This window comes from Pseudomonas sp. NMI542_15 (genome assembly GCF_021283425.1).
Lineage (GTDB): Bacteria > Pseudomonadota > Gammaproteobacteria > Pseudomonadales > Pseudomonadaceae > Aquipseudomonas > Aquipseudomonas fortuita.
In genome coordinates, this window is record NZ_JAJSRO010000019.1 from 57,672 (window position 1) to 113,876 (window position 56,205).

58 protein-coding genes (2 of these 58 running past the window's edge) are annotated in these 56,205 nt (G+C 55.1%); 24 read left to right on the top strand and 34 right to left on the bottom strand.

The window, feature by feature from the left end:
• The 4 genes in view from LU684_RS22925 to LU684_RS22940 are tightly spaced (at most 52 nt apart) and all read left to right on the top strand, a layout consistent with a single transcriptional unit that may run on beyond the window.
• Positions 1-119, top strand: partial view of a DNA sulfur modification protein DndB gene (locus LU684_RS22925; RefSeq protein ID WP_134630323.1) — the end only. 1,489 nt of this gene lie to the left of the window's left edge; 119 of the gene's 1,608 nt are visible here — the last part of the coding sequence; the start codon falls outside the window, past its left edge; its stop codon occupies positions 117-119.
• A gap of 52 nt (positions 120-171) precedes the next feature.
• Positions 172-585 (top strand): hypothetical protein, encoded by a 414-nt coding sequence (locus tag LU684_RS22930; RefSeq protein ID WP_134630324.1) that lies wholly within the window; start codon positions 172-174, stop codon positions 583-585.
• A 31-nt stretch (positions 586-616) separates the two neighbouring features.
• Complete coding sequence (locus tag LU684_RS22935; RefSeq protein ID WP_134630325.1) at positions 617-853, top strand: antirestriction protein ArdR; 237 nt, start codon at positions 617-619, stop codon at positions 851-853.
• A complete protein-coding gene (locus LU684_RS22940; RefSeq protein WP_134630326.1) occupies positions 850-1,191 on the top strand; it encodes a hypothetical protein in 342 nt (113 codons plus the stop codon). Before LU684_RS22935 ends, LU684_RS22940 begins: the two co-directional genes overlap by 4 nt.
• Here LU684_RS22940 and LU684_RS22945 read toward each other — a convergent pair.
• The 7 genes from LU684_RS22945 to LU684_RS22975 form a co-directional block, all read right to left on the bottom strand.
• Entirely contained in the window at positions 1,173-2,120 is a 948-nt protein-coding gene (locus tag LU684_RS22945; RefSeq protein ID WP_134630327.1) for a tyrosine-type recombinase/integrase, read from the bottom strand. The genes LU684_RS22940 and LU684_RS22945 overlap by 19 nt on opposite strands.
• On the bottom strand, positions 2,120-2,644 hold the full coding sequence (locus LU684_RS22950; RefSeq protein ID WP_134630328.1) for an N-acetyltransferase: 525 nt from the start codon (positions 2,642-2,644) through the stop codon (positions 2,120-2,122). Before LU684_RS22950 ends, LU684_RS22945 begins: the two co-directional genes overlap by 1 nt.
• 71 nt (positions 2,645-2,715) lie before the next feature.
• Entirely contained in the window at positions 2,716-2,964 is a 249-nt protein-coding gene (locus tag LU684_RS22955; protein ID WP_102642952.1) for a hypothetical protein, read from the bottom strand.
• 44 nt (positions 2,965-3,008) lie between these two features.
• Positions 3,009-3,509, bottom strand: a complete 501-nt coding sequence (locus tag LU684_RS22960) for a hypothetical protein (protein WP_102642951.1) — start codon at positions 3,507-3,509, stop codon at positions 3,009-3,011.
• 98 nt (positions 3,510-3,607) lie between these two features.
• Positions 3,608-4,237 carry a hypothetical protein gene (locus tag LU684_RS22965; protein ID WP_102642950.1) on the bottom strand — a complete coding sequence of 210 codons (630 nt, stop codon included), beginning with the start codon at positions 4,235-4,237 and terminating at the stop codon, positions 3,608-3,610.
• Positions 4,230-4,934, bottom strand: coding sequence for a nucleotide-binding protein (locus tag LU684_RS22970; RefSeq protein WP_014003907.1), 705 nt, complete (start codon positions 4,932-4,934; stop codon positions 4,230-4,232). Before LU684_RS22970 ends, LU684_RS22965 begins: the two co-directional genes overlap by 8 nt.
• A gap of 11 nt (positions 4,935-4,945) precedes the next feature.
• Complete coding sequence (locus LU684_RS22975) at positions 4,946-5,374, bottom strand: hypothetical protein (protein ID WP_134630329.1); 429 nt, start codon at positions 5,372-5,374, stop codon at positions 4,946-4,948.
• Positions 5,375-5,620: 246 nt separating this feature from the next.
• Between LU684_RS22975 and mobA the strand changes: the two genes are divergently transcribed.
• The 6 genes from mobA to icmT are packed head-to-tail and all read left to right on the top strand — an operon-like array spanning position 5,621 to position 10,958.
• A complete protein-coding gene (mobA, locus tag LU684_RS22980) occupies positions 5,621-5,923 on the top strand; it encodes a plasmid mobilization protein MobA (RefSeq protein ID WP_009682506.1) in 303 nt (100 codons plus the stop codon).
• The gene (gene traI, locus LU684_RS22985) at positions 5,923-8,136 is read left to right on the top strand and encodes a TraI/MobA(P) family conjugative relaxase (RefSeq protein WP_134630330.1); all 2,214 of its coding nucleotides are present in this window, start codon (positions 5,923-5,925) and stop codon (positions 8,134-8,136) included. Before mobA ends, traI begins: the two co-directional genes overlap by 1 nt.
• A 60-nt stretch (positions 8,137-8,196) precedes the next feature.
• Entirely contained in the window at positions 8,197-8,655 is a 459-nt protein-coding gene (locus LU684_RS22990) for a DotD/TraH family lipoprotein (RefSeq protein WP_102642988.1), read from the top strand.
• 14 nt (positions 8,656-8,669) lie between these two features.
• Positions 8,670-9,530 carry a type IV secretory system conjugative DNA transfer family protein gene (locus LU684_RS22995; RefSeq protein ID WP_134630331.1) on the top strand — a complete coding sequence of 287 codons (861 nt, stop codon included), beginning with the start codon at positions 8,670-8,672 and terminating at the stop codon, positions 9,528-9,530.
• Positions 9,527-10,705, top strand: a complete 1,179-nt coding sequence (gene traJ / locus LU684_RS23000) for a plasmid transfer ATPase TraJ (RefSeq protein WP_014003901.1) — start codon at positions 9,527-9,529, stop codon at positions 10,703-10,705. Before LU684_RS22995 ends, traJ begins: the two co-directional genes overlap by 4 nt.
• Positions 10,695-10,958, top strand: a complete 264-nt coding sequence (icmT, locus tag LU684_RS23005; protein WP_014003900.1) for an IcmT/TraK family protein — start codon at positions 10,695-10,697, stop codon at positions 10,956-10,958. Before traJ ends, icmT begins: the two co-directional genes overlap by 11 nt.
• A 41-nt stretch (positions 10,959-10,999) precedes the next feature.
• On the opposite strand, the gene LU684_RS23010 is transcribed toward icmT, so the two are convergent.
• On the bottom strand, positions 11,000-11,692 hold the full coding sequence (locus LU684_RS23010; RefSeq protein WP_134630332.1) for a hypothetical protein: 693 nt from the start codon (positions 11,690-11,692) through the stop codon (positions 11,000-11,002).
• Positions 11,679-12,209: a hypothetical protein gene (locus tag LU684_RS23015; protein WP_009682497.1), complete on the bottom strand. Its 531-nt coding sequence runs from the start codon at positions 12,207-12,209 to the stop codon at positions 11,679-11,681. The genes LU684_RS23010 and LU684_RS23015 overlap by 14 nt, the downstream gene beginning before the upstream one ends.
• Positions 12,210-12,420: 211 nt before the next feature.
• Between LU684_RS23015 and LU684_RS23020 the strand changes: the two genes are divergently transcribed.
• The 4 genes from LU684_RS23020 to LU684_RS23035 all read left to right on the top strand — a co-directional run bounded on the left by LU684_RS23020 (position 12,421) and on the right by LU684_RS23035 (position 18,102).
• Positions 12,421-15,540 carry an LPD7 domain-containing protein gene (locus tag LU684_RS23020; RefSeq protein WP_134630333.1) on the top strand — a complete coding sequence of 1,040 codons (3,120 nt, stop codon included), beginning with the start codon at positions 12,421-12,423 and terminating at the stop codon, positions 15,538-15,540.
• Positions 15,541-15,575: 35 nt separating this feature from the next.
• Positions 15,576-16,085, top strand: a complete 510-nt coding sequence (locus LU684_RS23025) for a hypothetical protein (protein ID WP_009682495.1) — start codon at positions 15,576-15,578, stop codon at positions 16,083-16,085.
• Positions 16,086-16,175: 90 nt separating this feature from the next.
• Positions 16,176-16,562, top strand: coding sequence for a hypothetical protein (locus LU684_RS23030; RefSeq protein WP_102642984.1), 387 nt, complete (start codon positions 16,176-16,178; stop codon positions 16,560-16,562).
• Positions 16,563-16,683: 121 nt separating this feature from the next.
• On the top strand, positions 16,684-18,102 hold the full coding sequence (locus tag LU684_RS23035; protein WP_033963833.1) for an IS1182 family transposase: 1,419 nt from the start codon (positions 16,684-16,686) through the stop codon (positions 18,100-18,102).
• 103 nt (positions 18,103-18,205) lie between these two features.
• Here LU684_RS23035 and LU684_RS23040 read toward each other — a convergent pair whose 3' ends face one another.
• The 8 genes from LU684_RS23040 to LU684_RS23075 form a co-directional block, all read right to left on the bottom strand.
• Positions 18,206-23,221, bottom strand: coding sequence for a DEAD/DEAH box helicase family protein (locus LU684_RS23040; protein WP_232891628.1), 5,016 nt, complete (start codon positions 23,219-23,221; stop codon positions 18,206-18,208).
• A gap of 98 nt (positions 23,222-23,319) precedes the next feature.
• On the bottom strand, positions 23,320-23,625 hold the full coding sequence (locus tag LU684_RS23045) for a hypothetical protein (RefSeq protein ID WP_009682487.1): 306 nt from the start codon (positions 23,623-23,625) through the stop codon (positions 23,320-23,322).
• A 235-nt stretch (positions 23,626-23,860) separates the two neighbouring features.
• The gene (locus LU684_RS23050) at positions 23,861-25,312 is read right to left on the bottom strand and encodes a zeta toxin family protein (protein ID WP_232891626.1); all 1,452 of its coding nucleotides are present in this window, start codon (positions 25,310-25,312) and stop codon (positions 23,861-23,863) included.
• 75 nt (positions 25,313-25,387) lie between these two features.
• A complete protein-coding gene (locus tag LU684_RS23055; protein WP_208538795.1) occupies positions 25,388-25,831 on the bottom strand; it encodes a hypothetical protein in 444 nt (147 codons plus the stop codon).
• Complete coding sequence (locus tag LU684_RS23060; RefSeq protein ID WP_134630392.1) at positions 25,824-26,207, bottom strand: hypothetical protein; 384 nt, start codon at positions 26,205-26,207, stop codon at positions 25,824-25,826. The genes LU684_RS23055 and LU684_RS23060 overlap by 8 nt, the downstream gene beginning before the upstream one ends.
• An 8-nt stretch (positions 26,208-26,215) precedes the next feature.
• Positions 26,216-26,584 carry a hypothetical protein gene (locus LU684_RS23065; protein ID WP_102642980.1) on the bottom strand — a complete coding sequence of 123 codons (369 nt, stop codon included), beginning with the start codon at positions 26,582-26,584 and terminating at the stop codon, positions 26,216-26,218.
• A complete protein-coding gene (locus LU684_RS23070; RefSeq protein ID WP_134630393.1) occupies positions 26,581-26,994 on the bottom strand; it encodes a hypothetical protein in 414 nt (137 codons plus the stop codon). The genes LU684_RS23065 and LU684_RS23070 overlap by 4 nt, the downstream gene beginning before the upstream one ends.
• Positions 26,995-29,523 carry a type IA DNA topoisomerase gene (locus tag LU684_RS23075; RefSeq protein WP_134630394.1) on the bottom strand — a complete coding sequence of 843 codons (2,529 nt, stop codon included), beginning with the start codon at positions 29,521-29,523 and terminating at the stop codon, positions 26,995-26,997. It lies immediately after the preceding gene.
• A 138-nt stretch (positions 29,524-29,661) separates the two neighbouring features.
• Between LU684_RS23075 and LU684_RS23080 the strand changes: the two genes are divergently transcribed.
• The 6 genes from LU684_RS23080 to LU684_RS23105 are packed head-to-tail and all read left to right on the top strand — an operon-like array spanning position 29,662 to position 37,133.
• The gene (locus LU684_RS23080; RefSeq protein ID WP_014003990.1) at positions 29,662-30,078 is read left to right on the top strand and encodes a lytic transglycosylase domain-containing protein; all 417 of its coding nucleotides are present in this window, start codon (positions 29,662-29,664) and stop codon (positions 30,076-30,078) included.
• An 8-nt stretch (positions 30,079-30,086) separates the two neighbouring features.
• A complete protein-coding gene (locus LU684_RS23085) occupies positions 30,087-31,220 on the top strand; it encodes a secretion/conjugation apparatus DotM-related subunit (protein WP_134630395.1) in 1,134 nt (377 codons plus the stop codon).
• On the top strand, positions 31,217-32,206 hold the full coding sequence (locus tag LU684_RS23090) for a DsbC family protein (RefSeq protein WP_134630396.1): 990 nt from the start codon (positions 31,217-31,219) through the stop codon (positions 32,204-32,206). The genes LU684_RS23085 and LU684_RS23090 overlap by 4 nt, the downstream gene beginning before the upstream one ends.
• A gap of 9 nt (positions 32,207-32,215) precedes the next feature.
• Positions 32,216-33,499, top strand: a complete 1,284-nt coding sequence (gene dnaG, locus LU684_RS23095) for a DNA primase (protein ID WP_232891624.1) — start codon at positions 32,216-32,218, stop codon at positions 33,497-33,499.
• Between the two features lie 10 nt (positions 33,500-33,509).
• Positions 33,510-35,750 carry a hypothetical protein gene (locus LU684_RS23100; protein WP_102642974.1) on the top strand — a complete coding sequence of 747 codons (2,241 nt, stop codon included), beginning with the start codon at positions 33,510-33,512 and terminating at the stop codon, positions 35,748-35,750.
• Between the two features lie 9 nt (positions 35,751-35,759).
• Positions 35,760-37,133, top strand: coding sequence for a hypothetical protein (locus LU684_RS23105; RefSeq protein WP_102642973.1), 1,374 nt, complete (start codon positions 35,760-35,762; stop codon positions 37,131-37,133).
• A 257-nt stretch (positions 37,134-37,390) separates the two neighbouring features.
• Here LU684_RS23105 and ligD read toward each other — a convergent pair whose 3' ends face one another.
• Complete coding sequence (ligD, locus tag LU684_RS23110; protein ID WP_134630153.1) at positions 37,391-38,434, bottom strand: non-homologous end-joining DNA ligase; 1,044 nt, start codon at positions 38,432-38,434, stop codon at positions 37,391-37,393.
• 498 nt (positions 38,435-38,932) lie between these two features.
• Between ligD and LU684_RS23115 the strand changes: the two genes are divergently transcribed.
• Both LU684_RS23115 and LU684_RS23120 read left to right on the top strand, forming a co-directional pair.
• A complete protein-coding gene (locus LU684_RS23115; protein ID WP_232891622.1) occupies positions 38,933-39,298 on the top strand; it encodes a hypothetical protein in 366 nt (121 codons plus the stop codon).
• 140 nt (positions 39,299-39,438) lie between these two features.
• The gene (locus tag LU684_RS23120) at positions 39,439-40,173 is read left to right on the top strand and encodes a hypothetical protein (RefSeq protein WP_134630152.1); all 735 of its coding nucleotides are present in this window, start codon (positions 39,439-39,441) and stop codon (positions 40,171-40,173) included.
• Positions 40,174-40,222: 49 nt separating this feature from the next.
• Here LU684_RS23120 and LU684_RS23125 read toward each other — a convergent pair whose 3' ends face one another.
• Together LU684_RS23125 and LU684_RS23130 are read right to left on the bottom strand one after the other, a co-directional pair.
• Positions 40,223-40,417 carry a hypothetical protein gene (locus LU684_RS23125; protein WP_134630151.1) on the bottom strand — a complete coding sequence of 65 codons (195 nt, stop codon included), beginning with the start codon at positions 40,415-40,417 and terminating at the stop codon, positions 40,223-40,225.
• Between the two features lie 21 nt (positions 40,418-40,438).
• A complete protein-coding gene (locus LU684_RS23130; protein ID WP_134630150.1) occupies positions 40,439-40,732 on the bottom strand; it encodes a hypothetical protein in 294 nt (97 codons plus the stop codon).
• A 149-nt stretch (positions 40,733-40,881) separates the two neighbouring features.
• On the opposite strand from LU684_RS23130, the gene LU684_RS23135 reads away from it, so the two are divergent.
• Together LU684_RS23135 and LU684_RS23140 are read left to right on the top strand one after the other, a co-directional pair.
• Positions 40,882-41,139 carry a hypothetical protein gene (locus LU684_RS23135; RefSeq protein WP_102642966.1) on the top strand — a complete coding sequence of 86 codons (258 nt, stop codon included), beginning with the start codon at positions 40,882-40,884 and terminating at the stop codon, positions 41,137-41,139.
• A 10-nt stretch (positions 41,140-41,149) separates the two neighbouring features.
• Positions 41,150-41,389, top strand: a complete 240-nt coding sequence (locus LU684_RS23140) for a hypothetical protein (RefSeq protein WP_102642965.1) — start codon at positions 41,150-41,152, stop codon at positions 41,387-41,389.
• Here LU684_RS23140 and LU684_RS23145 read toward each other — a convergent pair.
• The 14 genes from LU684_RS23145 to LU684_RS23210 form a co-directional block, all read right to left on the bottom strand.
• Entirely contained in the window at positions 41,386-41,775 is a 390-nt protein-coding gene (locus tag LU684_RS23145) for a hypothetical protein (RefSeq protein ID WP_102642964.1), read from the bottom strand. The two genes, LU684_RS23140 and LU684_RS23145, sit on opposite strands and share 4 nt — an antisense overlap.
• A 46-nt stretch (positions 41,776-41,821) precedes the next feature.
• Positions 41,822-42,733 (bottom strand): hypothetical protein, encoded by a 912-nt coding sequence (locus LU684_RS23150; protein WP_232891620.1) that lies wholly within the window; start codon positions 42,731-42,733, stop codon positions 41,822-41,824.
• A 25-nt stretch (positions 42,734-42,758) separates the two neighbouring features.
• Positions 42,759-43,523 (bottom strand): hypothetical protein, encoded by a 765-nt coding sequence (locus tag LU684_RS23155; RefSeq protein WP_232891618.1) that lies wholly within the window; start codon positions 43,521-43,523, stop codon positions 42,759-42,761.
• A gap of 28 nt (positions 43,524-43,551) precedes the next feature.
• Positions 43,552-44,058, bottom strand: a complete 507-nt coding sequence (locus LU684_RS23160; RefSeq protein WP_134630149.1) for a hypothetical protein — start codon at positions 44,056-44,058, stop codon at positions 43,552-43,554.
• 121 nt (positions 44,059-44,179) lie between these two features.
• On the bottom strand, positions 44,180-46,357 hold the full coding sequence (locus LU684_RS23165; protein WP_134630148.1) for a DotA/TraY family protein: 2,178 nt from the start codon (positions 46,355-46,357) through the stop codon (positions 44,180-44,182).
• Positions 46,354-46,947, bottom strand: a complete 594-nt coding sequence (locus LU684_RS23170; protein ID WP_102668324.1) for a hypothetical protein — start codon at positions 46,945-46,947, stop codon at positions 46,354-46,356. The genes LU684_RS23165 and LU684_RS23170 overlap by 4 nt, the downstream gene beginning before the upstream one ends.
• On the bottom strand, positions 46,947-48,191 hold the full coding sequence (traW, locus tag LU684_RS23175) for a conjugal transfer protein TraW (RefSeq protein ID WP_023662981.1): 1,245 nt from the start codon (positions 48,189-48,191) through the stop codon (positions 46,947-46,949). The genes LU684_RS23170 and traW overlap by 1 nt, the downstream gene beginning before the upstream one ends.
• Positions 48,188-51,268: a conjugal transfer protein TraU gene (locus LU684_RS23180; protein ID WP_134630147.1), complete on the bottom strand. Its 3,081-nt coding sequence runs from the start codon at positions 51,266-51,268 to the stop codon at positions 48,188-48,190. Before LU684_RS23180 ends, traW begins: the two co-directional genes overlap by 4 nt.
• Before the next feature lie 9 nt (positions 51,269-51,277).
• Positions 51,278-51,997 carry an HNH endonuclease gene (locus LU684_RS23185; protein ID WP_134630146.1) on the bottom strand — a complete coding sequence of 240 codons (720 nt, stop codon included), beginning with the start codon at positions 51,995-51,997 and terminating at the stop codon, positions 51,278-51,280.
• 45 nt (positions 51,998-52,042) lie between these two features.
• Positions 52,043-52,489, bottom strand: a complete 447-nt coding sequence (locus LU684_RS23190; protein ID WP_064491674.1) for a DUF6750 family protein — start codon at positions 52,487-52,489, stop codon at positions 52,043-52,045.
• Positions 52,490-52,508: 19 nt separating this feature from the next.
• Positions 52,509-53,042, bottom strand: coding sequence for a conjugal transfer protein TraQ (traQ, locus tag LU684_RS23195; protein ID WP_014003941.1), 534 nt, complete (start codon positions 53,040-53,042; stop codon positions 52,509-52,511).
• 10 nt (positions 53,043-53,052) lie between these two features.
• The gene (locus LU684_RS23200) at positions 53,053-53,775 is read right to left on the bottom strand and encodes a hypothetical protein (protein WP_134630145.1); all 723 of its coding nucleotides are present in this window, start codon (positions 53,773-53,775) and stop codon (positions 53,053-53,055) included.
• 20 nt (positions 53,776-53,795) lie between these two features.
• Positions 53,796-55,154 carry a conjugal transfer protein TraO gene (gene traO, locus LU684_RS23205; RefSeq protein WP_134630144.1) on the bottom strand — a complete coding sequence of 453 codons (1,359 nt, stop codon included), beginning with the start codon at positions 55,152-55,154 and terminating at the stop codon, positions 53,796-53,798.
• Positions 55,155-55,162: 8 nt separating this feature from the next.
• On the bottom strand, positions 55,163-56,205 hold the 3' portion of the coding sequence (locus LU684_RS23210) for a DotH/IcmK family type IV secretion protein (protein WP_134630143.1). It continues 100 nt past the right edge of the window; 1,043 of the gene's 1,143 nt are visible here — the last part of the coding sequence; the start codon falls outside the window, past its right edge — the gene reads right to left on this strand; the stop codon is at positions 55,163-55,165.

Sequence of the window (56,205 nt, forward strand, 5' to 3'; positions counted from 1 at the left end):
TGGGCAAAATGCAGAAGACGGTCGACGGGACCAAAGCTACTGCCGCTCAGCTGCTTTCGATTGCCAACATTCCTATGCCGGAATCGCTGGCCGAATTGCACCAGCGCATCATCAAGTGAGTACACCGCCGCGAGGCGCGTAGGCGCCTCGATCACACTTCAGGAGATCGATATGTTTGTAGGAACAGAAAGGCTGATACCGGTTGGTACTGTGCTGGTGGCTGTAGTTGCTGCGGCTTTCACGCACGGTGTGCTGCAGTTGCTACCGGAAGTAAGCTTTGCCGCGCACGCCTGGATGATGCTCGGGGTGCTGATTGCGGTCGGCATACTCGGGACAGGTCTCTGGTGCGAGACCCAGCCTGATGGTATTGGAATGATCACTGCCATAGGTGTTCTACCGCTGGCCGTTGGGGCGATCTGGGGAGGGCTTTGGCCTGCGATGACAGAGTGGGGAGCAATCGGCCTCGCGTTTCCAGGGCACACGCCACCGGTTGCTTGGTGGGCCTCGAGCGCGGTGAAGTGGGTAGGGCTCGCAGCGATTCTGGGTGGCGGGTACTACTGGCTGTATCGGAAAAATTTCCACTAATCCCGGACTGTATTGTTTCGCGGAGGAATTCATGGAACTAGAAATCAGCACCCTTCAGAAGACAGCCCAGAACTGGCGCGATAGCAACCAATGCAATCTTGGAGGGATCGTCCTGGTCTGGAAGGGGACCGTATACGGTTGGAAAAATGAGTTGCGCGACCCTCAGCATGAGCAGCCAGGGGCTATCGCAGTGGATCCAGCCGGTCAGGTGTTCATCGCTGAAGGGGGTGATGCCTACAACGGTGCCACGCACTGGTCGCCAGTATGAAGGAGCTCGAAGAAATGGAGCGGAGGTGGCTCGCGGCCGATATTGCCAGGAAAGTTGCGATGCGCGCTGCGCTACGCGACCGGATGCTTTGGCGGGACCAGTTGGTCAATGTCGTTTGCGGTGCAATCAAGGCTGTTTGCATTACCGTCGCACTCGGCATGGTGAGTAAGCAAATCGGCTTGCCTACGGACATCTCGCTAACGTTCGCAATGTATGTTACTGGCCCGTTTCTGGCTTTCAATCCATGGGCATTCTTCTGGCGCAATCTGTTCCGTGAACGTGCGAACGCGGCGCTTGATGATGCCCTGGATAATCCGCGTCAATATTTGACCTTGTAGGTCGGCGAGTCCTCCGGCCGCTGGCCACGCCGATCGTAAAGCCGCGTCGTGCTGATATTGGAATGTCCCAGCCAGGTCTGGACCTTCGCGATATCAGCCTCGTGCTCCAAGGCATTGGTTGCTGCAGTAGCTCGCAGCCCATGCACACCAAGGCCAACCACCACAATGCCGGCCGTTTTGGCCCAAAACCCGATGATCGAATAGATTCCGTTGGCCAGCAAACGCGCCCCTGGCGTCCGCCCGCGAACGGAGCGAAACAATGGGCCCGTGGTCCGCTCCCCATCCGCTTCCAGGTACTGGTGGATCCGCTCTGCAGCCACTGGATGGAGCGGCAGGTAGCGTACCTTGCGACCTTTGCCATGCACTTTCAAATGACGAACGCCGCGGCGTTCCTGCAGGTCGTCGACATCCAACATAGCAGCCTCCTCACGACGCAAGCCGTGGTACAGGAGAACCGCCAGCAAGGCTCGATCGCGAAGCCCCTTCACGGTGTCCAGATCTGGAGCATCAAGCAGTGCCTTGGCCTGGTCGTCGCCCAGCGCCGGCGTCTTACCTTCATTGCTCTCATTTGGAGGCCGCTTGACGCCATGGACGGGATTGCCACCCGCCACAGCGTTACTGTCCAGCAGGTGATCAAATAGGCTGGTCAACGCCGCAAGCTTTCGCCGGATGGTTGCGGCAGACAACACTCTGCGCTCGAGGTCAGCTCGCCATGCTAAAACATGGGCGCGTTGAACCTCTCTGAACTGGTCCGGATGGACAATGCCGACGAAAGCGGTGAAATCGCCGATATCGATGCTGTAGGCACGGCGGGTCTGCGGATTATCAATGTTGGCCAACCACTCGGTAGCAGCTGGCACCTCAGATAGAGCCAGGTACTGCGCTTCAGTAAGTTTGCCAGGCTCCCTGGTTACCAGAATGTCTTTCATCAGCGCATCCGCCGTCGTCTATTAGGCGTGCTGGTATCTGCAGGATCGACAGGCTTCGCATTCAGTAATCGCTCCCACCGTTGAGTTTCCGCATCCATCTCATCTTCACCGCGGATCTCAGAGGCAATGGAGCCACCAGACTTTGCCAAGACAGATTTTGCCTTCGACCAAAAGCCTAGTGCAGATCCCCAGATATGAACCGGCACGATCGGAACCCGATGCTGTTCATGAAGGACTTTTAAAGTGGCCAGGCCATGACCATTTGCGCGGTGCTGATCGTCCACATCAATCTTGTGAACGTACACGCGGTCGAGGTTCGGGTTCAAACCGTATTCGATGCTACCCACGCGCGTAGCGCCGGCGTAAATGCCAGCGTAAATGGTCGGAGACGGATAGCCAAATTGGAGCGGGTGCGAACTCTCCCGTTCAGTCACCAACTGAACGAGTTGTTCGCACTTGGTCGTTTTTGGGGATTTACGGCGAGTGTGTTCGAAAAAATCACGCAGAGGGTCAAACCAGTCCACAGAATCACTCCCTGTCAAAAATTGGTGATAACGTATTTTATCACCAATTTATGAACGCGGGGGGAGGGAGCCTATGCAGCGCTCAAGCGCGCTTGAAATGCTTCCATTTCTTTCACCGTGCTGATGTCTGGCACAAGCCTTGGACACAGGTTGAGCTGGGCCGAGATGTAAGCCAGGGTCCGAACACGCTCAACCGAAGTGTTCATGGCTTTTGCAACTCGTTTGGCAGCACCAGGTCGGTTCAGGGCGCAATGCGCGGCCTCCAAGATTTCGGCAAGCAGGTCTTCATCGATCTGTCTAAGCATGTCTTTCAAGTCCATAGGATCCATCCTTCAGTGATTGAGCAATGAGTGCAGCGAATGCCCTAGAGGGCGGTGATTTCCGCATTCATAATGCAGGCCAAATCAGCGCCAAGCTGACGTCGAATACGAGCAATCGAGGTGTCACTAGGAGGCGCTTTATAGAAGGAAAATTCTGGTGAGTTCGAATGCTGCAGGACGATCAGATGAGTCTTGCCGAGACGCTTCAATCTCCGCAGCTGGGCAACTTCATCGATCATCTGGGTGATGGCCATGTCGAGCCATTCTGGCGCTTCAGTTGGCTCATCCATAGCGTGCCCTTGGAAGGTCAATTGAAGTTGGTAGCCTTGCGCTTTCAACTGCGCAACCAAGTTCGTTTGCTGAGCAGAGTCGATTTCAACCCGTGTCATGCCGCCATCGCCATTGTTGGATACAAGACCAAGCATTTTTTTGTGGAGATAGACTTTGCAGGACCACGCTAGGCCTCTGGATGTCTCGGATTCCTTGTAGCCCTTGATGTCCAATCCGACACTGCGATAGGCCTTGATGTTTGAGTACGATTCCATAATTGACCTCCGTATTGACGTACACTAATTATACATCGCAATTCCGTATTGTGTGTATTATACGGAATAAATGGGCCAAAAAAATAATGGCCCACTCGTCATAGCACAAACACCAGAGATAGCAACGATAAGGCCAGCAATAGCCCAAATAACAAGATAGACTTTATTGTAGGCTTTTGTTCTATGAATGTTGCTCCTAGTAACCCAGCAGAAATAATGGGGAGAAGCCACCCCACGGGGGCATTGAGGATTATCGTGACGATATTGAAGAGTGGTCCCCTTGCCGAGCCAATTTGAGCCCAATAAGGAACCTGCCCGCTGCCAAGCACAAACCCAACAGTCATGCACAAGCCTGCAAAACAAAGAAGCGCGAATAAAACGAACCCCCAGGCTCTCCATCGAGCGGCATCAGCAACTTTCAGCGCAACAGCTTGACTAGCTTCGCTTACAGCAACGGACAATGTGGAGAGCGCCTTTTTTGTTTCTGCGTCTGCCATCTCGGCAAACAATGACTTATGCTTGTCAACTTGTTTGTCAACCTGCCTGGCAATCAGCTCTGGGTACTTTGCATACATCGTGTCGTAGGACTGCAAGGCCATTAAGATTAGCCAGAGCGAATCATTGTTATGCAGGTTCAATGCATTTTTAACCCTATAGAGATCCTGCACCTCTTTATCAGAGGCTTGCCTGCCCAAGAGTTTCTCAAAAGCTACCTCAATATCATCCATTGATAACCTCCCCCATCACCTTATTCACATCGCGACGCCACCTGGTCAGTTCAGCACGATTTCCAATTGGTAATTCTTTCAAAGCTTTCCCGATCGAAAGTCGTTTGCTGTACAAATCATCACTCACCCGGTCCGCCAGGTCTGGGAGCATCAGTGACTTTCCGCCTGCGCCCTCGATGCTTTCCCTTATATTTGAATTGTTGTAAAGCTCAAACTTGATTTCATCACCGAAGTAAGCATTTCGGATCACATGGGTAGTGGATCCTGGCAGCGCCTCTCGATATTCCTTGAGCAGTTCTAAGCTGTCTCGTTGTCGGTTGATCACCCAGAGAGTGATGAGTTTCCGGTTCAGTTCACCGAGCGTGCTGTTCAACGTTTCTCCGTACGCAGCTACGCCTTTGTTGTTCCGTGCTGCTGTGTTGACTACCACAACGTGATCGCGGAATTCGTCGCAGACGTTGACCAGGTCAATCCAGCCGTTTGCGTCGTCCAGATCTATCAGCCTGCACTCTATTTCGTCTTTATACATCTTCCAAACATCTGGATTGGAGGTATCCGATTCAATCAGCAATACCTTGCTTCCAGCTTGGATCAAAGTGTCAACCAAACCTATCGTAGTGAAGCTTTTGCCTACGCCGCCTTTGCCACCACCGCTGACGTAGATTTGACCTACCTGGGAAGTCGACTTTTCTTTCATAGGTTTGCTCCTCAAATGTCATCCGTATCTGTTTTCGGTTGGAAACCGGGATTCCTTTCGCGTGTTACCCCGGTTGTTACCTGATGCACACCCTGAACCGCCTTAGCGCCGGCCTGAGTGGATGTTTCTTTCCCACCTTGGCGATCCTCGCTGGAAGCCTTAACCCGAGCCTTTGGCGTGCGCCGGGTTTTGCCTCTCACAGAACCCCTCGCCCTAGTGAGATAGCTTTTCAGCGTTGTCTCCGAAATTTGCATTCCACCTGCTGTCAAAATTTCGGAAATCTTTGCCAGGCTGTAGCCGCGTGATTGCAGCTCTTTTATCGATCCTTGCATCATCTCGACTGCTTTCAGCTTTGAGACCGGCTTGTCCGGTTGCTCTACCTCTGGCAGGTTTTCGAGATCGCCCATGAGCTTCTCGATTTGCGAAATGGTGAATCCCATTTTGCCTTCCCCCTAACGTCCTCTATGCCCTGATTCTATGGGCATCCCTTGCGTAGTCAAGTTCCGTACGATAGCCTTGATACGAAATGAGGTCTACAGTTTTGGACAGGGTAGGGTTTGTACTCCCGCCATAAATGGCGTCCGTCCAACCGGCATCGCTGGCAGTCGTTTCACTCCCTTGCGATGCCTACCACCCTGCTCAGGGCTGCGCCCCGAGACCCCTTGGAAAACCTGAGGATCCTGCTTATGAGTACCAGTGAGCAAAGGCGTCGCACCGGTCGGCTACCACCTATCCGGTGCTTCGAGGATGAAGAGGAAATCGTCCGTGACAAGGCGAAGGACTGCGGCCAGAGCGTGGGTCAATTCATGCTCGCAGCTGCGCTGGGGAGACGCACAAGGTCAAAGGTGGAGGGGCATATCCTCAACGAACTGCGGAGGCTCGGAGGCCTCCAGAAACACTTGTTCAATGAAGGCGGTGGGAAGCTTTCAAAAGAGTACGCACAGATCCTGGTGGCGTTGAAGGCTGCTATCGAAAGGATCGGTTCGTAATGCTTGCGAAGGTTCCACCGAAACGGGCCGATGGGAGCTCAAGCTTCTCGGCGTTGGTCGACTACGCGACAGAACGTGACGAAGAAAAGGAGACACAAACGGATGAGCTCAATCCAGGCCACACCCGAAGAGACGACTCAATTCTTGAGTCTGCTCGAGAACATATCGAAAGAGCAGCAGACCGTTTGCGAGAGATTGGACGAATTGATGCTGCAACTCAAAATGCCATCCGAGAACGTGCTCGAAGTATTGGAATTGCTCTTGATTCCAATGGGCGTCGATATCAACAGGATCAACACCCAGTTCCAGTCCGCATTGACGAGCCTGGACCCATCACAGAACGAGGGGTAAACGCTGATGGACATGAAAGCCGTCTTGCCGTTGCTCAGCACCATCTTGCAGCAGCAGCAAACCATCTCCGACAAGCTGTTAGAAATCATCCTGACTTTGCGGCAAGAGCAAGATCCCGTGGAGCCAACCTTGCGTTTCATGCTGCAGCCGCTCAAAGAAGGGATGCAGGAGATGAGCTCAATGCTATCGCCGAGCTCGAATCCGGACTCCTCCTCGGAGCACCAGTAAGGGAAGTTACACGTTCCGGTGTATCCTGCCAGCACAACTGCTTGAGCTTGGCGACAGCCGCGGCAGAAATGAAAGCAGTAGCGGCTCAAAATTCACGTGTTAAGGATCCTGTTTACCATGTCATCTTGAGCTGGCCACAATCAGAGAAACCAACTGATGATCAAGCTTTCGATTGCGCTCTGCATGCGATGGATGCGGTTGGTATGGGGGGGCACCAGTATGTGTTTGCTATCCATCATGACACGGACAATGTTCACTTACACATGACGGTGAATCGGGTTCACCCCGATTCGTATAACGCGGTGTACCCGGATAGAGATTATTTCAAGCTCGATTATGCAATGCGAGAGCTTGAGCTTCGCTATGGTTGGACTCATGACAATGGTCCCTACAGTGTCATAGACAAAAAGGGATCACCTGAAATTGCCTGGTCAGCGCCTAAACCCAAATTCCAAGGTAAACAGCCTACTCGTGCTGCGGATATGGAACGTCATCTTGACCAGGAAAGTCTGCACACTTATTCTCGCGGTGAACCTCGCGATGCAATTGCAACGCTTCTGAAAAAGAAAAGCCTTACCTGGCAGAAACTGCACGCGGAACTGGCGCGATATGGATTGGGGATCAAGCCCAAAGGTCGCGGCATGGGTATTTATTCGCTTGAAGAACAGAGCTTGGTGCTTATCAAAGCAAGCGACATGCACGAGGCCTTGTCTAAGGCTCGTTTGGAAAAGCGTCTTGGTGACTATGAGGAGCGTAGAGTCTCACAAGAGCTAATGGCACTTATGAGTTACGACAAATTCGCAAGTCCACGACGGAATCCCGAAGATCGTCAGCATCGCCGCTCTGAGCGGGCTAATTTGCGCAGGGCACTACGTGCCCGATACGAAGCCTATCGGACAAAATTTGTATATCGCCGAATTGATAAAGAGTGGGTCAAGCAACAATTCAAACGCGTACGCGATGACTCTAGGCAGCAGCGCCTGGATATCAAATTGCGTATCAAAAACCCAAAGGATCGAAAAGCATTTTACAGTATCTTGGCGTTCGAGACACTAAGAGCTAGAGAGGAACTGAAAACTAAGATTTCAAAAATGCGCGCAGATTTAAAGAATGATCCTTCTAATAAAAGGCTCAGTTATCGTGAATGGGTTGAGCAAGAAGCAGCCACCGGTGATCCAGGGGCAATCAGTCAGCTGCGAGGTTTCACATATGCCGAGAAACGCGCAGCGAAGGCTGAAGGAGCTAACGGTTTCGCATTTGCCCGCGATCTCGATCCTAAATACCAGTCGATCGATGGAATGCTCGGTGTAGTTAGGAGAAACGGCACTGTCATTTACCGGCGGGCCGCTGGCGATCCGGGATTTGTAGACCTTGGGGGCCAGTTCAACTTCCCTGGTCAAGCGGTTGACAGTGAGCTGATCACACGCGCCTTACGCGCAATGCCGAACACGGCACCAGCTGGTCCGTTGCGGATCACAGGGAGCGCCGAATTTAAGCGCTCACTGATCGAGGCTTTGGTCGATGAACGGTATAGCGGTGCGCTAGCAGATCCAGAGCTCGAAAAATTGCTGCGTGAGGTCAAGGCCGAGCGGGACGCACAGCAGAGGTCAAGAAGCGGCTTGCGGGGGGGATAGTGTTTGCTTGTGTGCATTCCGTATTATAGTATCTATACGAAATCAACGGAGGGTTTGATAATGGCCAACACACGTTATCCACTGGCACTGGTTGCCCTGGCTCTTGCACTTGGGGGTTGCGCATCGAAGAAACCGGACGAATCGGCCCAGCAGCTGATCGACCAACAGATCCTCGAAGCGTCACAACGCATTGAGATGGCTCAGGCCGACCTATATCAGCAGGGCGCGATCAATAGCCGCGTAGTGATGCGACTACCGTCGACCATCGTGGACGACAAGCAGCGTGTGTCGCTCAAGTGGCAGGGCGATGCAGTAGAACTGTTAGCAGCCTTGGCACGAGATCGTGGGCTTGAGTTCTCGTTCATGGGAGTGCGTATGCCGCTGCCGGTCGACATCGATGTAAACAAGGTGCCCTACGACACCTTGATGCTGATGATTCGCTCCCAGGTTGGCTACCGCGCCAATGTGACCCAGACGCCTGTGAAGTTGGAACTCCATTACAACCGGCCTCAGGCCTGAACTGGAGGTACGCTATGAAGCGGATTTTCGCATTGTTGCCTCTGATGGTATCGCTTGCTGTCCATGCAGGCGAAACCCCCGAGCTTGATGCCAGCGGGCAGACAAGCGCTCCGGTCGTTGAAACGGCACCGCCTGATCTCGATTCGTTGCTGAAACCACAGTCAAAAGCGACCACCAAGGTCACCGATATCCGAAATCAATTGCTGACCGACATGGGTAACACTGTCGGCTTCCGCGGCGGTATGGCAGCTCGAGCTCGTGAGCTGGTTGATGGTCTTAACGCACGATCGCCGTCACTCGATGCGATGTTCAAGTTCGCTCCCATGATCGCTAAGAACGGCACGCTTCCGCCTGTGATCGTCGAAGCACGGGACGTTGCTGCGTTCTCTCAAGACCAGGTTCGAACTGCGAATCGCGTCTACAAAATTGAGCGTGAGGAACGGTTTGTGAGTGTCCCCCCTACCTGGCGTGACTACCTCTATGTTGGCCTGCCTCTGAATGCCAGTGTTGAACTGCCCGACTTCGAAGCACGCCCTCAAGACAGCGACGAAGCTGAAATCTGGGAGGTAGCAGTACGTAAAGGTTGGGACGATGGTTACAAACAAGCGGATGCCATTCTAGAGGCCAATTTCAATCGTTTGACCCGTGATTATCTCGGGATGCACCTCTACTCCTCGCTCCTGCAGAACGACATGATCAGCTCGACCAGCGTGGCTGAAAGCCAGCAGACTGTTACTGGTGATGGTAAGCAAATGATGCTGGGCGACAAATTGCGTCGCGTAACCGGCCGAGCGACATTCGAGACTGATCCTAAAAAATGGCGCCCTACGGTCAAAACGCAGCTCCGGCAGGCCGGTGATGGTGCGACCAAGTGACGAGTCCAATATTCGATCCGTACAATTTTGAGGGGGACTTGTCTCCCGATAATTTCATGCGCTTTCTAAAGCTGTGTGCGGACCGGGGCGTGTCTGACATTCTCGTACAAGGCGGCGACTACATTTGGGTCGAACTGCATGGACGGCAACTGAAAGCGTCAACAACGACAATCAAGCAAGGGCAGCTATCACCGTTGATGGCGTCGGCTTGGTCCGCTGAAATTGAAAGCATGATCAAGCAAGGTGATGAGGGTGTTGACCGTGCCCTGGAGCTAGCTGGTGAAGAGTTTGGGCTTGCTCGGGGTACCACGCTACGCTTTCGAACCAACTTCGTTCAAGCGCGCATTGCCGGTATTGATGAGGCGTATTCGATCACCATGCGGGTGATTCCGTCGGATCTGCCGGATATCGATCAAATGGGCATCGAGCCCGACTTGATCCAAGGCTGCTACGCAGAAATGGGCCTGGTACTGGTTTGCGGACCCACCGGGTCTGGTAAAACAACATTCCTCGCTGGCCTGTACAAAAAGGCTGGGGCAGAAATGCCTGACCGGAAAGTGATTACCTATGAGGACCCGATCGAGTACGTCCTTGGTGGTCCGCACTGGTTGGGACCGCAACCGTCACAATCGCAACTGCGTAGAGACATTGGCGATTTCCCGAAAGCACTTCGGAATGCCATGCGCCGTAAACCCAGTATCATCGGTATCGGTGAAGCTCGTGACCGCGAGACGATCGAGGCAATGACTGAGGCTGGGCTGACTGGTCACTTATGCTTTGCCACCATGCACACGGAGTCTGTGGCCGAGACGATCAACCGTGCAATTCAAACCTATCCACCTGACCAGCAAGCCGGTATGGCTTCACGCTTGGCTGGTGCCTTACGTGTCATCCTGGTTCAACGCCTGCTCAAGACCACAGATGGTAAGCGAGCAGCGATCCGTGAATACCTGGTGTTTGATCGTGAAGTGCGCAATGAACTACAGTCCCTTCCTTACACGGACTGGGGCCGTTTCATTCGAGGTTTACTTGAGAAGGCCGAGGCCACACTGGATGACAAAGCTTGGCGATTGTTCCAGGCGGATCGCATTGATGCCGGCGAGTTCATCAGCCTGGCCGGCGCTAAAGAGTTCAAGAAACGCTGCGAGTTGGAGGGTCTAGACCATGGCATCTAGCTGGAGAGGCGCATCAATCTCCCCCAAGGCCTTCGGCATCCCCTGCGGTGCTTATCTGCCGTTGATGGCCTGTTTGTATGTGGGGCATAAACTGTGGGTATGGATCGCCGCTGTGATGATCATCGTCTGCTTCGGGGTCATGGCTCACATTGGGTGGACGCTTAATGTTTGCTGGAACAAGTTCCTGGGCTTCATGCGCGGAGGTCGGATCGTTTCACGGCCGTGGTGGTACAGGAACCGATTCAGAGATTAGAAAAAAACCGCCTTGAGAGGCGGTTTTTTAATGTCGGTGGTTCAGCGTGCTCGAGGACCTCGGTCCCTGCTGGCTTGTGCAGCCAATGGTGCAGCGTCGGTATTGGCTGGCCCTGGCGGTTCTAACGTGATCCGGATCCCAGGGTTGAGGCGGCAAGTCGCCTCCTTGATTGCCGACCAGTGTTTATGGGGGAGCACTCCTACCGTCAATGGCTTCTCACTGAAGGCCACTTTGGCAGGGTAGGCAATTACCTTCATATGTTCCCAATCTGGAGCGGCGGTCAGCGTGCTCAACAATTCGGGTCGTTGCTGCAGCAATAGATGAGGCTTCGCCAATTCGGTCTTTGTCGGGGTCAAGCCTTCGCTGACCAACCTTTCCCGCAGAAGATCCTGCAGATCATCCATCATGCTCCTAGACATTCTGGCAAACGACACAAAATCGTGATTGGCCAGGTCCTCCGGCTTCATCATGAGTGGATTCTGCTTGTGATCAAGCTCCACCAGGAAATCGATAACGGTAAAATGGAGTCGGTTTTTATCAGCGTACGCCCGAGCCGCCATAAAGCCGTCCTGCTTGCTCTGATACCCGTACAGCGCCGGGAACACGTCCCCAGGTTGCCCGTTGAGTAGCGCGCCGCAGTCCTTCAAGGCGATCGCCCGCGGCGCTGGGCCAGCGTAGAAGTAAACGCTGGAGAGCTCGATAATGTGCGAGTCTGTTTTCTCAGTCGTGCTCACCAATGCCACCCTTTGACCAACCCTGAATCAAGACCCTTTCCACCTTCTGTCGTTCACCTACCTTACTTACGACATCCTGCATCACGCGTTTGCACTGTTTAGGTGTCAAATCCATGCGCTTCAAGGCCTCAACCCATTTCATGACTGGCCGGCCAGGCTTGCCATCATGAAGCATCAAGCGGTAAACCGAGGGTGGCGATCTGCCAATAAGGGTGGCAAATGTATCTCGGTCTTGAGGCGAATCTTGCAGGCCTAAATAGTCGTAAAAATCCTTGATATCCAACGGCGGTTGCACCGGCGAAGACTCAGGATGCGTCCTGTAGAGAAAGAGGAGCATAGCCACAACGGGGTCGTTGATCTGCTCAGCCGACTTATCCGGGCCTGTAAGCTCTTCCCACTTCGCTTTCTGCAGGCCAAAGGCATCTGCAGCAGCTACTTTGGTCAGACCGTTCTCGATCCGCCATCTCTCCAAATCCGTCCCACAAATTGGCTGAATTTCATCAGTTCCAAAGGACATTTGATCCCCTCAAATGTAGCAGACGTAGCCCTCCTGGGCCTTAGGGCGCGGAGCTTCCCATTCCGCTGAATTTTGAATAATATACACAATACGAAATTTCAGCAGTCACGGTCCAGCCCAGAGCGACGCGCTTAACCCAACTTTACCCAGCCCCTCTGCGGGGGCTCAGGGCAACGGACTACCCCACCATCCGGAAGGAGGCAGGATTGCCATGAGCGAAGTAAGCGAAGCCTTGATGCAAGAGTTCCGCCAAGCTGTCTACGAGCGATTGAATTCGCCGCAGGCAACAGAGGCCTCTCCCCGTGAAGCGATCGAACGTCGTGCTAAGGCGTACCAAGCCTGGCTAAATAGCCAACCTTCCGAAGAAGAGGCTGCGGCCGTCCCTACTGCGTTGGTCCGGCATTGGGTTGCTGCAGACCTGTCGTCATGGCGCTCAATTGACGCCAAGGATACAGCTGAAGCAGCAACTACCGTTTATCAGAATATTTTCGCATACGATACATATGCGGAATTGCTAAAGGAACTAGACGAGGCCTTTCACAGCGAAATTATTTCGCGTTTGGGGGGGCATGAAGCATTCGGTAACGGTTTTGGCCGTGGAAACCCTGATTTAGATCAAGAAACTGTTGATCAGGATCCAAAAATCCAGATTAGCGAGCTCTTGAAGGAAATCACCTACAAGGAGCGGCGCGATGGCAGCGTCCTCTATTCCCTGCATGACAGACCTATTTTCATCGACCATGGGCAGCAAATCCTCATGGTGGCTGAAGCTAAAGACGATGAGATGGCCATTCTCGCCGGCCTCTACATGGCGAAACAGAAGTTCGGTGGGTCTATCGAGCTAACTGGCAGTGAAGAGTTTAAGCGCCGGGCGATTGCGGTTCTGATCAAGCATGAGGTTCCGGTCGAGCTCAACAACCCCTCACAAGAAGCTATTCGCCGCGAACTGCTCGGCTTGCCTCCCATCGCAGCTGTACCAGACAAAGCCGCCGCGCAATCTGAAACGCCGAAGCCGACTGAGGCATCAACCGCTGAGAAGGTAGCCACCTCCAGCGAAGAAACGGCATCACCTGCAGAACCGGCCGCAAATGATCCTACCCCTGTGAATGCCCGCGAGGGTGTGATCGTAGATTTCGGCCCAGCGCCGTATCTTTTCGATAAGAAGCAGAGCAAAAGCTTCTACGTGAAGTTGCGCAACAGCGACGGAGATGAGCGTGTTACCTGGGGTGTAGATCTGGCCCGAGTGTTCCGCGAGAACGAAATCGCAGCAGGCGATACCGTCACGTTGAATAACTTGGGTCGTAAGCAGGTGACGGTAGAGGTGCCAGTGCGCGGCAGCGATGGCCGTGTCGAGCGTTACGAAGAAAAAACGGTTCATCGTAATGAGTGGGAAGCCGTTCTGATTGCCAAAGCTGAACGTGAGCAAGCCCCCCCAGTCGAACCGTTGGCAGCTGAGTCCCTCACAGTTGCAGGACGCGATGCGAGATTCGTTGAATCTATCGGTCTGCCTACCGGTGATATCAATGACTACCCTGATTTGCTGCCGTATCGGGCCGAGGATCACGCTATGGCGGTCATGTGGGAGCATGACAGCTCTCCGGAAGGCCTGCGGACAATTGAAAGCTGCATGGTCGAGGCAAAGTATCGCGCCGCGTTCCAAGCCAAGCTGGACAGTGAGCTCGGCAAGCTCAATACGCATTTCCGCGGGCAGATGGAAGCATCAGAGGGTTACGCCATAGCTAGAGAGCTGCTGGCAGATGCTGATAAGCAGTACGGGCCACTGCCCGAGCCTGGCAGCAATGAGTTTGACCGGATGTACCAGTTAGAGAATTGCTGGGATCCAGATGAAGTCATCGAAGCTATTGAACAGATAGATGCTGCTTATCTGGCCTCACTGAAAAATCATCAAGGCACAGATCTCCCCCCTCGCTCCTCGACGGATTCGATTCCGACAGAAGTTTTGGAGTCATTCACGCTGGATAGCTACAGCCAGTATCCATATGACCAAGATACGACGCCTTCGGCCAGGTGGGAATTGCTGAGCAGCGAGGCTGCTAAGCACGGCTACACCGCGAAAATTGGCCTAGTGAACGAATCGGAAAGGGTCGATGGTGTCACGTACTCCATTGCCTATTTTGACCGTGAAGGGCAACCGACCGGTATCCACACTGAATTGTGCGGGACGGGCAAGCCCGAGAGCGCTCCTGCAACCTTCCTCAATGGTCAGCGCATCCCCCAGCCAATGATCAACGATCCAGGCGCGGATATCGCCGTGCTTGCTGGTGCTATCTCCGAGTACGAGAAGTCCAGAACTCTGGACCGTACAGGAGAAGCTCCACAGGCTGCTGATGAAGTAGAGCTGAGGGATTTAGCTACAGCTGCGGTCGAGCACCGACATTTCCAGGCAACTGAGGGAGTGCCATTTGGTGACTCCGATCTGCAACAGGCTGAGAACCTTGTTCCGGTAAACGCCGCCGCCTGGTGGCGAGATCAGTCTGAGGCCATCAATACCTGGAGCAAATCGCTGGAAGAGCTTGAGCACGACCTGGCCGCACTTGGGCCGGAGCCTGCGACCGACCAGTACTACTGGTTCGACAAAACAGGCCGTCCTGTACCAGCACCAGTGAACGAGTACGACTGGATCATGGCGAAAGCCTTTATCAAGGATGAGCATACCCCCGAAACCCAGATTGAAGGCTTTGGCGCTGGCCTTCAAGGCAGGTCGAGCAACTCCGGTGTACCCGGGGACATTTCCAGCGCTTCAACCAGTGACTCAACCACTTCTCAGGAGGTTGGTATGGCAAACGCTGACAGCAATGCGGGACAGAAACTCATCCTTCGCGGTGTGACCAAGCTGGATAACGACCAGTACGACACCACGGTGCTCCTGTACCAGGGCAGCGGGGATTACCTACAGGGATACGTGAAGGTCAACGGTGAGAAGCACCAGGTTCTCGCGTTCATCAATGAGCGTAACCCCGACCCAGGTACCGGTGAGATCAAGCCCAACTTCATCACGCTGTCCCAGCCGAACAACGATGGAAGCGACCAGAAGTGGACGCAGATCGGCTTCGGGAATGCAGTAAATCGCCGCGGTGACGGGAAAGCCGTTTACTTCGATGAGGTGCTTTTCAACGTTGATAACCAGATCATCAAGGCAAAGGTTACCAAGCACGTTGATGAGGAAATGCACCGCAAGCTGGGCTTCCTTGAGCAACGTAAAGAGCGTGAGAAATCAGTCGCTTCCCCAAAGCCCGAGGCTCTGACGGAGCCCGTCAAGCAACAGCCCAGCCCGGCGCAACCCACTGTTAAATCCCGGGCTCGAGCTTGATGCTCCTGGCCGTTGAATGTTCTTGGAGGACTGGTATGAAGACACTGACCCGCGCGTTACTCGTTGTGCTGCTCATGAGCTCGGCTGTGACAGCCCATGCTGCCACCTGCCGTAGCGGAGAAGCCGCGGTGCGTGGTGGTGAAGCCGGCCTGGCTCGAGATCAGGACGCGGCCGACACCAACCAAACGGCTGCTCAGACATCGTCAGATATTTTGGGCAAATGTGTAGGGGGGATCACCGGCATATTCAGCACCACCTCGTTCCCTGATCTGTCCGCCATCTGGCAAATGATCAAGGACAAGGTTTGCTCGATCGCCAGCTCGTCAGTAAACGGCGTGATTTCAGAAGTGAATGGACAGATCAACGGCGTCATGAGCGAGGTTAACGGGGCCGTGACTGATGCAGTCAACCAAACCGGCGTCAACGATACCGGTCTTGGCACCGTGGTGGGTAGCGGTGATACGCACATCAGCAACCCCGTTGAGGTCGGACACACCAGTGACGCGGCTGATTCATCGACAAATTGGAATGAAGTCTGGAAGTAAAAAAACCATGGAGCCCGCGGATTCGCGGGCTTTTGGTTTTTCGGAGTGAAGAGTTACGGCCGGCGCGGCGGCGCTTAAGGAGGATCGGCCATGAGCGAAGTTTTTGTCAGCACGGTTCATCCGGCTATTGGAAGGTTGTACTGGGTATTCACATCCAATGCTGATTGCAATTACCCCGATCATTACAGCTTGACCGACTGGAGTGAGCTAGCGACTCGGTTTCCAAAAGGATGGCGAGATCATGACTACTACCACTGGCTGCACCGTTCACATATCTCGAAGGTTTTCGAACCGGATGACCCCTACAGCGACTATGTCGAGTACGAGGACGAAGAAGCTGGGTGCCTGGAGCAGCGGCTTTCGGGATTGCTTGCTCGCCTGCAGACCAAAAGCGGGCAGACAGTTGAGGAATTCAGGCACTGGATGTTTAGTGCAGTTTGGGTAGACGTCCCTGCCCTACGCATTGTTGACAGCTGAGTGGCGGGCGTAAATGAATCAGTATGAAAATGGGCGCCATGCAGACTGTGTGAAAACCTAGCAATCTGTCTGGCCCTTTAAGAGAATGCTCCGTATCGAAAGATACGGAGCATTTTTCGTTATGGGCTACATACAAGGAGAGTCCCGCAGCCAGACCAGCCTGTTCCCGGTCTCGTTGGAGGAATTGATCCCTGAAGATCACCTCGTACGGGTCATCGACCTGTATGTTGCCAAGCTGGATCTGGGTCAGCTCGGTTTTGAGAAAACTCAGCCCAAGGCCACCGGGCGCCCCGCCTACGATCCCGCCGATCAGCTCAGACTCTACCTTTATGGCTATTTCCAGCGCATTCGTTCGTCCCGTCGCCTGGAAGCTGAATGCCAGCGCAACATCGAAGTGATGTGGCTGATCAACCGGCTTAAACCCGACTTCAAGACCATCGCCGACTTCCGCAAGAACAACAAAGCTGCGTTCGTTACGACGTGCCGGGCTTTTGTGCAGTTCTGCCGAACTGCCGGTTTGATTGCCGGTGACCTGGTTGCCATTGACGGGAGCAAGTTTCAGGCAGTCGCTTCCGCGCGACGCCATCTGAACTTGAATCAGCTCAAGCGTCAGGACGAGAAGCTGGATAAGCGCATCGCCCAATATCTGGCTGACCTGGATGCCGCTGATAAGACTGAGGGCGAGCAGGTGGTAGATCGCACTGCGATCAAGGCAGCCTTGGCGGAGCTTGAGGCCAAGCAGCAAGACAATCGCAGTTGCCAGGCCTTGATGCAATCGATGGGACTGGAGCAATTCAACACGCACGAAAGCGATGCCCGAATGATGCGCACGCCAAAGGGGGCTCGTGTTGCCTATAACGTGCAGACTGCTGTCGACGCAGAACACTGTCTGATCTTGCATCACGAGGTGACGCAGGATGGTGATGACCGTAAGCAACTTGAACCCATGGCGAAAGCTGCCAAGGCTGAGTTGGGGCAAGAATCGCTGACCGTGACAGCCGATATGGGTTACTCAAATGGCCAGCAGTTCCAGGCTTGCGAAGAAGCCGCCATTACCGCGTATGTGCCGCCAAACCGAACCTCGAACCCAGGTGGAGAGACATTATTCGAGCGCAAGGACTTTACCTACGACGCTGAACAGGATCGCTATCAGTGCCCGGCAGGTCAGTGGCTAACGCTGAAGCAGCGTTACAAGGGCGATCGGATCTACCAGGCGGCAATCAGCGACTGCGCTGGGTGTGCGCTGAAAGCCCAATGTACGACGGCCAAGCGTCGCTATGTCTCGCGTCACGCTCAAGAGGAAGCCTTTGAGCGCATGGCGCAGCGAATGCAGCTGCATCCAGAGATGATGGAGCGGCGTAGATCCATCGTGGAACACCCGTTTGGCAATCTCAAACAATGGCTATTTGGGAACGGGCGCTTCCTGCTGAGACAACTCGAAGGGACAAGAGCTGAAATGGCTCTGGCCGTGACCGCTTACAACCTCAAGCGAGCGATCGCCGTCCTGGGTGCCAAGCAAATGATGCAACTGATGGGCTGAAAAGCCTTTTTCAGCACAAAAACAAACGCCCCGAACAAGTCGGGGCGTTTGGTCTAGGGCCTGCCAGTGTGTTTTCACACAGTCTGCATGGGCGCCCATTTTATTACGCTCGCATTTTACTCCGTCCAGGCGCTGCGGAACCTTGTAGGAGGACCGATTTTGGCTCCCACTTCGACTGGTAGGAGTCGTCAGCTTGCATCAGCTTCAGCTCCCGAAGCACATCCCGAGCGTCCTCGCGCAGGTAGTCAAGCCGAGTCTGCTGCTGGAACGGCTTCGCCTTCTCCTGGATCGCTTTGTTGAGCTCTGAAAGCTCGCGCCCCCGTGTCGACTCGGCCTCATCCCTCCAGCCTTCCAAGCGTTCCAGGAAGTTGTCCATCCGGCTGATGAACCCGCTGATGCTGAATTTATCGTCGACGCGATACACCAGGTTGTCCGGCTCGTATGAGTCCCGACCGGTGACGGTGAAGTGGATTTTCTGCCGCTCGCATGACACTTGAATTTCGAAACCTCGATAGCTTCCTACGGGCACAAGCTCTGCGCGCTGGAACGTGTCTTCAGACCGACGCTCGACGGCCCGCTTCATGGCGCCGGCGAATACTGCGGCCAGTCTTTCCTTGTCCGCGTCTTTGTAGGGTCTGCCATTCGCCGAGAACTCGAATTCAGGTTTGGTGCCGGCATCGCGCCGCTGGATCTCACTTGACCAGCGGGCGATTGCCCGATCGGCACGTGAGTCGGCGTCACGCAGCCACGCAATGCGGCTGTCGAGCGAGTGCTGGCCACGTTTGAAGTTGGAAAACAATGCTTCCACCTTCTTGAGGTCTGCAGCGATTTGCACCTGCTGGAAGATCAGAGGATTACCGGTGGCCGCGGCTTTCATCTCGGCGGCGTTGGCTGCCTCGCTGGCCACATCCTCGATCACACGCTGGAGGCTGTCCCCCTTGCGGAATTGTTCGATGCCAGCTGCTTTGAATTCGATGGTCTGCCACATGCGGCTATCGTAGGTCTGTTTCGTTGCGTAGCGCAGAATCTCGATCTCGAATCCGTCAGGGTCCATCTCATAGAAGAGGTTACCTTGCCGCTCGATGCGACCATCGCGTTGCTCCAGGTCGCTTGGGCGCCATGGTGCATCCAGGTGATGGAGAGCGACCAGGCGGCGTTGGACATTCATGCCGGCACCCATCTTTGCTGTTGACCCCAGAATGATCCTGACCTCGCCGGCATTCATCTCCGCAAAGAGCTTGGCTTTCTGCAGATCTGTGTTGGCCTCATGGATGTAGCGAATCTGGTTCGCCGGGATCCCGCGAGCGAGGAGCTTTGATCGAATGTCGTCGTATACGCTGAACGAGCTGGCACCTGCCAGAATATCGTCCATAGAGATCGAGGCTTCTCCTTCTTCTTCGTCTTCTGAGCTCACAGCAGCCTGTTCTGGACGTTTTGGACCTTTTGGCGTGGATAGGTCACAGAAAATCAGTTGCGTGCCTTTACGGTCGTCCCAGTCCTGCCAAATGCGGAATGCTTGATCGACACACGCATTCACTTTGCTACCTGCGAAATCCCCAGCGCCGGGATCGATGAGTCGGAAATCCAACCCCGCTTTGCGCGCGTCGTTGGTGATCTTCAACGGATTGTCGAGGCGTGGGTCCTTCGGCAAATGCTCCATGCGATGGATGATCGATCCATCGTTCCAAGTCTTGAACGTCGATCCATCCGCTTTAAGCAGCGGTTTACCCTCTGCGTCGATCGCCTCTTGCTGAATGCCCATGTACCAAGCTTGAGCCTCCGATCGATCCACAATCACGTTCTGCGGGCGACCGCCTTTCAGCTTCGGTACTGGGAATCGGGTACCGCGGGCCTCGGCCTGGTCCTGTAGATCCTTGCGTGTGATTACATCAGCGAAGGTTCGATACATCGCCGTCAGCTCGGGAACGTTCTGGAACTTTGCAAAACGCGAGTTGAGCTTGTAGTTGACGCCGGTAGCGTCAAGCTCCCAGCCGGTTACAACCTGGCCGAATGTCGAAGCCCAGGCATCAAAATGAATGATGCCCCGGGCCTTCATTTCATCGTACTGGAGGTATCGTTGTACGGTGTAGAGCTCAGCGATCGTGTTGCTCAATGGGGTACCCGTGGCGAGAAACACGCCTCGGCCGTCGTTCCGTTGCTGCAGGTAGCGACACTTAACGAAAAGATCGAATGCTTTTTCCGATCCTGCCAGATTACCCAGCCCCGATACCCTGCTGAGCGAGGTCGTGATGAACAGGTTTTTGAATTCCTGCGCCTCATCTACAACCAAGGCGTCAACACCCAGATCGGCAAAGCTGACGGCCTGGTCTTTAGAACCGGTGTCGGCTTTCTTTTCCAGTCGCTCGGTCATCCGCTCTTTCGCCTTTTCCATCTCCTTGATGGTCACGCGATCGCCCTGGCTGCTCTTGAGGTCCAAAATGGCGTCAGTGAGATCCTGGATTTGCTCCTGCAGCAGCTCCTCGAGCGTCTCCGGGGGCATGCCGATTTTTTTGAACGAGCTGTGAGCCACAACCACAGCATCCCAATCCCCGGTAGCGATTCGGGCAAAGAGTCGCTCCCGGTTTTCTTTCTTGAAATCCGTCTTCTCAGCAACCAGCACGTTGGCGTTAGGGTAGAGGTCGTAGAAGGCATCCTTCCACTGCAGTAGAAGATGATTCGGTACCAACACCATTGGCTTTCGGAAAAGCCCCATCCGCTTGCTCTCCATCACGGTTCCGACACACACCAGCGTCTTACCGGCGCCGACTACGTGATCGAACAGTGCTGTGCCGTCTTGAATTCCGCGCCAAATTGCGTCCTTCTGGTGCGGACGTAGCGTTATGTCCAGCGAGGTGCCGGGCAGCTGCAGGTGTGAGCCGTCGTAGCGGCTGGGAATATTGGTGTTGAACCGATCGTTGTAGAGTCGCGAGAGGGATTCACGACGATCCTGATCCTCCCAGATCCAGTCGGTGAACGCAGCGCGGATCTCGTCCGCTTTTTGGTTGGCTGCAGCGGTCTGAGTTTCATCAACCTGCATGATCGGATGGCCATGATCGTCCTTTCCGACCTCCACTTTCACTTGGATCGGGCGGTTCGTTAAAACCGCCTCTACCAGCTTGTTTGCGGGGTACGCTTCGGTGCCCCAGGTGACGCGCATGGTGGTGTTATCCCCCTCGGAGATGTTCACCATCCACTTGCCCAAGGCCTCCTGGTAGTCGATGCGCCGGCGTACATCCCCCATCAGGTGTACGACGAAATCATCGATTGTCTTCGCCGGTACCCAGGTCGAACCCAGCTGCACGGAAATGTCGATCGGCTCGATGTCTGCTGGCTGTATCGGACGCAGCGCCTCGACGTTCTCCAAGAACTTTGGATCGTGTTCCGCGGCTCGAAGCGCTCCTCTGAGTTTCGCTTTCACGTTCCCGGTCAGGTACTGATCGGCTGTTTCCCAGCGATCCTTGCCCGGATTGAAGTAGACAAGTCCCTTCAGGTCGCGAAGGAGTTCAGGCTCACTCAGACCGCACAAGCGGATCATGCGCTCGAGGTCTACACGGCCCACCTGGTTCATGCTGACAACCAGTGCATCCTTAGCGGATTCGACGTGCCGAATTTCTTCGCGTGGGCTCATCACGCGGCGCGAGAAGATTGCGGCTTTATCCGCTGTGGGATTGCGCGCCGGCACACCGTGCTTGCGTGCCATGTCAGCCGATACGCCGCGATCGTAGTTGCTCTCAAGCGCATTGAGCAGAGGGTATTCAGGATCCTCCCCCATCGCCAGGCGGTTGGCTTGGCTACTCAGGTGGCCAAATCGACGGACGTACTTGTCGTACAGGCCATTCAAACGGCCGCGCAAGGTTTCCAGATCTTGAGGGTCAACGGACTGCTCAGCATTCATCAACGCGCGCAGAGCGTCACGTACCTCAATCATGCCGCGAATGCGTTGGCCTGCCCGCTCGGTTTTCGGGGTAATCAACTGGTAGTCGTGGGCTGCAAGCTGATCTGGCAAGCGACGGGCCAATTGGTCGTCAGCGGTCACAAAGTAGGAACCCACTTTGGTATTCGCTGGCAGGTCGACCTCGGGTTTACCTGCTTGGCCATCAGTTTCATGATCAAAAGGCTCGCCTGTGAAGGTGCTGATAACACCTGCAGGCAACGCTTGAAGTCGGGCGGTGATCGCCGCGCTCAGGTCCTGGCCTGGCTCCGCAATCAAATCAGCGGCATCGCGGCGCATCTTCCCTGTGAGGGCCATCCGGCCGGCCATCTGCTCGGGATTGTCGATGAAATACTGGTTGATCGTGATTGGCTCACCCGATTCGCGATCTCGTATTTCACCGACATCTACCCAACGGCGCTCCGGTTGGTCTCCGGGGAGAGCCTTCTGGAAAAACACGATATCCGTCGTTACTTCGGTAAGGGCATTCTCTTTGAACGCCGTGTTGGGTAGACGAATAGCGCCCAGGAAGTGGGCCGTATCTGCGATATGTTCACGCGCCTTGCTATTGGCGGCATCGAGGAAATACCGACTGACCACGGCTCCCATCACACCACCAGGTTTGAGCGTATTGAGCGATTTAGCCAGGAAGTAGTTGTGGATCGAGAAACCAGCCAATTCGCGGTGATGCGGGTCATACAACGATTGCGATCCGAAGGGCGGATTCGCCACGCAGGCATCGAAGTATGCGCTTGGGATAGCCACATCCTGCAGGCCGCGATTGATGAAGGTGGATGATGGATAAAGATGAGCGCCGATCTGCGCTGTCAGAGGGTCAAGCTCGATGGCGGTGATGCGGCTGTTGCTCCGCATTTCTGTCGGCATCAGGCCGATGAAATTGCCAGTGCCGGCAGCTGGTTCCAGAACCTTGCCACCTTTGAACCCTAGTCGCTCCAGTCCCTCGTAAATGCCGTCGATTACGGTGGGGGAGGTGTAGTGCGCGTCCTGGGTGGAGCGCCTGGCCCTCTCGTACTCATCTTGGCTGAGCAGTGAGGCCAGTTCCTGGTACTCGGCACGCCAAGCATCATTTCGATGATCGAAAGCCTGCGGCAGTCCACCCCATCCTACATACCTGACCAGCGTGGATTGCTCGTCTGGGGTGGGGCCACGGCCTTCCTTGTGCAGCACCTGCAGCAGTTGAATGGCAGCGATGTTATCGCGGAATTTCGATTTTGGACCGCCAGAGCCCAGTGAATCAGCACCGGTAATCGCATAGTCTGAGGAGGCTACAGGTCCGTTTTGATCTCCAACATTTGCAAGATCTCGTGCTCGGTCAGACCCTGCTTGCTGTCCGCTGGCAGGCTGTTGATGGCCGTCAACTCCAGGGCTTGCTGCTCCAATAGCCGGCTGAGCAGTTGCAGCTCGCCCTGAAGCTCCATCGCCTTGAGGCGTTCCGGGCTGTTCAGCGCCCAGCGATCCAGAATCTTCCAGCCTTGGAGACTGAAAGACGGCGACTGGCGGATCGATGCGAGTGTCTGTTGGCTCAGGACTCGTGCGGAGATTTCCAGGGGCTGTGTTTGGTTGGTGATCATAATGGCGGTCTCCTTGGTCTTCGTCGGAATCGAGGCCGGCCTGCAGGTCCTCGATGGTATTTACCGTCTCTTGAAAAGCGAAATCGAACGTCATCTGCCCCTGATTCTCTGGGGTCTGCCGCCGTTTTCTAGGCATTGCCGTCGTCTCCTATTTCAGTTCGTATAATAGTCATTATACAAACTACTGAAGGCGCGACAATGTGCGTTTCTAACTCACTGTTTTTAAAAGGTACTGTTAGTAGCCCGGCTTCGGCCTTTTCAGGAAATCTCCCTGGCTAAGATCGGTCGGGTACTTGTGACGGTACTCCGATCGGATGCCATCCAGCTCAGCATGCTCGCTCGGGGCAGCTCGCCGTACAAGCATCTTTCCCTCGATCACTTCCAGGTTGTAACTGAAGCCGCGAATCTCCTCGGGAGTCCATACGCGCTCGCGTTCTTGAGTGAGGCGCAGTCGGCCAGCTGCTGGAGTGCAATCCACCTCAGAGAGGCGACGCGCATACAACTCGGTACCGTTGCGGCTAAACACCTGCAGCGTATCGACTAGGTTATCGGATTCTAGCCGTTCGACGGTTACAGGCAGGCCTGCGTAGGCCTGATCATGCTTATCTCGATTCGACCAGCGACCAAATCCGTTGGCTTCTCGCTGCAGCTCGTAGCGCATATGAATGCTCATGCGGCTGACGAGGGGATCTACTGCCAATACACGGGCTTCGACCCGATAGCCAGCGGTGTGAAGGCGGGAGCACAGCCTGGCGAGACTATCGGGATCCCGCATGGTCCCGTCGATCAAGAGATTCCGCCGATTCTTGATCGCCAAGTTGGTGAGCTTTACCGACCATGCGCCGGCATCCGGATGAGTACGATCGGCGGCCAAGCGATCGTTCTGCCGCATCAGCTGCAGGTATTGCGGATGGTGCTTGCGCAGCTCATCAGCATCAACCTTGATGGTGTTACCACCGAACTCATCCAGTGCTTTGCTGCTGAGTCCGGCCTTCCCTGCACCAGGTTGTCCCCCGAGAAGAACGGCGGTTGGATGGTTGACAGGTTTGGTAGTGGAAAGCGCCAAGAGGGCGATGTCGTCAAAAATGGCATCGTGGTCTTCTGGGGACAGTCGGAATTGCGACTGGTCGTCCTTGGGAAACGTCATTTGCTGTCGGTGTCCTTCCTTGATACCTGCAGCGATTGCCTGAGCTTCAATGCGCAGCTCGCTGATAGTAAGCCTACCGTCTGAAAGTCCGACGGCCTTTAACATGCCTTGTAGGGCATTGCGGGTGCGGTCCCATGCTTTTCCGAGGAATGAACGCTCCTCCTCCGCGACAAATGCGAAGACCTCTTCTGCACGATGGATGCCGGGGAGTTTGGCGTAGTGCTGATCCACGTACGCCCAAATATGGGCTAGTGAAGGTTCGCCGCGCGTTTCAAGAACGCGATCCAGGAATTCCCGCTTTTCTTCGGGATTGAAGGTGTTGAGCCCATAATGCCCGAGGAGCTCGTGGCGCAGCGCTCGTCGGACGGCCCCTTCATCACCCATATTGGAAGCGGCAAGGGTAAAGATGGCTCTTGCTGGGTGGTAGGCTGCGTCAATTCGGTATCCGATTTTTTCTCTTGCGGCGTCGGGTCCATAAATTTCCTCCTGCGTGGCCTTGATAATAGCAGTCACACCTATGTGACCACGATATTCGGCCATGAATCGATCCACTATCGCCTGGGCCTGAGCAACGGTAAGGCCAACGTGACCGGGAGATGCCATGAGGTATCCCCTTCAAACCGAAGCTTTGACAATCGGCCCGTAGCGCTCTATTACGTGCGCTACCGCCACATTGTCGTCAATGCGAAGCCGGGAGCGCTCGATTACGAGCTCAGCTTGCTCGGCCCTCAGCTGATCAATCAGCGCCTGGTTCGGTTCGTCCTTGCTGCGCTCGTTGTGGATGTCGCGAGCTTTGAGTGCGATCATGTTGCCAATGGTTTCCATCGCGGCTCCAAAGGCCGCAAGCTGGTGATCCGTCCATTGTGCCGGCATGGCATTGTCCTTCTTTTTTGGTGTGAAGGCCTTGGTGATCAAGGCGAGGCCAAGTATCAAAAATAATGCAGACTGAAGCCAGTCGGCTGTGGGACTGAGTTCATTCAGTCGAGAGTTGATCGCCATGGCCAGGCCCACTACGACACTCAAAGCACCTACAAATAACCGCATGATTCGATTATTCATCGTTTCCCCTTGCGGCGCTGTCTTTGACCAAGGACAGCTCGAAGCAGTCATTCAACACGGTCATCAGTTGTTCCGCAGTAGGCGCGCTTTGGCAGCGGAACAGCACAATGGCCAACTCTTTAAGGCTATGGGCTCGGTTGATGCTGTTGACCGCCAAGGCACGTAAATCATCGGTGTCATAGACGTTCGCCAATGCCACCCCCTCCGCGCCTGTGATACCTGCCGTGCGATCGATGGAGGTCTCAACCGACGGCGGCAAAGCAGGTTTGTGATCCGCATCCACCAGCATCAGGGAGACGATAAATGGCACCGACATTCCTGCAGGATTTTTGGCGAAGTAGGCCGGGACGACCTTCATTTCAGTCTCGTTAAACATTTGATTTCCTACCGTTTGACGTCGAGCGCCAGGAATGGCCCTTTGAAGCCAACCTGCTCGTCTACTGAACTGAACGCTGCTATCCCTTTGGCTCGTTCTTTGAGCCACCGATCAAACAGCTTGCGAGCTTGCTTGTCATCGATGCGAACCAATTTCCCGTCCTCAGCAAAGAACACTGGCATGCGGAACGTATTGCTGTCGTCTACCGAAATGGCCATCTCATACCATTGATTCTGACCCTCGGTGACTTTAATAAATTGGGTGTGCATCCCCTGGATAACTTCCCTGTGTTCGCCAGGCTCTTTTGATGCCCCTGATTCCTGGTTGCAGCCAGCCAATAGGATCATCAGCAGGATCGGCAATGTGCGGCGAATCATGAACGATCTCCTTCAGCCCACCCTGGCGGGTAGGCTGGATAAGTGATTGAAGCCTCGAGGATTGACGATGTCTCGGGAGCCAAGGCCCATGCGTAATAGCCAGTGCCCTCAAAATAGAGCACGGGTTGTCCCCCGAGCTGGCCTATGACGCTGGCCCCGGCGGCATAGGATTTGGGCAAGTCGCCCAAACCCAACGTTGGCAGGTTGAGTGATGCTTGCAGCACCTCCTCGTGTTTGTAGAGGCTTCGCGCGGCGGCATCTCCCCAAGCGCTATTGTCTCGGGCGATGGTTCTGAACCTCATCCACTCCAGCGCCGGTAGCGCTCGCATGTGCTGCAGCACCAGATCCTGGAAACTCTTTTCGTGGGCCAGCAGCTGCCGGTCATGTTCGTTCAGGAAATCGGTGATCATTCAGCCCACCTTCTTGCCGAAGTCGAATTCGACTTTCCAGCTATCCCGGTTGAGTTTGAGGTAAGCGGTGAATGGGCGCTTTTCACGGTTGAGAAATCCAGAGAGCTTCTCCGTAATCCCGCTCTTGAACAGCGCATCCGCTTCCGAAGCACTCAGCGGCCGACTGGCGATCACTGCACCGACTTTGAACTGGCACGCTTTGCATTCAAAGTGACCTGGTACCGCTGCAATCTCACCTGAGCAGCGTGGGCACTCAAGCTTGTTGGACGACATCGCCGGCGCAGCTGGAGCTGGACGATCCGGGGTGCTGGGTGCTGAGTCGAACACGAACGTCGTTTTTCCTGTGCCGGTGTCCAGCCTCAGCTTCGCGGAAAACTTGGACTGCTTTTGACGACTCACGAAGCCCTTGATGACAGGTGTTTCACCCTTGACCAACAACAGTTCGATCTGGCTTGGAGTGAGAGTCTTTCCTGATACCTCGTGCCAAAGTACGAACTCGCAGCTGGAACATACGGTACGCTTGCCCCGGTTTTGCAATGCGCTCTTGCAGTTAGGACAGGGAACGCCTTCGCCGGCTGCGGGCGGGAGGGGCGTGATGGAGGCGTCCTTGGCAGTGGCAACAACGTCACGAACGAATTCCTCGGCGTAGCGCATGAAGTCGCTCAGGCTCATCGCTCCATCTGCGACTTGATCCAGCGAACGCTTGAAGGCACCTGCTTGTGCGGGGTCTTTAACGCGCATGGGCAGAGCGTCAATCAAGCTCCTGGCTTCAGGGCTGGTCATGAGCTTTTTGCCCTTTCCTCCCGCCGGCACAAACAGGCTACGCCGCTTCATGTCGGCGATGATGCCTGCACGGGTGGCAGTAGTACCTATCCCCTCACCCTCTTTGAGCCGCTTTTTCAACTCCACATCGTCCACGTACCGATGCAGATTTTTCATTGCATCGAGGAGCATGTTGTCGTCGAAGCGCGGTGGCGCAGTAGTTACCTTGCCTGTTGAAGTCACCTCCAACCACTGCAACAGATCGCCGATCTGCACATCAGGAAGTTCACCCTCGGGCCCTTCGTCTTCGGCGGGCGCACCATCCAGCGGTGGTGGCTCCTTGTAAACAGCTTTCCAACCTTGCTCGGTTGGGCAGACACCAGTTGCAGCGAACACCTCACCAACCTGAACGCGAATGCGCAATACCATCGACCGATACCGGTAATCGGCTGCAAACTGGGCAAGATACGCCCGCACCACCATGTCGTACACGTTCCGCTCAGGCTCCGACCAGTCAGCCACATTGACTGGATTTTCCGGGCTTGAAGGGATGATGCCGTGATGCGGGGTGGGTTCACCCGTGGGAGTACGCATTTTCGCATCATTGAAGGCTGCTGATTTGCGGTGTGGGTCCAACTCACGAGCAATGGCCTGCAAATCTGGCCGCAGCTGCAAGATTCCGGCGATCACGCCGGGCGCCTCGGCATGATGGGCTTCAGAAAGGAAGCGCACATCGGTACGAGGATATGTCATGACCTTGTAGGTGTCGTAGAGCTTTTGCGCGGCCTCCATCACCTCGTCACCGGTGTAGCCGAAGCGGCTGAAACCTTCCATTTGCAGTTCATTCATGGACAAGGGAAGTGGGGGCTTTTTCTTCTTGTCGGTGACCGAGTGCTCGATGACTGAGGCGTCCCCGGGGACGCCATCCTGCAGGCGTGCAAGAAGTCGTTTAGCGACGCCTTCGTCGACCAGACGACCGGACTCGTCCAGGCCAGCCTGGTCATCCTGTGGCACCCAGCGGCCGCGGATCGAAATCCCCGCTTCGGCTGTGAAAACGGCAGTAATGTCTTGATAAGGGACTGGTTTGAAAGACTCGATAGCTCGGTCCCGCTCGCGGACGACGTAAAGCAAAGGGCTCTGCACGCTACCAACGGGCAGCAATCCTTGGTGGCCCATGTCGCGCCCTCGAAGGGTCATCGCCCGCGTACCGTTCATGCCCAAAAGCCAGTCATAACGGCTCCGAGCAAGCCCCCACAACCGCCATCCTCTGAACAGCGGATCAGAGTTGTCACGCATATTGGCGAGTGCTTCGCGGACCTTGCTGGGGTTGTAGTCGTTGATCAAAACCCGTTTAACCGGCTTGCGGCAGCGATAGTACTCAAGCGCCTCATCGACAAGGCTTTGTCCCTCGCTGTCTGGATCGCCAAGGTGGTACACAACGTCACACCAGGCCAAAAGCTCTTTCAGCTTGCTGAGCCGGGGCCGTTTGCGAGGATCGGGCAGAATTTTCCATTGTTGTTCTGGTGGGATAATTGGCAGGTCTTCCATCCGCCAAATTTTCCGACCCTTGCCGGTAGTAGGCAGATCGTCGGGCAAATAGTCATCAGGCGTTGCCTGTTGAAAGGCATGTCCATCCAGCCACACGCACCAGTCGTTACCGTGTTTTGTCCAGCCTGCCCCACGGTCAGAAGTGTGTCCATTGAGCACAGGGAATACACCCTGGGATAGCTGGGATTCTTTCTCAGCGATCCAAAGAATTTTTTCCATCAACCCTCCTTACCCTTGTGTCTGGAGCCGTCTGGACCAACCCAGCGACTGGTGTGGTTTGCCTTGCCTTGATTCCGTAGAATAGCTACCATACGGAAAAGCATAAACCATCACGGGTTATTACGGAAGGATTGCCTAATGGTTCCAATTCCCGCTCCACCGCCTGATGTCGCCCAAGACCTGGTACCTGCCTGCATGGTGCAGGCTGCTCGGGATTACAGCTTGCCATTGCGTGGCCTAATCGCTGTATGGCTTACCGAAAGCGGCAGCGGTGAACCATTAAAGAGCGCGAATAAGAACGGCACGATTGATCATGGCCCCTTCCAGATCAACACGGTCTGGGCAAACCGACTGCAAAGCGAGTTCGGCGTCCCGCCCGAACTCATCACCAGCGATTTCTGCTGGGCGGCAAGGGCCGGCGCTTACATCCTGCGCTACGAAATTAATCAGGCCGGTGGGAGTTTTTGGGATGGTGTTGGTCACTACCACTCAAGAACTCCAAAATTCAAATATCCCTATATACAGCGCGTATATAACAACTCATTGAGATTCTAGGAGGGAATATGGCGCGCCAAAGCCAGGTTGAGTCTGATGGTATGGGAGTCGTGTGGTTACTAATAATCGCACTTCCTGTTGTGTTTGGCTGGATGTGCTGGTCTCGCTGGCACGGCACTATAAGTTACTGGGGGTTGAAATGGGCTTGGCACCAGCTTGGTGTCTTTGACTGGTCATTTATGCCCGATCAAATCCGCCTGTGGCGATACGAAGCGGCTCAGCTTGCGATGAATCCCTCGCAAGTAAAGTTTGCCGATCTATTGCGTCTACTCAATATTTCTGGGTACTTCTTCATTTTTATCCCCATCTTATTAGCACTACGAGGATTTCGTGCGGCGCACCGGCATGCTGCTAACAAAACCCGCCGAGTTATCACAGTAGAAACGCTGCCATGGGTGATGTCTAACCATTCGCCCGCCATCATCCCGTCATTGTATTACGGCGATCCGCACACGCTGCTCTTGAATGAAGATCCTGAGGAACATCGCAGCGCGATCCATCCCGAAGAATGGGCTCTGCAGCACGGTCTCATTGTCAATCGACGGCTCGACCGGGAGCGCTGCCGGGAGCTGCTGGAGAAAGACTTGGGTAGCCGGATCAAAAGCCTCAATGAGCTTAGCGCTACCGAGCGAGCCATGTTTGCTGTGTTTGGCGCCAGGCTGTTATCGGATGGGCGCGATATGAAGAAGGCCCAGGAACTGCTGGACGCTCTGAATCGTTCATGCCACCACAACACCTTTGAGGGAAAGAAAGGCTATCCAGATTTGAACTTAGCTGAAGATGCATTCAAGAAGTATGCAGCCCACCCAGAAGCTCAAACCTGGCTTGATAAACACCCTTACCCTAGAACAATGCTTTATGCAATGCACCAACAAGCAAGTAACTTGGGAAAACTGCCATCGTCTCAATTTCGTTGGTTGAAAGGGATGGACCGTTCTTTGTTCTACGCGCTGAACCTAGGAAAGCGTAAAGCTCCGCTTATGGAAGCGGGGGCAGTTTACACGCAGACCCACTGGGAAAGTTATGCCGATGACACTGGTTATAGATTAACCGAGCCATTTATCGAAGATGCAATCGACGGGGTTGAAAAATATCTGGCCAAACTTGGTCTCGTCGATCTGAATACTGGAGATAGCCAATGAAAAACCGAGACAAGATTCGTCAATACGACAACACCCTTCACATTCACTTCGGCTCGACTGGTGAAGAACGGAGTGTATCGTTGTTGCCCTTGGAGCGCGGGCTGTCTCTGAAGCGTGAGGGTAAGCAGATCCTCGTGACCAGCGCATTTGGAGGGAAGCTGGAGCAGGTCGTTCTCGAATTCTTTGGCACCGAACAACTAGCGATTGACGCCTTTGAAGCACTCCAGAGCGCTATCGTTTCGCATGGGGTGCGCCGGCGCTGGACCTCCCGGGCCAAGGGGTTCGTAAAGTGGGCAGTTATCCCCGCTTTCGCAATCATTTTTGCACTCGGCTTGAACATGTTCGCGGCAAAACTGACCGGTCTCCAGGCCCCTACCGAGGCGCAGTATGGTTCTGGCAGCGGTCTCCAGGCACCACAGCCCCCTACCCCGGCCTTTGCTCCACAAAACCCACAGACCTTTCAACAGCCTGCTCCAGACCTCTCTAACATCCCCGGCCTTCCCAAGCCAGCAGACCCTAAAGTTGTCCGCGAGGCGATCAAGGCCGGGGTGGCTACTGGCAAGTATTCAGTGAAGCTATCCGAAGGGGCCAAAGGGACTGTCTACGTCTTCTCTGATCCTTCTTGCCCTCACTGCCAGAAATTCGAACCTGAGCTCGAGCAGCTCGCCGCGGATCATACCGTTGAAATTTTCCCTGTATCGGTGATCGGTGGTGAAGGCTCTGCCAAGCCTATCGCACAGATGCTTTGCGCTCCGATCGAGCAGCGCGCCTCGATGTGGAAAGCCATTGCCAAGGGGCGGCCGATTGATGGGCCTGTATGCGAGGAAGGCCTTACCCATGTTCGGGCCAATGACCAAGTATTCAGAAAGCTGCAGTTCCTGGGCACGCCAACGGTAATCAACCAGCAGGGAGCGCAGACGCCGCTCACCCTTCCCAACCAAGCGGCAGCTATTGCTCAGTGGCTGGAACAGACGCAGGCTCAGTAGGGATCGCTCATGGGGAAGTACGTTAGATACAGTGACGAGTTTCTCGACCGAGTCCGCCAAGCTGCGGATTTGGTGGGGTTGATATCGCGTGACATTACTCTGAAGAAATCGGGCAAAAATTTTAGCGCTTGCTGCCCCTTCCACAAGGAAAAAACGCCGTCGTTTAGTGTTTCCCCAGAGCGTAATTTCTACCGCTGCTATGGGTGTGGCGCGAAGGGTGACGCTATCACATGGATGATGGACCATCACCACCTGCCCTTCCCTGATGCCGTTGCAGCGGTTGCCGAGTTTTCCGGTATCCAACTCCCTGAGCCCAGCCAGAATACTGCTGCTGATCAAGCGCGGAATGCGGAGTTGGCAGCTATGTACCGCGCCCTCAAGGATGCCCAAACCCTCTATGTGGGAGGCATTCAGAGGAATGCAAAGTCATATGGCTACCTGACTCAACAGCGCGGGTTGAGCTCCGACACGATCGGTAAGTACGGTTTGGGCACCGTAGGTACTGGTATTGCAGACCTCTTGCTGAAGCGCCACGACCAACAGATCCTGATTGATTGTGGTCTGGTCTGTGAAGCCGAGGATGGCCGGTTATTTGACAGATTTAGAAGCCGGATAATGATCCCGATTCACGACCAGGGCGGTGCCCTTGTTGGCTTTGCAGGCCGATCTGTTATTGAGAGCCCTGACAGAACGCCAAAATACATTAACTCGCCAGAGACGAAACTTTTTCATAAAGGCGAGGAACTGTATGCCTTCAACGTCGCCCGTCAATTCATCCGTGCAGACAGACATGCAGTGGTGGTCGAGGGCTTTTTCGATGTGTTGAGCCTCCATCAGGCTGGTGAGTCGCGTGCAGTTGCTCCTATGGGCACGTCCCTTACCAACGTGCAAATGCGTAGGCTCTTTCAAAATGCAGATACTGTTACATTCGCCTTCGATGGCGATAAAGCTGGACGAAAAGCGGCTTTAAGATCCTCTGCTGTTGTTTTGGAAGAAATGTGCGATGGAAAAAATGCACAATTCTTGTTCCTTCCTGAAGGTAGCGACCCAGACAGTATCCTGCGAGAAAACGGTCTCGAATATTGGATAGAAATGCTGAACCAAGCGCAACCGCTCAGCCGTTTCCTAACCGATTTTGTAAAGCACCGTCTGGATATCGAGATACCCGAATCCCAGGTTAAAGCTGCGGAGCGCGGTCGGGCTGTTATAGCCCGTATTCGCGATGCGGCTCTGTTTAAAAAAGCGCTTAGCTTGCAATTTGAGCGCGCTATCGGCATTTCCTTGAGCGCGTAGGAGACGATTAATGGCTATCGATTCTCAACACGAGATTCAAGCTGGACGCTTGTCCAGGGACACCCGGTCAGCATGGACCAGATTCATGGTCTCGCTTCATCGGCCAAATAACTTCAAGCTGGCGATGCTCGCGCTTATCGGGTTGATGATCTACCAACCTGCCGCCTGGCCAGTATGGGTTCTGGTCATGTGCATGATGGTAATGTCATTCAACGATCAGCGTTTTAGAATGCCATTACGGATGCCAAAAGACATCGGCGGTAAAGATCGAACGGATTATTACGAAGAACTGGTCGAACAAAAAACGTTGTGGGGATTATTTAAAAGCTCACGGACGTTTCGTAAGCTCCTTGCTGCTGGTGGCATCATGTACCTAGGGTATTTGCGTACGCCAAACGCCGAGGGCATTGCTAGGAGTGAAGACGAAGGTCGAGAACTTTGGCTCAACAACTCCGACTGCCGTACACATATGTGGATTCCTGGAACCACAGGCAGTGGAAAAAGTGAAACTCTCATGGCGTTGTTCTTCAACGCACTTTGCTGGGGATCGGGAGCTTGCTACGCAGACGGCAAAGCAGACTCCAACCTAGCATTTTGCCTGTGGTCGCTCGCCAGGCGCCTAGGCCGTGAAGATGATTTCTTGATTCTCAACTATTTGACCGGAGGTATGGACCCATTCGATAGTATGGTGGCACGCGAAAATGGGAAAGAGTGGACTTCGGACTTTAGAGCGCAGTCGAACTCGCTGAATCCCTTTGGTGACGGTGCTGCCGACTTTTTGCTGCAGCTTTTGGCGTCGCTGCTGCCAGCGGCCAGTGGCGATGGTGCTAAGTGGCAGGAAAAAGCGATCAACATGGTCGACGCAGTGATCAGGACGCTTTGCTACAAGCGCGCCAGGGGCGAGATTGAAATTTCCGTTGCCACCTTCCGCCATTATCTCGCGCTAAAGAATCTGGTCGAGCTATACAAAGAAGGCCAGCAGGGCTTGATTCCCGAGACTGCTTACCTGCCTATCAAAGCATATTTTGAGACCGGCCTTCCGGGTTTCAACCCGGACTTGGTGGATGATCCCTCTAAATGGGACGCTGAAGTATTTAACCAGCATGGCTATTTGACAGGTCAATTCTCTCGCATCTTCTCGATGATGATGGATACCTATTCGCACGTGTTCAGCGATAAGTATCCGGAGATCGACATGATGGATGTGTTGCTTAACGATAGGCTGCTTGTGGTGATGATCCCGAGCCTGGAGAAATCAGCCTCCGAAGCGGCATCGCTGGGCAAGCTCTACATCTCGTCCATTCGCTTGATGATGGCCCAAAATCTCGGCTACAAACTGGAGGGGACGAAAGAGCAGGTGCTCGACACAAAAGCGACCAATGCGCCCAACCCCTACCTCATCATCAGTGATGAGCTGGCGTACTACTTTGCTGCAGGGATCGCTGTCATGTTCGCACAGGCTCGTAGTCTGGGCTTCATGATGGTTGCGGCAGTTCAAGACATGCAGGGTCTGAAACGTGGCGAGGCAGCTGACGAAGCTGCGTCGATGCTGGCCAATACCAAAGTTAAGTGGGTGCTCGCACTTGAAGACCCTGAGGACACCTACGACTTCATCCGCAAGGCTGGCGGTGAAGGGTATTACAGTGTCCTAGGCGGGTACGACGAAAGCTCCGGTACCATGCAATCCTCCTTCCGCGCTCAAGCGGGAGCCAACATTGAGAAACGTAACAAGATCGAGCTGCCTGATTTGAAAAAGCTCCAAGCCGGCGAAGGCATGGTCATCTTCAAAGATAGCGTTGTTCCGAGCTCCAGCTTCTACATCCCGGATGAGCACAAAAAAACTAGCAAACTGTCGGCCCGTATTAACCGTTTCCTTCAAATTGAGCGACCAGAATATTCAAGGCTACCGCATAGCGCCGAAAGGATCAGCACAACCGATCACCATTCAGTCGATTATGTTACTGCCCAATTGCGCAGAGTTGAATCCGCCTACTATCCGAAGCTGGATGATCCCATTCTCGATGAAATTGTGGCGACAGCAGCTCACATGGACAGTATTACCCGGTTTGAAGTGACCCCAGAACAACGCGGCATTGTGTTGTTCCATGCTGCCCGCAAAGCTGTACATGCCGCAGAGGCGAACGGTCTTTCCGGCTATTACCACCGGGTGCGTGACGAAGACGAATTCGAGGAGTTGCTGGGTGATGAAGGGGATGACCTAGAGATACCTGAAGAAGCCTTCGACGATTAAGGAGTTTTTATGTCTACAGCTATCAGATTGGGGAGCGACTACTGGAAACTCAAAAAAGATAATGTTGAGTTACCTGTGGTTTGGTCAGAGGACAGAGTTTCTAATCACCATGTTGGTGTGGCCGGGACTTCAGGTGCTGGTAAAACTCATTGGATTCGAGAGTTTGTGACCAACATGAATGAAGAGGTCGAAATCGACATTTTCGACTATCACGGTGACATCGAGATCCCTGGCGCAGAGACCGTCATGTTTAGTGAGTCATCACGCTACGGGTTCAACCCGCTCATCCTAAACACTGATCCGCATTATGGCGGTGTTCGCCGTGCAGTGAATGACGTCATCGAGTCGATCAATTCGACCTCAAGAAAGCTAGGGGGTAATCAGGAAGGTGTGCTTCGGCATTTGCTAACAGATGCGTACACCGCCCGCGGCATACTGCCTGGTGATCCTCGAACCTGGGTACGGCGTGAAGCGACCGAAGAAGAAATTCGCCACATAATACAAACTAAGCAGTGGAATGAGCTCCGTGGTGTTTACCCAACGCTACCTGATGTGATCCGGCTTGCGAAGCGTAAGCTCCGTTCACTTTGGATGGGTGTGGACGACAGTGGCGATGGAAAAAAAGCCTTGAGCTGTTTTGAGGAATATTGCCGGTGCATGTCGGCGGTGAACAAACGGCGTACTGAACTCGCAAAGGCAAATGCGCGAGGCGACGATTCCGAGATGGAGGCACAGCAGAAACGGCTCAATACGGCGAAAGACAAGGCAGCCGAGGCGCATATGACCTTCCTTAATAATATTGAAACTGGTCATGAGTTTGAGGATGTCATCAAGTATCACAGTAAAGATGTTGTGTTGAGTGTGATCACTCGACTTGAGAATCTTCACGCTACTGGCGTTTTCAACCCCAACCCTCCTCCGTTTGGTAATGCAAGGGTACGTCGCTATAATTTAAAACCTTTGGCTCAGTCAGAGGACGAACTAAAAATGTTTGTGCGCTTCCGCCTCCGTTCAATCATCCGCGAGATGATGCAAAGAGGTGAGTCTGGTGGAAAGCTGCGGCGCCTTGTTGTGTTGGATGAATCCAAGAAATTTAACGATGAGGACGTTAGCAATCCTATTAACATCATCGTCACTGAAATGCGTAAGTTTGGGTTGTCTATTCTTTTGGCTGGACAGTCCCCAGCACATTTTAGCTCTGACTTCATCAAGAACGCTGGCACCTTGCTGCTTCTGAACCTGGCCACTGCAGACTGGGATGAGGCTGCCCGCAAGCTTAAGATCGATGTGAAAGACCTAAAGTATTTACGCCCCCAGACCAGCGGTGCAGTCCGTATGCTGGAGAAGGGACAAATCGCGCAGTTCAAGCAAATCCATTTCTGAACTGCTTTCCCGGCTTGAGCGCTACGCCTGACCATAGGAGAACGTGACCATGGATAAGACCGCTCCGATAGTGTTGTACGTCTACCGATGCGAGGGTTGTGGGCATGCCGGCCAGTTGCAACTTCCGGAATCTGCGCCCGAGGTGACAACGGCTTGTGAGTCGTGCGGTTCCGAGGTCCAGGCCGAGTGGGATGGAGGTGTTGAGCTGGCTTCCAACGAACACGAATGATGGATAACCCTCTGAAGAATTTGTCCGCTCAGACCAGCTCGTTGTCGCTTTCCAGGCTGATGGCGTCGGCCGGTTTGTCGTCGCGTAACCCGACGAACACGGCGTGCCGAACCTTTCCGGCCGGGGTAATCTCCGCGAACTTCACTTCACACACCTGCTGCGGGGTTAGCCACACAACCCCTGCGCGCTCCAAACGGGGCGGGTCGATCAGATCGGGGCGATCCTTGGCAAGCGGCGCGAGTGCTTCCAGCAAAGCCTGCAGGGTACGCTCGCTGAACCCGGAACCAACCCTTCCTGCGTAGACCAGCTGGCCTTCGTCGTTATGCAGGCCCAGCAGTAGCGAGCCAATCCCGCCTGCAGCCCGGCTGTAGCCGGCTATGACGAATTCCTGCCGATTGCCACACTTGAGCTTTACCCAGGCACCGTCCCGCGCGCTGCTGTATCGGCTACCGTCTCGCTTCCCGACGATGCCCTCCAGGTTCATCCTGCAGGCATTGGCAAGCAATTGCATCGGGTCAGCATCCAAGGTTGCGGAGAACCGCACTCGCTCCATCGGACAATGTTCGAGAAGTGCCTCGAGGACGTGTCGCCTTAGCTCGACGGCTTCACCCCGAAGATCCGCACCATTGAGGTACAGCAAGTCAAAGGCTATATAGACCAGGTCATCAGTGGCCTTCGAGGCGAACGCTGACTGCAGGGCTTGGAAGGCAGGTCGACCGTCGTCTTCCTGAATCACGACCTCACCATCGAGCCAGGCCGAATGCACGGCCAGGCGTTTAAGGTCTTTGGCAAGCCGCGGCATACGATCGGTCCAGTCAAAACCGTTCTTGGTGAAAAGCTGCACCTGGTCACCATCGATCCGGACCAAAAGACGATACCCGTCGTACTTTAGCTCGTACCTCCATTCACCTTGCGGAGGTCGAGTCGTCAAAGTCACCAGTTGTGGAGCGATCCAACCCGGATTCGGTACCTTGGGTGGTTGCACGATCCGCGACCTCGCTATCTGAGCTTTCCCTTCAGAGTGGAGTGCTGGATTGTCAGAAAGATCACCTCGTCCGCTCAAAGTGTGCATGAATTCTCGGTAAGGGGGCTGTTACCATGTTCCTTTTGCCGCGTAACTGAGTTGAGTTTTCACCGGAGCGCCGGCGGCATTAAGCAAGTGTTGGAGCACTGAATGGAATCAAGCCTACCGAGGATCGTAAATCCGGCAGCGATCGGTAAACCACGGGACTATGACCACCTACTGGGCACCATGAAGGATCTCCACCTGTCCCTCCAGGTGGGTACTTCGAGGCACGCCATCAAACGCCGTAGAGAAGCGTACGGACTGCCGCCCTACACCGTAGCGCAAGCTATCGCTCCTCATACGCACTTGCTGGGAGTCATCTCGGATCGTTCTGTTGCAGCTCGATGCGGCGTCTCGGCCCACATGGTGAAAGCCTACAGGGAGTCCCAAAAAATTCTGCCTGTGTTTAGGCCCAAACCGCGGCAGCAAAGCCTACCTCTTGGACACCCTCTGAGAGCCTACAAGCCCCTTTTCGGCTTCGTGAGTGATCAAGAGATAGCTCGGGTGTCCGACGTACCGCTCGATGCCGTACAGCAAACGAGAGAGTCGCTCGGGTTCGAGCCAGTCGCTCCTCTACTCCAGCCCGTTGAAATAGCCCCTCTGCAGGACTTCCATGGTCCTTTGCTGGGTTACGAATCCCTATTGCACAGCATGTCGATCGCCAAGATCAGCCGCATCGTAGGGGTTCCTTACAGCATCATCGAAAAGCGCCGGGATTTTCTGGGCGTGAAGCCCTACGTGCGCGTATCAAAAGCTGCGAGATACAACCATCTCCTAGGTGTTATCCCCCATTCGTTGTTGGCCAAACTCGCTGGCATCTCGGCCTCCCGAGTTCAAGACCTCAGCCGCGCGAAGAAGCTGGCGACCTGACTTCGCGCCGGCGTAGCAGCCCGGTTTGCTAGAACCTCCCATGGTAAGCTGGTGTCCTGCTTGCCCCCCCAACTGGCCCAGCCGCTCCGCATCTCCGAGACTGGGTCGATGCTTCATTTATGGTTATCTGAGGCCCCAGTATGGCTACCAAATCGAACCCGCTCTACGGACGTATTACCTCTGCGCAGGTCCTCGAAGTGCTCAAATACAGCAGCGGTAGTGACCTCAAAACCCAGCAGGCCCAGCTCACTGCTACCTGCAATCAGCTGGAGCAGCTCAGTACCCCCAGTATCGGCCTTAGCGAGCTCCTGGATATGGACGACCGCGACCTGCTAAAGCGGGCTGCAGTTCTCCTACGCGACCTCAACCGTCACGTTGAGCGTGCAAAAGAGGTACGGGTTGAACTCGAAAAACGAGAAGACAAGGCGCGGAAAGCCTATTTGGTAGCAATCAGCGGGCTGATCGCGAAGCGCTTCCCATCAGTCACCGATGAGACTCCCGGGCGGGCTGAGCAATTGCTGGAGATCATGGAGCTTCATCTGGCCTTATTCGACTGCAATTACCTGGAAGACTATTACGAGGGGGGGCTTTCCTCGCAATTCGGACGGGATTTTGACCGTTTTGAGAGTGGCGAGGAGACACTTACTCAGGCGGTAAACGGCGCTGCGCAGAACTTGCGGTACGACCTTGGGCAACGGTTGGGCTATTCGAGCAAGCAACCCGATCCAGCAAAGGCACTGCAGGCTGTGATCGAGGAGGCCGATCGGCTACGCCCTGCAGCCAAGGCAAAGAATCAGGGGTTGTTTCAACGTATCGAGCGCGTATTGGCAAGAGAGCAAACAATCCGCATCACTGCCGATCAACACCAGCCATAACCGGCTTGCTCACTGATCGAATTCAGCCCGCGCTGGGCGGGCTGATGGTTCACATGCTGTCGATGAATGCCGCCACACGTTCCACTGTCGGTTTGCTCAGTCGGTGGTAGTTCACGAAGTGGAAGAACCCGTCTTCCACATCGAGCTGGGCGAGCTCATCAGCGTTGAACGACCAGCGCTGGCCACCGTGCTCAAATTCCTGCCAGTCATCTTGGGTAGCTGTTTCGGTTAATCGGGTACTCACGTTCCTTGCCCTCCTCCATGCTTAAGACTTGCAGCTGGTGTGTGCGATCAGCCAGCCATGTGGAACCGCTGTTTCTGCAGGGGCCGGCACCATTTGAAACGTACAGGTATGACCCCCAGGCGCCGATGCAACGACTGTCGCGGTCAGCGCTGTTTGCTGCAGTACATCGACTTCCACGACCTCCTCGGCAACGTCATAGAACTGTGCGGTAAGGTTTGCTGCGATAGGCGCCGGTCCGCTCTCCTCTGCTGCAGCGCTGACTGTTGCTAGTAGCAACAGCACCAATCCTCCCCCTACCGAGATTGCTTGTTTCATTCCCTTCTCCTTCCGTGATCGGTGATGCCAATTGGTTCTAGAGATTTCTCTCTTTTGGCTGACAAGTCGTGCAACAAGATCTATTATAAGTACGTACGTACGTACCTGCAACATTCAACGGGGCGGCTACCCCTCTCTAGGAGCAAGCGATGGAACTCAAAATCTCATGCGGCAATGTTTCCCAAGCACTGGCTGAGTTGAAGCCTGGTGAATCTCTGGTCGTGCCGTGCAATGGCAAAACCACCCAATCAACTCAGTCGAGCATCGGGTCGATGATAGCCCGCCGTCAGCTGGCCAGCGCGATGTACAGCCAGAGCAAAGCCTTGATCGTACGGGACGAGCTGTCCCTTCCCATTCCGGTGATCATCGTTACCCGGCGTGCGGCAGAAATTGCCGGCGCAGCGTGAGGAGAAATACATGAATACTCATCGTTGCGTTTTATTGCAGGGCGTTCAGGACATCAAGAATGCCTATGCGCATCTGCTTCAGGCCCGCTCTGACCAGGCTTGCCAATCAAGCGCGTTGATCATGGTCGACGGAGTGGTCTGTACAGTCCCGCTGGGTCAAGGTCACATTGACATCGACCGAGCAGAACCGGTGCAAGCAAAGGGCAAAACCATCTGCCACAGCGCGGCCTGCCCTTTCATCATCCTTTAAGGGGAAGGCGCTCCTTTGGGCGCCTTGTACCTCGCCATTGGGTGTCTATTCAGTACGACCATCCCTGTCGGATGAACGTTAAACTCCAGGTAGCTCGACTCGTAATCAGCCTTTGTAGCTCCGTCGAATACCGAGTCAGCCAACCACGCGGCCATAGCGGCTTGAATGGCGTGACGCCCCATGGCCTGCTCATCATTTGCTTCCATTGCTTTGACCAGTTCACTGGCCCAGAACGGAACTGCACTCTGCGCAAAAGACTTCCCTTTTTCCCGAATCATTTCCCGTTTCGACTCTGCAACAGCAACCAACCCGTTCAGATCAATTTCGGTCTGGAAGAGAGCGGTTTCTTGTTGTTCGGTGTTGAAAAACTTGAATTGTAGAATCACATGCTTGCTCCAAATGAACGAGAGGGCCGTAGCCCTCTCTGGATGGTTATGCTGGCCGTGGAGCCTTGGGCTTCGGCGCTGGTGGGGCTTCCTTCCAGTGAATGCCATGCTCGGCCTGGCGCTGTCTGATCAGCTCAGAATGCCTCATCACCCCCACTGTCTTGTCGATGCTCTTCCCAGCCTCCTCAAAGCTATGGAACACCCCATGAGGCTTGCGCTCACCATCCACTGGTTTGCCGGGGATGCCAGTGCTGTAAGGAATATGTGTGGAGGTCCGCACCTGGAACACTTCGAATTTGTCTCCCGGGCCTTCGGTATTGTGGAAGACGTCGAGGCGTTTCCCGTGGACAAGCCGGCCAGGCTCCCCGCGATCGTTGAGTTTTGAAGGCTCGGACGTATGATCGAATTCACGTGACTTGAAAATAGTGGTACCAGCGATGACGCGTTCCCGCAGACGTTCGTCGCCTTCTGCAGGCGCTGCGGGCAACTTTTCAACGTTGAACACCCGATTCAGGCCTTGATCACGAAAGGGAGCTTCGGATTCATGCCCTTGGTGCTGAGCCAGCTTGGCCACCAACTGACGCGCTATGTGCTGGTTTTCAATGTCCTTGGGCTGCGCCTCGATCGCGGCGATGACCTCCTTGTATTCACTGCCCGTCAGGCGATGCCGTTTTTGCTCAGCAATGTCCTGCAGGACGCCTTGCCATTCTTGAATCGAGCTCGCACTCATCGAAGTCTCCTTGCCTTGTAAAATCCCGGTCGAGGGCGACGTAGAGTGCGGCGGCACCCGGCATCCCTTTCGGTTTTGAATTTCTTCATCGCTTGGGCGATTGGCCTGGTCGAACGAAAACGATCCATCGTCGTAGCGTTCGAGGTAGCCCCATGTGCAGTCTTTGTCACTTTGCCCAGGTTTGGGCGGTTGAGCCCACCACGGCTCGCGAGTCACTAAATGCTTCATAGGCCACCTCCTTCGCTTTGGATCGTCACATGGTGAAGTTCGCCATAACCTGATTAGTTTGTTGGTCTACCAGGTCGATCGAGCCGCGCACGATCTGACCGACTGCGGTGTTGCCATCAGCTTCCGGAATGTACAGGTACAAGGTGCCTCGAAGGTCAAGGCGGCCTGTTGCCCGGGCTTCTTCGATGATCCGAGCCTGGGCAGAGTCATTGACTTGCAGACTGCATGGGAACGCCGATGGCTTAACCTGCAGGTTCATTCCTTGAGCATTGCGAACAGGATTCGCCCAGCAGTACTGCCCGTAGCTGGTGAGGGGGAACGAATGCGTATTGAAATCGTATGGTCCGACAGAAACGTTCTGCATGCTCAACACGCTCGATACCCCAAACCCGGAGATCGGCAGCGAGTAGTAATCATTGGCAGCATAGGATTTCAGCGAGGCCTCGAATGCCGGCCACTGGGCTGACTCGATGTCCTTGCGCTTGAAGGCGTCGCTGGTGGCCAGGTAGTCCGCGGATAGGTAGCCCATCTTGTCCTCCGTCGTGGCCCCAGGCGCCTTAGCAAGCACCAGGTACGTGAGTGGCTTGCCGTTGTTACTCGCCAAGTCCTGGTACTGGTTCAGCGGTACAGAAGTGTCGATCACTTGTGCAGGCTTTTCCGGTGTCGCGGGCGGCGTCTGTGCGCTCTGGTTCTGCTTAGGTGTGGATACTGGTGCCGGTGCTTCCTTGTCATTGCATCCAGTCAGGAGCCCCATCACAACACATGCTGCAGCAGTCATTTTCAGGTTCATAAAGCATCAATTCCGTTGAATTTTGTGGTCAGCCGAACAAAGAGTGCATATCCGACTTCCAGGCACCGAACTGGTTCGCCTTGATGCGTACCCCGATTTCATGCAGGTTCGGAACACGAGTGACTAACTTAAACAGCAAGAGCGGGCTTTTATCGGGTACCAGCTCCCAGCTGGACACCTGATCAAAGTCAATCAAGGTCGCGCTGTTCAAGTTGACGTCTACGTACAAGGCCTTCTTTGCTGCGGCATCAAAACCGACGTAGCGGTTGAACATCACCGAGACGGCTTCATGGCTCGGGTTGAAGCCCGTCAGCTTGACCTTCTCGACCATGCGATCGAGGCGCGATTTGAAATAACGTGGAGCCACCGAGAACAGCAGGTAACCGAGCCCGAAATAGACCAGCGCGATGGCCATGATCCCTAGCGATACCTCTGTGTCCCTGGAAAAGTGAGCACAGGCGATCAGGAATACTGCAATCACTGGCAACAGACCGAGCCAATAAAAAGGACGAAGGACCCACCAGATAATGTTCATATCGATCCCCTCAAAAGTCCGTATGAGATACACAATACGGAATTAGGTTAGGTTCATTCTACCATGACCCATTGACAGGTCAATGCTCAATTGATAAGGGGCCCGAAGGCCCCCGATTTGATCATCCCTTGATTCCATCTCCTCCCTTAGTGCGTCTGTTGTCGCCCCCAGCTCCCCCTTTGGGCGCCAAGTGCTCGAGGCGGCTACCGAAGATGTTCATCGCGTTGCGCATCCGCTCATTGTCCTCACGGCCCACCGATGCTGCGGCGTGACCACCGACCCAGTTAATGACCTGGTCGGGAACGATCAGGATCAGGTTGAAGCAGCTGTGGACCAAGGTCAAACACATGCTGCAGTAGATCGCCAAGTAGAAGATGATCGAGAACAATCCCGTCACAGAGTCGAACTGGGCGTTGGCCAGGGCGATCCCGAAGCACTGGTTGAGCAACGTGCCTCCTGCGATCAGCGCGGCCCCGCCCAAGAAGAACCCGACGACCATCAGTGCAGGGCGGATCATCACGTTCAGCAGGAAAATATAGCCATGGGAGGTTTTGTGGCCCATACCCTCCCCTTCGCTACCCAAATGCGTAAAGGCCCACAGTGGCGCCGCAATGATTGCTTCGCCAACCACTACCAGCCAGTTGACCGCGGCCCCGAACCAAATGATGAATGGAACCATGGGGAGATATGTCGAGAGCGTACCGCCCAGGATGAACATCGCCAGGACGAGGCCAATGATGAATGGTGATACACCTTCAAGCACACCGCTCAAGGCATCACCAACCGATGTCACGGCGTTTGCCACCTTGGCAAATACACCGGCGACACTCCAGCCATCCTTCACCTTCTCAATGGCCTTCGCGGTCACATAGGCGCCCATGGCCGTCTCTGCCGCAACCATCGTGTAGTCGCCCAGGTTCTTCATCTTGATCAGGGGGTTGAGCTGACCCAGACCTTCGCCGCCGGCATTCACGTCGATCAGGTAGTTCACGATTCGCTGGCCAGGCGCAGCGAACATACTTCCGATGATGTTGCCCGCATCCGCGCCTACTACGCCTTTGGAGTAGTCGCCGGTAGCACTGGTGCCTGCTGTAGGGGTGTAGGAGGTTGTTTCCTGCTGGGCTTTATAGGCCGCGTAGGCTTCGTCGTACACGGAAACGACTGAGGGATCACCGCTGGTCGACATGCCGAACACGGTTGCTTTCGCGGCCATGGCGTCAGATAGCTTGGTATTCGCTTGAGCGAAAGTCTGATACCAAGCACCCAATACCCACCATCCCGACTTGCCGATGTTTGAGCTGAGTTCCTGCGCAAGTCGCTTGATGTCCCCTTGCTTGGTACCGGCGACCTTGTTCACCGAATTTTCGTAGGTCTGGGCTGCGATCTGGATGGCGTACTCACTGTCCGGAAGGGCCGTTTTCGACCCACTGGCACGTTGTACAGAGGCATTCACAAACGACTGGGCCGACTGGCTCAGGGACGCCTGCATGGCCTTCAGTGCATCCAGGTGCGCCTGCCTGATATCGGCGACATCGATCGTGCCGCTGATAATGTTCGTGGAGGCCGCCTGTGCTGTGAGGTCGCCACTGATGTCCGCTCCACCACAGACGAAGCTGTTGTTTTTGAGGATGAACCCTTTGTTAGTAGCGGTCTGTTGGATGTAGCCGCCCGGGATGACCAGGCCACCGCTCGCTTGGGCTTGAGCGATGCCGGCGTTGATGCCGTGCAAGCAGAGGTTGGCTTCATACACACTGTGCGCCAGAGCGGCAGTAGAGGGCATGACTGGCTGCACGACCATCGATTGGCCATCTTCAAAACTGGAGATCGCAGCATCGACGCCGAGGTTGGCCACACCAACCCCCATTACTGACGCCGACCACAGCATCAACAGCTGCGAGAGCGACCAACCGTTGGCAGTAGGGACCAGCGACACGACACCCCACACAAGTCGCACAGGTCCCCACGACGAGGACTGCTGACGGTCGAAGATCGAGCCATCGTGGGCAGTGCGCGTCAGCTTGCGGAATACGATATAGCAGGCCCACATCGCACCCACGACAAGCAATGCGCTGTTAAATACCTGGAAGATATTCGCGAGGATGGTGTCGCCACTTCCGCCGGCCGAGGCCAACGGGTTGTTCACGACCTGGCCATAGATGGAGACAAGCGCTTCACGCGATTTATCGCCGCTGCGCTTGGCCGCTTCCGAGATTTCGCCCAGCGTGGTGCTGTCAGCCCAAGCCAAGGTGCTGCAGAGCATGGCAGCAATCACGACAAATGCTTTGTGTTGAATTCTCATGGTCGGCCTCCTTTCCCGTGGCCGTATTCAGGATCGAGCAGCTGCCGGAACCAGTTCCGGTTCTCCCGAATGAAGTCCTTCAAGCCACCTTTTTCCTCCTTTGAAAGGCGCTGCGTCTTGAGCTGCCATAGCCGCAGTTGGGCGCTCAGAGCCATAGCGAAGAGTAGAGGCATTGCCGTGGCGATCGAGAGCAAGCCCTGGACCACCCCTTTCGACGAGTCGAAATGGACTCCAAGCAAAATGCCGAGCACTGCGAAGAGTCCCATGACCAAGGCTGCGAGCTGGCAGGCGCGCTTGCGAGACAGAAAGTAGCGATAGAGCTCAGGAATGGACATGGCTCCAGGCTTGCGATTTTTCATCGCCTCGCTGAATGACAGCTGCTCACTATCTGCCTTCTCACGACGGTCGCGCAGTGTCTCCTTTGCTTCGGCCGACAATTGCCGAATGACCTCTAAATGCTCCTTGGACCTGGAGACTTCGTTTTTAGCCAGTCGATAAGTCTGACGCATGGCCCAGAACGGAATCACTAGGTGGAGCCCGATGGACAGCCCCCGACGGACCTTGGAAGACTGCAGCTTTTCCTCACTCATCAGTTGGCCCCCCCCATGCGACCGTTAACTGCACGGTATTTTTCACCCAAGACAGGCTCAAATTCCTGCCGTGCAGAGCTGGCCAGGTTCAGACCGTTGATGATGTTCCCGCGGGTCACATCGTTGCGCAGTTCGAGGAGCAACCAGTTGGTCTGCGTTTGGACGCGGATCTGCTCACGCACCAGGTTATCGCCTGTCATGTTCTGCAGATCAGCCTGGTACTCTGTGTTCGCGTATCGACGCCCCACCTCGAAATACTCGAATTCGCGGGCCGACATGGTTCCCGTGCGCTTAGCTTCTGCCGAGGCAATCTTTTGGTAGTAAGACTCAGCCGATTTTGAGGACCGTGCCTCTTTAAGCAGATCTTTAGTTGAGTCCAGTGGTTGGCTTGCGGCGATCATTTGATCTTGAGGATCCGTCGCAGCGGAGATGATCGAGTTGTACTGATTCATCAGGCCGATGTACTGGACACCAGCGTCAGACTCGGCCTGCCCCTTCTTGAGCTGCGGAGCCACTGAACGCCGCGCGGAGTTCTGCGTGTACATCCTGGCTGCGTCGGTTTGCGCCTGAGTAAAGGTGAGGTCCTGGTCCTTGCCATCCTTGCCGGCGCCGATAGTCAACGAGTCGAGGCGTTTGTCGGCCCCGGGCATGGTCGTCGAAACGGCTGGGCAAGCTGTTGCTCCACCATATGCTGCGTAATCATCGGTATCGCAGTAGTCAGCATGGATGCTTGCCGAGCGCATGGCATCGATCGAAGGCGGCTGGGCTGGAGCAGTAAGAGCCTGGTTGATTTTGGTGCTGGCAGCTTTCCCCCCTCCACCTGTGCGGATAGAGGCTTTTACTGCTGCAACCCCCGCCCTGACTTCATTGAAACCGCCAGAACCGGATTCGCTGCAGATCGAGTTGGGCACGTAGTAGTTCTGGCGGGCATTCTCGTAGCGACGGCTACGCTCCTGATTCGCGTCGAACTCCCGTTGAACCCGAGCAGCAGTTTCAATGGTATTGGCGACCTTGCTTGCGCCTTGGGTAGTCGCGGTACCCACCTGGTAAAGCAGCTGGCTAACCGACAGATTCATGGCGCTCACTGAGGCTGTAGTAGCGGCGATCGCCCCGGTCAACGTGACAGTTGAGGTTCCGATCGCGCCTACGACGCAGCCGTCGCAAAGCGCGTAGGCGGGAGTTGAAGCTGCGGAGCCGATCAAGAGAGCTACGGCCAGAGGAGTAATGCGGAATATGGTCTTCATGCGTGTTCTCCTCGGGGGTTTTGTTCGGCGTAATACGCGGTAACCAGATCCTCTGCCAGTTGCTTCACAACACTCAGCTTGGCATTGGATGTGGACGCGTATTCGAGTGCTTCGATGTGAGACTTGGCGGTGCCAAGAGGGAAGCGTTTGGCCAGAACCTGGCGAGCAGCCATAGGACCGATCCGCTTGTACAACTCGGTTCGCAGCGCCGTATCCTGTTGGGTGGTGGACATTGCCCAGAGCTCAAGCGGACCAGTTGTGTTGGTCAAAATCTGGGTGATCGTGCCTTGGTTCGTCTTGAACAGGGCGAGCATATTCGCGCCATTGCGCCCTGGACCCGTGCACTGCAGGTGCAGTTGCTGGATCGTTTCGTGAGATACCTTGAAGGTTTCGCGCAGCACGTTTTCATCATCCACGTTGCCGCCTCGCAACACGTAGACCGATGTGGCCGCGTTGAGCAGAGCAAGTGGGAAGTCGCGTAGATACTGGGAAATCACCATGATTCGGATACCCCATTTCCTGCCTTCGCGACCGTCCTTCACCAGCGTTTGCACTGGTGTATCCATGCCCTCGGTGTTGTGCCATTCGTCATAAGCAATGGTTTTCTGCTGCGAAGCCACATCCTCAGCACGTTTCAGGTGGTAATCGAGGTAAAGCGGCGGAGCTACGAGACGGATGTCTTCTTCGCGCAAGAAGTAGTTCTTAGCCCCCAGGTGGCGGGCAAACATGTACATGCAGGACGTTTTGATCGAGCCCTCAGGTGTTTTCGATCCAATTACGTCATTGAGGTCCACCGAAATGACTCGTGTCGTCGAGTCGACTTCAAATCGGGTACGACCGGAAAAAACGGCGTAGGTCGTCGATGCCAATGTGAAGCAACGGCCCATGTATTTCAGCAGCGGTTCGCCTGCGGCGGTTTTGATTTCACCGAAGGTTTGACGCACGCCTTCGTTGTTCAACATGGCAGTGAAGTCGGGCAGGACAGGGGAAGCCTGGCGGTGAGCATAGGTCGCTTCACGCACATAGCCTGCGGCGAACAGCATGTCAGTCACTTCGTACCAGGTTGCAGCGCTCCACCACTTTTCATCATGCTCAGCGCTGATCCCCGACTCGGCTAGTACCTTATCGACCGCAGGCACTACATCCGGCTCATACTGATTCGCTCCCCGCCCCGCTTTGTCGTCATATACAAGGGTCATCAGCATTTCGTTGACCGCGGCACAGTCGGATGGCGTGCGGGCTTTTGCCCCGCCTTGGCCATCAGTGGCGACGCTGGCACAGAGCAAGTTCAAGAAGTCGACGCAATATTCGCGCTCGCGGCGAGTGGGCTGACGCGCCCCCAGCTGGGGGTCAAATGGATTCGACGCGAAATCGCGGCTGTTCTGCAGTCTGAGATACGCAGCTTCAGCCTTACGATGATCTGGCAGCGAATCCTGGATCATCTGGATCAAGCCTGAGGACGATGGACCAACATCCACAATCGTCAGCAAGGGGAGCTGGGTAGCACCCGGACGATGAAGAGTCGCGTTGTGCATGCAGTTAGCTGCAACTGACTTACCTGAGCCCGGGATGCCTGAGACAAGCTCGATCCAGGTATCCTGAATCGAGCTGCCGAGGCCAATGGGGTAAATCTTCCCGTCTGGTGTTCGCGTGATCCACGAGCCATTGTCGGGCCACGGGGTTGCCGGCCGCTGAAGCGGCAACATGTTCATGGCTTCCTTGAGGGGGGGCAGAAGCCGGTTAGCGGTATTTTTGGTGGTAAAGCCAGGGATTGAAGAAGCAAGTGCGGCCATGGGGTCGCCATGCGTTTTTTGAACTTGGCAGGTACCCCAGGACTGAATGGCTTTTTCCAGTCGAGAAAGTCGTGTCTCGAGGTCCGCTTTTGTGGTACTCCAAGAAGAAGCCATGATCTTCATAGACATCACGGCTTCATCCCTCGCGATGGTCTCCAGACTTTTGAAGGAATCACGAATAGCCCTGTTGTCTGGAAGAACCCCGACGAAACCAACCATCAATCTTCGGGCGCGCATCATCGAAAGACCGCCAGGTGCGATATCGAATCGAATCCTCCACGGGTCCTTCTTGCCAACGGCCGAAAAGAGTTTGGTGAAGTGCACAACGTCTTGTGGGCCAAGCTCCATCGCAAGCGAGCCGTGCCACAGGCTGTCAGTTTTGACGTAATTGCCTACGGGTTCCACATCGTTGCTGCAGATCTGATAGCTAAGCCGCGGCGGCACAAGTTCCGAGAAATCCTTTGCATCGGTAGCCCCGCGAAACATAAAGCGATCACCCACGATCTGAGGGCGGAATTTCTGGGAAGTACCTTCGCGGTTCAACATGATCCTGATGCGCTTAGCCGCCTCGTGGGCGCTTAGAGGCTTCATCATGATGCCTTTCTTACCCTCGACCCCGCACGAGATGAAGTCATCCATGAGTCGCTCAATCATCGTGTCATGCCGATATTTGAGAGCGGCAAGGGCAAATGCAGGGTTCTGCCCGTAAACCAGTCGCGGGAGCTTGTGTTTTGATGCCTTCTTGCTCAGCTCGCCGAGCTCGCGATCCTGTTCCTCGTTACTCAACGAAGTCAGGTGCGTGTACACAACCAACAGGTTTTGTTCCCAAGCACAGTGCGGAGCGTTGCGCTTCACGCGGTCAAGGATGATGTCCTCGCTTTTCAAACCGATGCGCCGTGCAGTGTTCAGTAGCGGTTCGGCCAGACGCATCAATTCATCGGTGGCCCGTTCCGGATCACGCTCGAAGCTGAACGTCAGGCTATGCCCTTTCTCGCGCATATAGCCAGTCATGCGGACACGCAACGACTCCAGCATCTCTGAAAACTCAGCTTCAGAGAGCATCTGGTAGGTACCTTGGAGATCGAATACTGTCAGCAGCGAGTAATCGCTATTGACCAAGGTGTAAGGATCTTTGAGGTCCGGGGATTTCTCGATATCGGCATCGGTCAACCCCACAGCAGTGGCCAGTTCGCAGTAACTGGTCATGTCTTTGTGAATGAAGTGTTTTGCGAGGTACTCCAAGGTACCTTCCAGTGCATCCACGCACTTATCAAGAAGTCCCATGCTGCCTCCTTAGCTCGGCGCGTTCATCACATCGTGATGAATCTGGGCCCACGTTGAGGTGGGGGCTGCACCGTACGCATCCTGTGCCCAGCCCTTTACAACATGGCTGAACTGTGCGGGATTGAAGATGACGCTCAACCCTTGGAAAACGAGGGAGTTAACATCGGCGTCGACCTTGCCCAGGCGTGTCATCGCCTCAGCGAAAATTTTGGGCGAGTGAGTGCCCCAGGCCTTTTCGGTGTATTCCCGATGGGAAGCCATCCAGTTGAGGATTTTTTTCGCGTCCGCCTTTGTTTGTTCGTCCCCGGTTTCCAGGGCGATCATGGTGGCTCGCTGCAGATGATTCGCGTCCTGGGGAGACAAGCCCGGGAGGTACGCGATGAAGGCATCACCGTCGTCGATTTCTCCCAGGTGCTGCCACCCATGACACAGCGGATCTACAAGCCGGAGGTTTTCCGGCCGTAGATCCTGATGGTTGTGGTTGATGTTATGAACATGACCGGCACGAGCGTGTATACCGCAGAAATAGCACTGCCCCTGCGCCTGGCGGGTAATGGTCGCCCGCATTTCGGTCGTCAGCTGTGCCGGGTTCGGCTCAATAGCGCCTGGAGTGGCATCGCCCCACACACGCGCTTTTGTGGCCATGGCCATCAACGGCAGAACTGGCTTCTCGAAGTTTTTCCCAAGCCCCGATACCGGTACTGTCTGATCCTGTTTTACGTCGCTCATGCAGTCTCCAAGGCAGCCATGTTTCAGGCTGCCGAGTGGTCGTAGTCAGTTCGGAACCTTGCCAAACTCGCTGCCGCTGATACCAACGGTCTCGCCGGCAGTGGTCATCATGAAGCCAGTGCCACCAAGGGCAGCACCAGAGAGGAATGGCCCCCAAATCTGCTTACCGGTGATGCGCGAGTTTTCATCGTTGGTTTTTTTCCAGGCGTTCAAACCGCCGAAGGACGCCAACGCGAAACCGACGGCCAGGAAAATTGGACCGAGGCTGTCTTTGACGGAGTCGCCCTGTTCACTGCCCTTCTCGGCCATGCCAGCGAGACCATCCGCATAGGCAGCCTTGGTGACGAACAGCGTTGACATGGTGAGGCCTGCGCCCATGAGCATGATTCCCCGCTGCACGGGATCGGCCTTGTATTCCTCAACCTTGGTCAACAGACGGATGTGACCACGGCGAACTGCATCGACAGCGAACTCGAAAGGTTTGAATTTCATGATGACGCTCCTAGTGTTGTTACCAATAGAGTTGGAAGGTGGCCTGAAAGGCCTCGATCACTTTGTCGACATGGGTCAACGCAGCACCGAAAATCATGTGGGTGAGGCCGCGCCAAACTGCGTCGTCCGCTCCCTGCGAGCCCTCTCCTTCAAGGACTGCTTTTTTCATAAGCAACAGGCCCTTGAAGAAGAAACACCCCCCTGCAAAAGCTGCCAGGGTCAGCACAGCGTTTACTGCTTCCTTGAACTTGCCGAAATTCTCGGCGCCGCTGTAGGAGATGGCACCGTAGGTTGTTCCGCCGGTACCGAAGCTGTTCCAAGTTGTGGTGATCATCCCGGACATGTTGAACAGAGCAGCGCCGATCACCAGCACCGCAAACGTGCTTCCGAGGGTAATTGGACGATGGCCAGGCTCGATGGTGGCCAGCTGCATCCGCCGCAGAACGCTACCGGCGTAAACCATCCCAGCGAGTGCGCTCAAGGACCAGAGCAACCCCCAAAGTGCGGCGACCAAAGTGTTGGCCGCCGAGATGATCATGCTCGCCAGATCCATTTTTGGTTCCTCAGCGAATCACGCCACGCGAAGTAGTGACTCGACGGGCCACTGGATCAATACCAATGATCTTCACCCCATCTACGAGATCGCCTACCTGCACAACGAAGGTTTTTTCACCGTGTTCAATCCATGCCTGGTCTGCATAAACGGTGTTCAGGCGATAGCCAGCCACTGCCGAAGGTTGTGTTGCTTGTGGTTGCCGGCGCACTGCCTGTTGCTGCACCACTTTTTTGCCCGCCGCAGGGGCGGCTTCAAGGAGAGAAACCTTGGCTTCCAATTCGTCGATGGTCTTTTGAAGTCCGACGACGATCCCACCCAGGCTCCGGACTTGTTCATTGAGCGCGTTCAGCTGGTCGACAGTGATACCCGCCTGTTCCGGGTCTGCAGCGGGTGCTACTGGCTCTTTTGGTGCAAGCACATCCGATACATTGCTCACAGGTGCCGCTTGTTGAACGGGGGTGGCCTGCTGTGGGTCGCTGGTTTGCGCCTTTGGAAGCATTTTTGGAACTAGTACAAACAGTACTGCCAGCACTACCGCCAACACCAAAAAGTGCCAGGCCTCGATCCGATTGATGACGTTGGCAATACGTTTCTTGCGATCGCCCTGAATCGCGTTAACCGGAGGCGTTTTCTCAGGTTGTTGCGTCTGAGATTTCGACGTCTCAGCTTGTTTACCCGGCTTACCACCGGGGTTGAAAATGTCCAACTCTTCCGCTGCTTGTGTAGTCATCTGAAGTCCCCTGCCCTAACTCAGTAGCGAGTTGGATCGATGATGGTTGGCTGGCCCATGTACTGCTGGCCGTATCCTGGCGAGACACCCTGGTACCCGCCGAACCCGTTTGAGTTGGTGGCACCTGCGGCATTCGGTGAGAGGCGGTACTGCTGCTGAGGTTGGCCACCTGGTTGACCGAGCGTATTCAGCTCAGCTTTCTGATTCGCCATCAGCGCGTCTTTTTCCAGTTGGTCACTGGCCAGCACCGGCCCCACGAACTGAATACCGATCGTGGAGTTGATCGGACGGATTACTTGTTTCTGTGGCATGTTTGCGGCGTCATTGGCCAGCACCTGCCCGGCTTGTTGGCCAATACCGCCCGCAAAGGTGCCCGCGACTGCTTTCCCACTAGGGGTAGTGGGGTACGTCTGGATTACTGCGCCCTCGCTAGTGATGATGTTCTCCGAGGCGGAGCGCTCGTAAAGCTGGCCCGTTTTGCCGATCGCCAGCGCCAGAGCCGGGAGAATGATTCGGCTGAAGTAGCGGTTGTTTACATCACCGGACAGAGCAGTACGCATGCTTTCAGGATCAACAGCTTTGGCTGTGATCTTGTAACTGCGCCCCTTCCATTCCATATAGGTGAAGGTCATGTCGATGGTTTTATTGAGGCGCTTGTAGCCCATCGCGAAGACCCGTGCGCCGGCGAGTCGGCCTCCGGGAACCTCAGCTGTAACCATCGAATTTTCATCAGTGTCGAGCTCTGTTTTAAGCAGGGCAGGGGTCAGGAAAAATCCATCCACGACAACCTGGTCCTGAGCCTTGCCGGAGCGCGAATTCGAGGTTTGCGCAGCGCCTGGACTACCGGCCGTACCGCCTACTCCAGTCAGGGAAGCGGGTTTGATGGATTGCGAGTACGCCTGCTCCTGAGTAGTAGTGCCGGTTCCATGGGTTTTCACCGTCCACCCGCTCATGAACGCGCCGACCTGTTGCGCGACAAGCTTGTCCATTTCTTTATTGCGCTCAACAGGCTGCTGGGGCTGCGGAGGTGCTTGGTAGTAGTAGTTGACCTGGGGTTGTTGCTGCTGGCCCGCACCTGCCTTGTCCGAGGTATCCGCTGGAGATGCTTGCGTAGTGGACATCACGGACATGTATGACTGCCCGTTTGATTCCGCCTGTTTAGCGTTGTTGTGGTTGTACTTCTCCAGGACCTGGCGATAGGCCTCGCTCTCCTGAGTAGCCCCCCCTTTCCCATCAGCGCTTATCGCGCCGAGGTTAGAGCTGGTTTGATGACGGCTGTTGAGCCAGGTGTAGCCTGCATAGCCGAGGGCTGCGACAGCAATTGCTGCCGCGAGGATGGTTACCTTGGTCTGCCTTCCAATGTCAGCTTGAGTGCTCATGCGCTACCTCAGTAAATATCGAGTTGGAGGGTGACTTTCTGACCCATCTGCGAGAGGGTGATGAAGGGAGTCACGGGTAAGCGGTACACGCGCGTACCGTCGCCGGCAGCCAAGGTGTTATCGAATGCGGTTTGGAAATCCTGCCGGGTACGGACGTAAAGATTTCCGTCGTACTGCCAGATCTGGGTATGGGAGGGCACTGCGCCTTGCGCCTTAACCTGCTTGGCTTCTTTTGGCGGAATCCCGTCCAGGAACGCCTGCAGCAGGTTGTCATAAAGCGCGATCTTCCCAGGGCCCATTACTGCAGCCTTGGCCAGTGGGCCTCGGCCTGGAACGCGAAGATCGAGCCGGGCGTCGTACACTCGAGCCCGATCTTTCTTGCCATCCGGCTCACCGCTGACGATCTTGACGATTACGGGCGTTGTAGCGCCTTCCAAGTACAGAGCCAGGCTGCCAGTCTCGTAAGGCGATGGGGTCGATACCACCACTGTGTGAGTGCCCTGTAACCACTCCGCGCTATAAAGATCGGGGTTTGAAACACGGGGCGTAGCTGCCAGTGGCCAGGGCGCTCCCGTTGAGTCCAGAACAATGAGGTTCGATAGTTCGCCTGGAACCACGCGCAGCACTGGCATCGATGCGCCAGGGCTCAGATCAACCGATACGCTCGAAATGCGAGGTATACCCCGCACTGGCTGCCAAGCCTTGGCCTTTCGAGTGTTCTCCAACGCCTGCCGCATTTGTTTGATTTGCTCAGGCGTGAAGGGCTGCGCAACTTCCATTGCTTCGTCGAAGTGGTCATTTTCAGGTGGGTTGAGCGGGGGCAGTGGAGCAGTGCCGTTTTGCTGTTGAGAACCACCAGCGGGTTGCCCGGCGACTGCGTAATTAGCCGGGCCATAGTTGGTCTGCGGGAAGGCATTCTGCATCTGGGGATTCACCCCAGGCTGTGGAGCTCCCGGTGCCGCGGGAAAGCCCGGCTGCCGAGCTGGACCTTCTACTCGAACCCACTGCCCGCCGTTTGGGGCTTGAATGGGCTGCTGTTGACCTTGCATCG

Excerpts from the sequence above, each read along its gene's own strand:
- LU684_RS23160 (WP_134630149.1), bottom strand. The coding sequence starts at position 44,058 with ATGAACATTATCTGGTGGGTCCTTCGTCCTTTTTATTGGCTCGGTCTG.
- LU684_RS23045 (WP_009682487.1), bottom strand. The coding sequence starts at position 23,625 with ATGATCACCAACCAAACACAGCCCCTGGAAATCTCCGCACGAGTCCTG.
- LU684_RS22930 (WP_134630324.1), top strand. The coding sequence starts at position 172 with ATGTTTGTAGGAACAGAAAGGCTGATACCGGTTGGTACTGTGCTGGTG.
- LU684_RS22990 (WP_102642988.1), top strand. The coding sequence starts at position 8,197 with ATGGCCAACACACGTTATCCACTGGCACTGGTTGCCCTGGCTCTTGCA.
- LU684_RS23090 (WP_134630396.1), top strand. The coding sequence starts at position 31,217 with ATGAAAAACCGAGACAAGATTCGTCAATACGACAACACCCTTCACATT.
- LU684_RS23105 (WP_102642973.1), top strand. The coding sequence starts at position 35,760 with ATGTCTACAGCTATCAGATTGGGGAGCGACTACTGGAAACTCAAAAAA.
- LU684_RS22970 (WP_014003907.1), bottom strand. The coding sequence starts at position 4,934 with ATGAAAGAAAAGTCGACTTCCCAGGTAGGTCAAATCTACGTCAGCGGT.
- LU684_RS22945 (WP_134630327.1), bottom strand. The coding sequence starts at position 2,120 with ATGAAAGACATTCTGGTAACCAGGGAGCCTGGCAAACTTACTGAAGCG.
- LU684_RS22935 (WP_134630325.1), top strand. The coding sequence starts at position 617 with ATGGAACTAGAAATCAGCACCCTTCAGAAGACAGCCCAGAACTGGCGC.
- LU684_RS23085 (WP_134630395.1), top strand. The coding sequence starts at position 30,087 with ATGGCGCGCCAAAGCCAGGTTGAGTCTGATGGTATGGGAGTCGTGTGG.
- LU684_RS23155 (WP_232891618.1), bottom strand. The coding sequence starts at position 43,523 with ATGAACCTGAAAATGACTGCTGCAGCATGTGTTGTGATGGGGCTCCTG.
- LU684_RS23150 (WP_232891620.1), bottom strand. The coding sequence starts at position 42,733 with ATGAAGCATTTAGTGACTCGCGAGCCGTGGTGGGCTCAACCGCCCAAA.
- LU684_RS23190 (WP_064491674.1), bottom strand. The coding sequence starts at position 52,489 with ATGAAATTCAAACCTTTCGAGTTCGCTGTCGATGCAGTTCGCCGTGGT.
- LU684_RS23120 (WP_134630152.1), top strand. The coding sequence starts at position 39,439 with ATGGCTACCAAATCGAACCCGCTCTACGGACGTATTACCTCTGCGCAG.
- LU684_RS23070 (WP_134630393.1), bottom strand. The coding sequence starts at position 26,994 with ATGATCACCGATTTCCTGAACGAACATGACCGGCAGCTGCTGGCCCAC.
- traI (WP_134630330.1), top strand. The coding sequence starts at position 5,923 with ATGCTTGCGAAGGTTCCACCGAAACGGGCCGATGGGAGCTCAAGCTTC.
- LU684_RS23025 (WP_009682495.1), top strand. The coding sequence starts at position 15,576 with ATGAAGACACTGACCCGCGCGTTACTCGTTGTGCTGCTCATGAGCTCG.
- ligD (WP_134630153.1), bottom strand. The coding sequence starts at position 38,434 with ATGCACACTTTGAGCGGACGAGGTGATCTTTCTGACAATCCAGCACTC.
- LU684_RS22995 (WP_134630331.1), top strand. The coding sequence starts at position 8,670 with ATGAAGCGGATTTTCGCATTGTTGCCTCTGATGGTATCGCTTGCTGTC.
- LU684_RS22955 (WP_102642952.1), bottom strand. The coding sequence starts at position 2,964 with ATGGACTTGAAAGACATGCTTAGACAGATCGATGAAGACCTGCTTGCC.
- LU684_RS23065 (WP_102642980.1), bottom strand. The coding sequence starts at position 26,584 with ATGATTCGCCGCACATTGCCGATCCTGCTGATGATCCTATTGGCTGGC.
- traW (WP_023662981.1), bottom strand. The coding sequence starts at position 48,191 with ATGAAGACCATATTCCGCATTACTCCTCTGGCCGTAGCTCTCTTGATC.
- LU684_RS23015 (WP_009682497.1), bottom strand. The coding sequence starts at position 12,209 with ATGTCCTTTGGAACTGATGAAATTCAGCCAATTTGTGGGACGGATTTG.
- traO (WP_134630144.1), bottom strand. The coding sequence starts at position 55,154 with ATGAGCACTCAAGCTGACATTGGAAGGCAGACCAAGGTAACCATCCTC.
- LU684_RS22960 (WP_102642951.1), bottom strand. The coding sequence starts at position 3,509 with ATGGAATCGTACTCAAACATCAAGGCCTATCGCAGTGTCGGATTGGAC.
- dnaG (WP_232891624.1), top strand. The coding sequence starts at position 32,216 with ATGGGGAAGTACGTTAGATACAGTGACGAGTTTCTCGACCGAGTCCGC.
- LU684_RS23050 (WP_232891626.1), bottom strand. The coding sequence starts at position 25,312 with ATGGCCGAATATCGTGGTCACATAGGTGTGACTGCTATTATCAAGGCC.
- LU684_RS23080 (WP_014003990.1), top strand. The coding sequence starts at position 29,662 with ATGGTTCCAATTCCCGCTCCACCGCCTGATGTCGCCCAAGACCTGGTA.
- LU684_RS23035 (WP_033963833.1), top strand. The coding sequence starts at position 16,684 with ATGGGCTACATACAAGGAGAGTCCCGCAGCCAGACCAGCCTGTTCCCG.
- LU684_RS23140 (WP_102642965.1), top strand. The coding sequence starts at position 41,150 with ATGAATACTCATCGTTGCGTTTTATTGCAGGGCGTTCAGGACATCAAG.
- LU684_RS22965 (WP_102642950.1), bottom strand. The coding sequence starts at position 4,237 with ATGGATGATATTGAGGTAGCTTTTGAGAAACTCTTGGGCAGGCAAGCC.
- LU684_RS22975 (WP_134630329.1), bottom strand. The coding sequence starts at position 5,374 with ATGGGATTCACCATTTCGCAAATCGAGAAGCTCATGGGCGATCTCGAA.
- LU684_RS23200 (WP_134630145.1), bottom strand. The coding sequence starts at position 53,775 with ATGACTACACAAGCAGCGGAAGAGTTGGACATTTTCAACCCCGGTGGT.
- LU684_RS23130 (WP_134630150.1), bottom strand. The coding sequence starts at position 40,732 with ATGAAACAAGCAATCTCGGTAGGGGGAGGATTGGTGCTGTTGCTACTA.
- LU684_RS23060 (WP_134630392.1), bottom strand. The coding sequence starts at position 26,207 with ATGTTTAACGAGACTGAAATGAAGGTCGTCCCGGCCTACTTCGCCAAA.
- LU684_RS23170 (WP_102668324.1), bottom strand. The coding sequence starts at position 46,947 with ATGAGTGAGGAAAAGCTGCAGTCTTCCAAGGTCCGTCGGGGGCTGTCC.
- mobA (WP_009682506.1), top strand. The coding sequence starts at position 5,621 with ATGAGTACCAGTGAGCAAAGGCGTCGCACCGGTCGGCTACCACCTATC.
- icmT (WP_014003900.1), top strand. The coding sequence starts at position 10,695 with ATGGCATCTAGCTGGAGAGGCGCATCAATCTCCCCCAAGGCCTTCGGC.
- LU684_RS23055 (WP_208538795.1), bottom strand. The coding sequence starts at position 25,831 with ATGAATAATCGAATCATGCGGTTATTTGTAGGTGCTTTGAGTGTCGTA.
- LU684_RS22940 (WP_134630326.1), top strand. The coding sequence starts at position 850 with ATGAAGGAGCTCGAAGAAATGGAGCGGAGGTGGCTCGCGGCCGATATT.
- LU684_RS23020 (WP_134630333.1), top strand. The coding sequence starts at position 12,421 with ATGAGCGAAGTAAGCGAAGCCTTGATGCAAGAGTTCCGCCAAGCTGTC.
- traQ (WP_014003941.1), bottom strand. The coding sequence starts at position 53,042 with ATGGATCTGGCGAGCATGATCATCTCGGCGGCCAACACTTTGGTCGCC.
- LU684_RS23030 (WP_102642984.1), top strand. The coding sequence starts at position 16,176 with ATGAGCGAAGTTTTTGTCAGCACGGTTCATCCGGCTATTGGAAGGTTG.
- LU684_RS23135 (WP_102642966.1), top strand. The coding sequence starts at position 40,882 with ATGGAACTCAAAATCTCATGCGGCAATGTTTCCCAAGCACTGGCTGAG.
- LU684_RS23180 (WP_134630147.1), bottom strand. The coding sequence starts at position 51,268 with ATGGGACTTCTTGATAAGTGCGTGGATGCACTGGAAGGTACCTTGGAG.
- LU684_RS23185 (WP_134630146.1), bottom strand. The coding sequence starts at position 51,997 with ATGAGCGACGTAAAACAGGATCAGACAGTACCGGTATCGGGGCTTGGG.
- LU684_RS23100 (WP_102642974.1), top strand. The coding sequence starts at position 33,510 with ATGGCTATCGATTCTCAACACGAGATTCAAGCTGGACGCTTGTCCAGG.
- LU684_RS23075 (WP_134630394.1), bottom strand. The coding sequence starts at position 29,523 with ATGGAAAAAATTCTTTGGATCGCTGAGAAAGAATCCCAGCTATCCCAG.
- LU684_RS23165 (WP_134630148.1), bottom strand. The coding sequence starts at position 46,357 with ATGAGAATTCAACACAAAGCATTTGTCGTGATTGCTGCCATGCTCTGC.